Consider the following 45,109-nt stretch of genomic DNA (forward strand, 5'->3'; position numbering starts at 1 on the left):
GGCGCCGCTGATCGAGTCGGTGCTCAAGGACACGGCCGACGGTGGCGTGGACGAACTGCACATCGTCTTCACGGAGTTCGTGTCGATGATGACGCAGTCCCCGGTCGACGCCAGGCTGCTGCCGCTCTCGCTGGACGAGACGGCCGCCGCCGGTGCCGAGGAGCGGGCCGCCAAGGGCGAGATCCTGCCGCTCTACGAGTTCGAGCCTTCCGCCGAGGGTGTGCTGGACGCGCTGCTGCCTCGCTACGTCGAGAGCCGCATCTTCAACGCGCTGCTCCAGGCGGCGGCTTCGGAGCACGCGGCCCGCCGCCGTGCGATGAAGTCCGCGACCGACAACGCGGAAGACCTCATCAAGTCGCTCACGCGGCTTGCCAATGCGGCCCGACAGGCCGACATCACCCAGGAAATCAGCGAGATCGTCGGCGGCTCCAGTGCGCTGGCCGACGCGAACGCGGGGAGTGACTAACCACTATGACCACCACTGTTGAAACCGCTACGGCCACCGGCCGCGTCGCGCGGGTCATCGGCCCGGTCGTCGACGTGGAGTTCCCCGTCGACGCGATGCCGGAGATCTACAACGCGCTGCACGTCGACGTGGCCGACACGGGCGCCGAGTCCGGCACGAAGACGCTGACGCTGGAGGTGGCGCAGCACCTCGGCGACGGCCTGGTCCGCGCCATCTCGATGCAGCCCACCGACGGCCTGGTCCGCCAGGCCCCGGTGACCGACACCGGCGACGGCATCACGGTGCCCGTCGGCGACGTCACCAAGGGCCGGGTGTTCAACACCCTGGGCCAGATCCTGAACGAGCCGGAGGCCGAGTCCGAGGTCACCGACCGCTGGGCGATCCACCGCAAGGCGCCGAAGTTCGACGACCTCGAGTCGAAGACCGAGATGTTCGAGACCGGCCTGAAGGTCGTCGACCTGCTGACCCCGTACGTCAAGGGCGGCAAGATCGGTCTGTTCGGCGGCGCCGGTGTCGGCAAGACCGTGCTCATCCAGGAAATGATCATGCGTGTGGCCAAGCTGCACGAGGGCGTCTCGGTGTTCGCCGGTGTCGGCGAGCGCACCCGTGAGGGCAACGACCTCATCGCGGAAATGGCCGAGTCGGGCGTGCTGCCGCAGACCGCGCTGGTCTTCGGTCAGATGGACGAGCCCCCGGGCACCCGTCTGCGCGTGGCGCTGGCCGGTCTGACCATGGCGGAGTACTTCCGTGACGTGGCCAAGCAGGACGTGCTGTTCTTCATCGACAACATCTTCCGCTTCACGCAGGCCGGTTCCGAGGTCTCCACGCTGCTCGGCCGTATGCCGTCCGCGGTGGGTTACCAGCCGAACCTGGCCGACGAGATGGGTCAGCTCCAGGAGCGGATCACCTCGACGCGTGGTCACTCGATCACCTCGATGCAGGCGATCTACGTCCCCGCGGACGACCTGACCGACCCGGCCCCGGCGACCACCTTCGCCCACCTCGACGCGACGACCGTGCTTTCGCGGCCGATCTCGGAGAAGGGCATCTACCCCGCGGTGGACCCGCTGGACTCCACGTCCCGCATCCTGGACCCGCGCTACATCGCGCAGGACCACTACGACTGCGCCATGCGCGTCAAGGGAATCCTGCAGAAGTACAAGGACCTCCAGGACATCATCTCCATCCTCGGCATCGACGAGCTGGGCGAAGAGGACAAGCTCACCGTCTTCCGCGCCCGCCGGATCGAGCGCTTCCTGTCGCAGAACACCCACGCGGCGAAGCAGTTCACCGGTGTCGACGGCTCCGACGTGTCGCTGGACGAGTCGATCTCCGCGTTCAACGCCATCGCCGACGGTGAGTACGACCACTTCCCGGAGCAGGCGTTCTTCATGTGCGGTGGCCTGGACGACCTCAAGGCCAACGCGGCGAAGCTCGGCGTCAACTGACGCGGGAGCCTCGCGCAGGCCGCGCGTCCGCGTCGGTAGGAGCGCGCGCGACAGCGTAAAAGGGGGGCGGTGAGTCCCGTGGCGAAGCCCCGGGGCGCCCGCCCCCTCTCGCACCCCTTATTCTGTGTCTTACGCATCCACTGAGGACGGTGGGTGCCAACCCGAGGAGCCGTCTTGGCCGATCTTCACGTCGAGCTGGTCGCCGCGGACCGTAGTGTCTGGTCCGGCGAGGCCACCATGGTCATCGCCCGTACCACGTCGGGTGACATCGGCATCATGCCGGGACACGAGCCGCTCCTCGGGGTGCTCCAGTCCGGCCCGGTGACGGTGCGCACCTCTGACGGCGGCACTGTCGTGGCCGCCGTGCACGGTGGCTTCATCTCCTTCTCCGACGACAAGCTCTCGATTCTCGCGGAGATCGCGGAGCTGGCGGACGAGATCGATGTGGCGCGCGCCGAGCGTGCTCTTGAGCGGTCGAAGTCGGAGACCGACGCCGCGGCCGAGCGCCGCGCCGAGGTCCGGCTCGCCGCCGCCGCGGGAGCGCACTGACCGGTCCGCAGGACGGTCCGCGGGTCGGCGCGACCGGCTGACCGGGCAACCGCACCACCACAACCGCATCAGCAGACGTACCAGGCGTGACCGAACGACCACGGTGCCGCGGACTGCCCTCCTGGGGCGGTCCGCGGCTCCGGTACAGCAAGGGCAGTAACCCATTTCTAGGCGAGGAGGTCGGTGGACGTGATCCTCTCCTTTGAGGTGGGTGGCGCGGTGATCGCCGCCGCGCTGCTCGGACTCTTCGTCTTCGGACTGCGCCGCCGGCTGATCCAACGGCCAGGCGGCACTTTCGACTGCAGCCTGCGCCCCGCTCCCGAGCAGGACGCGGAGCCGGCCGGCGGTGGCGGCAAGGGCTGGGTGTACGGAGTCGCGCGCTACAGCGGTGACCGGGTGGAGTGGTTCCGGGTCTTCTCGTACGCGCCCCGCCCGCGGCGGGTGCTGCTGCGTCCGGCGATCGAGGTACTGGGGCGCCGGGACCCGCAGGGCTCGGAGGAGCTGGCGCTGCTGTCGGACGCGGTGGTGCTCTCCTGCGAGCATCAGGGCACCCGGCTGGAGCTGGCGATGAGCGACGACGCCCTGACGGGTTTCCTCGCCTGGCTCGAGGCGGCGCCGCCCGGCCAGCGGGTCAACGTGGCGTAGCACCTGTTCCTTGCCGTGCCTCTGGGAGGCGCGGCTTCGCGCGTTTCAGGGGCCGGTGCGCCGCTCGGCGCGGGTTTCGGCCGGGCGGATTCGCGGGCGGATTCCCGGGCGCGCCCGGTGAGGACCGGAGGCCGACGGGCGGCGGTGTCGACCCCCGGCCGTATGGGTCAGCCGGAGCCTAGAAAGGTCTGGACCACCGGTCAAGAGGTCTGGACCATATCGGGCCCCTGGTGTCAGCGGTTCTCGCCGGGGATCCACAGGACGTCCCCGCGGGACTTGTTGGCGGTGCGGGCGAGGATGAACAGCAGGTCGGAGAGCCGGTTCAGGTAGGTCGCGGTGAGCGGGTTCATCGTGTCCGCGTGGTCCTCCAGAGCGGCCCAGGTGGAGCGTTCGGCGCGGCGGACGATGGTGCACGCCTGGTGGAGCAGGGCGGCGCCGGGCGTGCCGCCGGGGAGGATGAAGCTGCGGAGCTTCTCCAGATCGGCGAGGAAGCGGTCGCACTCCTCCTCCAGCCGGTCGACATAGGTCTGCTCGACCCGCAGCGGCGGGTACTCCGGGTCGGGGACCACCGGAGTGGCGAGGTCGGCGCCGACGTCGAAGAGGTCGTTCTGCACGCGCACCAGGACGGTGGCGACCTCCTCGGGCAGCGCGCCGAGCGCGAGCGCCACACCGAGCGCGGCGTTGGCCTCGTTGGCGTCGGCGTAGGCGGCGATCCGGCTGTCGGTCTTCGCGGTCCGGCTCATGTCGCCGAGCGCCGTGGTGCCGTCGTCGCCGGTACGGGTGTAGATGCGGGTGAGGTTGACCATACGGTCGAGCGTAGAGCGTGCCCGCCCGACGGGCCGTCTCCCGCCCCCGTCCGACGGCCGGTTGACGCCCAGTGCGACGAAGGACACACGGTGACACCGCTTACTTCCTGCTGCGCGCGGAGGTGAACGGGCGTTAAGGTCCGGCGAGATCAGCGAATTCGGCCAGTCGGCCGCAAATGGCTCGGCCCCAATGGAGAGGTGTGTGCCGTGGCGAAGAAGCTCGCCGTCGTCGGAGCGGGACTGATGGGCTCCGGTATCGCGCAGGTGTCGGCCCAGGCGGGGTACGACGTGGTCCTGCGGGACGTCACCGACGCGGCGCTCAAGCGCGGCACCGACGGCATCCGCGCCTCGTACGAGAAGTTCGTCTCCAAGGGCAAGCTGGACGCGGCGGACGCCGAGGCGGCGCTGGCCAGGATCACCGCGACCACCGACCTCGACGCCGCCGCGGACGCGGACATCGTCGTGGAGGCCGTCTTCGAGCGGATCGAGGTCAAGCAGGAGATCTTCCGCGCCCTCGACACGATCGTGCGCGACGACGCGGTCCTCGCCTCCAACACCTCCGCGATCCCGATCACCAAGATCGCCGCCGTCACCCGCAACCCCGAACGCGTCGTCGGCACCCACTTCTTCTCGCCGGTCCCGCTGATGCGGCTCTGCGAGCTTGTCCGCGGCTACAAGACCAGCGACGCCACGCTGGAGCGCGCCCGCGCCTTCGCCGAGGAGATCGGCAAGACCTGCGTCGTCGTCAACCGCGACGTGGCGGGCTTCGTCACCACCCGGCTGATCTCGGCCCTGGTCGTCGAGGCCGTCAAGCTCTACGAGTCGGGCGTCGCCTCCGCCGAGGACATCGACATCGCCTGCAAACTCGGCTTCGGCCACGCGATGGGCCCGCTCGCCACCGCCGACCTCACCGGCGTGGACATCCTGCTGCACGCCGCGGGCAACATCTACACCGAGTCGCAGGACGAGAAGTTCGCGCCGCCGGAGATCATGCGCCGCATGGTCGACGCGGGCGACCTCGGCCGCAAGAGCGGCAAGGGCTTCTACTCGTACTGAGTTTCCACCCGCACCGGGGCACCGTACGGAACGCGCATCCTGGGCACGCGTACTAAACAACGTCACCCCCAGGAGTGAATTCGGTATCGGTTCGCTCACAGACGGCAACTTCTCCATACGACGGACCGTCAGTTGTGTGAAGACATACGGATGATCCGTGCCGTCGCCGTCCCGCGGCGGCCATGCCATGAGCCGGGCCCACGAGCCGGCACTCCTCGGGGAGCGACTATGCACATCAAGGGCGACCACGCCGAGCTGGTCGTCGGGGGCCGCCTCGACGTCCGGAGCGCGGCGGACGCCCGTTCGGCCCTGCACACCGCCGTCGACTCCGGCCGCGGGGACCTGGTGCTCGATCTCACGGAGCTGGACTCGTGGGACGCCACCGGTCTCGGCGTGATCATGGGCGCCCACCGCAGAGCGGGCCGCGCCAACCGGAGGCTCGTGCTGCGCGGGGTCCCGCCGCGAATGCAGCGCCTGCTGGTCGCCACCCGGCTGCACCGAATCCTCGCGATCGAGGCCGAAAGGTGACGTAAGGGCGGCACCGTGGCCCCGGCACTTCATGAATACTGTGGCAGCCTTTAGAGTTTGCCGCAGATTGCCAGCAGGCGTGCCACCCCGTACGCCAGAAAAGGGGAATCGGGCCGGGTCCGGCAGCGGACACAGGGCGGCCCGATCGGGCCCCCGCACGTCACGCACCTGGGGGGCGTACGAGATGGACCACCGCACCGGCGAGTCGGGCGAACGCCCGATACCGGACGTCGACGACCTGACGGTCGCCGACGCCGACGCGCGCCCCGCCACCGGCCCCGACTTCGGCCAGGGCGTCGAATTCGGGCACGGCGCGGACTTCGCCGCCGACTTCGGCCCGGCCCCCACGCCCGGCCCGGGAACCGGCTTCGGCTCCGACTTCGCCGCGGGCTCCGGCTCCGATTTCAGTGCCCCCGCCGACCACGGCCACGGCAATGGCCACGGCAATGGCCCCGCCACCGGGTCCCTGCCCGCCCTCACGGACAGCACCCTGGCGCTGCGCGGCCCCCGCGCCTCCCGCGACCCGCTCACCCCGGAACTGGGCGGCACCTCCAGCGGCGGCAACGCCCGCGTGCTGCGCGTCACCACCTCCGACTACCTGCTGACCGTCAACCCGATCGACGGCACCGAGGTCACCCTCTGCCCGCCCGCCGAGCGCCCGCTGCCGCTGCGCCGCACCCCCGAGGAGCGCGTCGCGCACCTGGCCGCGGGCCGCCCCTCGCCGCCGCCGGGACCGCCCGCCCCCGAACTGCCGCTGCTGGAGCGCGACGAGGAGCGCGAGCGGCTGATCCGGCTGCTGGCCAGAGGCCGTTCCGTACGGGTCACCGGACCGTCCGGCGCGGGCCGCACCGCGCTGCTGGAGTCCGTCGCCAACGCCTGCGCCGACCTCGCCCCCGACGGCGTGCTCTGGCTGTCCGGCTACCGCCGCACCCCCGCCGACGTGCTCCAGGAACTCTTCGCCACCGTCTACGCCACCGACGGCCACCGCCCCGACCGCGCGGACCTGCCGGGCCTGCTGCGCGACACCGGCGCCGTCGTCGTCATCGACGACCTGGAATTCGGCGGCGCGGGGCTGGAGGAACTGCTCTCCGCGGCCCCCGAGTGCGCCTTCCTGATGTCCGCGACGCCCGACGTCACCACGCCGTCCGCCGACTCGATGATCGAAGAGGTCTTCCTGTCGGGCCTGACCCGCGTCGCCTGCGTCGACCTGCTGCAATTCGTCACCGGGCGGCCCCTCGGCGAGGACGAGACCGCGTGGGCGGCCGACCTGTGGTTCGAGTCCGAGGGCCTGCCGCTGCGCTTCGTGCAGGCAGGCGCGCTGCTGCGGCAGCGGGACGCGCTGCGCCAGCCGCCCGAGCCCGACTGGGACGACTCGGTGTGGGAGAACGGCTCGCCGACCGGCCCGCAGGGCGCCGGAACGCCGCCCATACCCGACCTCACCGGCTTCGACATACTCCAGGGTCCCGACGCACCCACCGGGCACGGCGCCGAGGACCCCGCGAACGCGCTCACCGTCGGCCCGGACACCGCGGCGACCCCCGCGACACCGGAGATACCGGGGTCCGCCCCCAAGCTCGGCCCCGCCGGATACACCGGCCCGCCCGTCGACCTGCCGCTGCCGTCGCTCGCCGAGAGCGCGGCACCCGCGGAACTGCTCGCCAGCAGGCTGAGCGAATCGGCCCGCGAAGCCCTCGCCTTCGCCGTGGCACTCGACGGCGAGTGCCCGCACCCCTCGCACCTGCCCGCCCTCGTCGGTGACACCCACGGCGACGCGGCCCTCGGCGAACTCACCGCGGTCGGCCTGGCCGTACCGGTCTCCGCGCACTTCCGCCTCGCCGCCGGAGTCGTCCAGCAGCTCGCGCCGCGGCTCACCGCCGACGGCGAGCTGAGCGCGGTCCAGTCGCACACCGCGGCCCTGCACTACGCCTGGTGGACCGGGCACCCCTCGGTCGGCCCCGAGCGCGCCGCCGCCGAGTCCGAGGCGATCCTCGCCGCGATGTCCGCCTGCCGCGACGGCGGCAACCCCAGCGCGGCCGTCCTGCTCGCCCGCACCGTCGCGCCCGCCTTCGCCGCCGCGCTGCACTGGGGCGCCTGGGAGCGGGCACTGCGGATCGGCCAGGAGGCCGCACGGCTGTCGGGCGAGGTCGCCGAAGAGGCGTACTTCCACCACGAGCTGGGCGTCCTCGCGCTGTGCACCGGCAACACCGACCGCGCCCGCGCCGAGCTGGAGGCGTCCATCGCCCTGCGCGGGGCCCTCGCCGACCGGCAGGGCACCGTCGTCGGCCGCCGTACGCTCGCGCTGGTCAACGACCGTGACGGCGGCGGCCTCCCGAACCTGCCCGCGCTGCTCGAACTCCCGCCGGGCGGCTCCGGCGGTACGGCGCCGCTCGCGATCACGGCGGCCACGACGCCGCTGACGGTGATCAACAAGAGCGGCGCCCCGGCACCGCAGGGCGAGGCCGGGCGCCCCGCCACGCACCGCCGACGCCGCAATCTGGTAGTGGTCGGCACCGGCGTCGCGCTCGCGGCGGCCCTCGCCACGATCGTCACGATGGGCGCCACCTCGGGCGACGGCCCCAAGCCCAACCAGGTCCAGCCGGTCGAGTCCGCCCAGCAGGACGACCCCTCGACCGACGCCCCGACGGACGATCCCTCGACGGACGGCCCCACGGCCGCCTCGCCGTCCGCCTCCGCCACGTCCCCGACGCCGTCGACACCGGCCGGGACGACGGGCGGCCCGAAAACGGCCCCCGGAGCCCCGTTCACGCCCCCAGGCGGCGGCCTGACGTCGGCACCGGGTGATACGCCGACGCCGCCGCGCAACACGCAGACGTCGAGGCCGCCGACGCGTACGACAAAGCCGACGACACCCTCGACGCCGCCGACAACTCCGACGACGACGCCGCCTACGACGACTCCAGCGCCGACGGACACGACGACTCCGCCCATCGACCCCACCTCGGCCGACGTCTCCTCTCCGCCGAAGCTCACCCCCTCCGGCGCCGCCCCCACCAGGACCGGCACCTTCACCCCGCCGACGACGGAAGCCGGAGCCACCGGCCCCGGAGCCACCGGCCCCGCACCCACGGACACCGTCGCGCCGACCGGCTGAGGTCAGCCGCCCTCCGCCATGGCGGCGAGGCGGCGGGCCAGGCGGGCGGCGGCCTCGCGCAGCTCCGGCGGTTCGAGCACCTCGGCCTCGAAGCCCAGCGCGGCCACGCGGGCGGCGGTCACCTCCAGGGAATCCGCGCCGATGACGAGGACGCACCAGCCGTCGCGCTCGTCGTCCTCGACGCGTCCGACCTGCGGCGGCACCATGTCGCTCACGAGCTCCGTCCGGGCGCGCAGCCGGACGCGGGCCAGGTGCGCGTACGGGGACTCGGTCACGGAGCGCCGCACGTAGGCGACCGGGTCGGGGTGCTCGCGGGGCCGGAAGCGCCAGGTGGTCGTCTGCGCGTCGCGCATCCGGTCGAGCCGGAAGGTGCGCCAGTCGTCGCGGTCGACGTCCCAGGCCATCAGGTACCAGCGGCGTCCCGTGGTGACCATCCGCACCGGCTCGACCGTACGCTCGCGCGCCGTGCCGCCGTCCCGGCCGCTGTACGCGAACCGTACGCGTACGGTGTCCCGGCAGGCCCGCGCGAAGGTCATCAGCAGGTCCGGGTCGACTTCGTCCGTGGGGCCCACCAGGGTGTCGGTGGCGCCCTGGACGGCCCGCACCTCGGCGCGCAGCCGGGGCGGCATCACCTGGTCGAGCTTGGCGAGGGCCCGCAGCGCCGCCTCGCTCGCGCCCGCGACCGTGCCGCCCGACGCCAGCCGCAGCGAGACCGCCGTCGCGATGGCCTCGTCGTCGTCCAGCAGCAGCGGCGGCAGCCGGGTGCCCGCGCCGAGCCGGTAGCCGCCGCCGACGCCCGGGACCGCGTGCACGGGGTAGCCGACCGCGCGCAGCCGCTCCACGTCGCGGCGCACCGAGCGGTCGGTGACGCCCAGCTCGGCGGCGAGTTCACCGGCCGTCCAGGACGAGCGGTGCTGGAGGAGCGACAGCAGCCGCAGCACCCGTTCGGTCGTCGCTTCTACGGTCATCGGGTGATCGTTCCACACCGCCCGGCCATCACGGAACGTATCTGTCCGCTATATGCGCCACGCTGGGATCATGAACGAGCACCAGGAAGTCCGCGACATCCAGATCACCTTCGACTGCGCCGACCCGAACGCGCTGGCCGTCTTCTGGGCCGAGGCCCTCGGCTACCGGCTCCAAGACCCGCCCGAGGGCTTCTCGTCCTGGGACGAGGCCCTGGAGTCGATGGGTGTACCGCCCGAGCTGCGCAACGAACGCTCCGCCGCCGTCGACCCCTCAGGCGTCAGGCCCCGGCTCTTCTTCCAGCGCGTCCCCGAGGGGAAGCAGGCCAAGAACCGCGTCCACCTCGACGTCCGCGCCGCCCCCGGCCTGGAGGGCGACGAGCGGATGGCGGCCCACGAGAAGGAGGCCGACCGCCTCGTCGCCCTCGGCGCCACCCGCCTCGCCCGCCACGAGCCCGCCCTCCTCAGTCCGGGCCACATCGTGATGACCGACCCGGAGGGCAACGAATTCTGCCTCGACTGACCCCCGCCCGGGCCGGCGCCCGCCTCCCGCGCCGGCTCGACTCCCTCGAAGCCGCGGACCAGCGCCGCGGGTCAAAGCGGTGAGGCAAAGGGGTGAGTCAAAGGGGCGGGCCAGCGCGGCGAGGCTTAGGGGCGGGTCAGCGCGGCGGGCTAGAACAGCCGCAGCTTGTCGTCGGAGATGCCGCGCATGCCGTCGTAGTCCAGGACGACACAGCCGATGCCGCGGTCCGTGGCCAGCACGCGGGCCTGGGGCTTGATCTCCTGGGCGGCGAACACCCCCCGGACCGGGGCGAGATGGGGGTCGCGGTTGAGGAGTTCGAGGTAGCGGGTGAGCTGCTCGACACCGTCGATGTCGCCGCGCCGCTTCAGCTCGACGGCGACGGTGGCGCCCGAGGCGTCGCGGCACAGGATGTCCACCGGGCCGATGGCGGTGGGGTATTCGCGGCGGATCAGGGTCCAGCCCTCGCCGAGGACTTCCATCCGGTCGGCCAGCAGCTCCTGGAGGTGCGCCTCGACACCGTCCTTGATCAGGCCGGGGTCGACACCGAGTTCGTGCGAGGAGTCGTGCAGGACCTCCTCGATGGTGATGATGAGCTGCTCACCGGCCTTGTTGACGACCGTCCAGACGCCGTCGTCGCCCTCTTTGAGCGTGCAGGGCGGGGACATCCAGTTGAGCGGCTTGTAGGCCCGGTCGTCGGCGTGCACCGACAGACTGCCGTCCGCCTTGATGAGCAGCAGCCGGGTGGCGGAGGGCAGGTGGGCGGAGAGCCGGCCCGCGTAGTCGACGGAGCAGCGGGCGATGACGAGACGCATGGTGCGCAACGCTACTGGACGCGCCGCCCCGTACGCGATTCGGCCCCGTGTGATTCACCGCCGCACGTTTCGCCCCCGCACGTCCCGTCCGCCCCTGTGCGTACGACTCCGGACGACTGCGGAAACTTGGCCGGTTAAGTGTGCTACCTCCTGGTGCGGTCGGACCAACGACCCTACGGTTGAAGCGGAGGCCGGACGTGCGGGAACGCTGGTCCGGCCGCCGGCAACCCGTCCGTCTGGCTCCGTGTGATCACGGGGTCACGAGAGGAGTACCCATGTCGCTCGACGTCTCACCGGCCCTCCTCGAACAGGCCGAGCGAGGCGAGGTCGACGAACAGGAATTCGTCGACTGCGTCAGGACGTCCCTCCCTTACGCGTGGGAGATGATCAGCTCGTTGGTGGCACAGCTCAAGGTCGACGGCGGAGCCTTCGCCGACAACCAGGTGCCGCCGCCGAGCGAGAAGGAACGCGGCCAGTTGCTCCGTGCACTGGCCAGCGACGCGATACGAGGGGCCCTACAGCGGCACTTCGGGGTGCGGCTCGCCTTCCAGAACTGCCACCGCGTGGCGGTCTTCCCACTGGACACGGTGGACCCCGGGATCGCCGAGAGCTACGGCAAGTTCACTTCCGTCAGGTCCCAAGTGCTCAACCAGTCACCGGAGTTCAGGGACTGCTGACGTAACGCCCCGCCCGGCGAACACCGCCGGTCACGGCCCTAGCGCGCACTGGGCGTCGGCACAATGCGGCCCGCTCCCGCAACCGGACCCGCCCGCGTAATCAGGCCAGTTCCGGGAGCACGTCGGCGCCCAGCCTGGCCACATTGTCCAAGGTGGCGGTGAGGTCCCCCGAGCCCTCCACCAGGAGGGCGAACCGGGTGATACCGGTCCGTTCCGCGGTCGCCGCGAGGCGGTCGGCACACAGCCGCGGCGGACCCACCGGGTGCAGATCACAGAGCAGTTCGGTGTAGGCGTGCGGGTCGCGCATGGCCCGCGCGCTGCCGTCCACCGTGCGGTGGGCGCCGAGCCCGCGCTGGAGCCAGCCGGGCATCGACTTGAGCAGCGTCTCCACCGCGTCCGACCTGGTGTCCCCGACCTGGGCCACGCCCGCCGAGACATGACCGGCGGCCGACACGGCGTCGGGGCAGTGCCCGGCGGCCAGCGCCGTCTCCCGCCAGACCGCCACCATCGCGGCCTTCTCCTCGTCCCCGCAGTGCATCCCCAGCAGCATCGGCAGCCCGCGCTCCGCGGCCAGCCGCACGGTGGCGGGGGAGGTGCAGGCGACCACGACGGGCGGCCCCGAGCCCGCCACCGGCTCCGCCGCCGGGTCGTACAGCTCGTCGGGGCGCGGTACGACGGACACCTCGCGGAAGGCGTAGCGCGGACCGTCCGCGCCGACCGCGGGCTCGCGCAGCCAGCGCAGCAGCAGGTCGAGCGATTCGGGGAAACCGGCCTCGAAGGCGGCCAGTCCGGTGCCGAAGACCTCCAGGTCCACCCACGGGCCGCCGCGGCCGACCCCGAGGGTGAAGCGTCCGCCGGACGCCAGGTGCAGCAGCGCGGCCTGTTCGCCCAGCGCCACCGGATGCGCGGTCGGCAGCACGCTCACCGCGGTGCCCACGCCGATCCGCCGCGTACGCCCGAGCAGCAGCCCGGCGAGGGTGACGGCCGACGGGCACACGCCGTACGGGACGAAGTGGTGCTCTGCCAGCCATACCGTGTCAAGTCCCGCGGCGTCAGCGGCCTCGGCCGAGGATATCGCCCGGTGCAGCGCCTCTCCCTGGCCCTGACCGGGGAACTGGGCCGCTATGACGAAAGTCCCAACTCGCATTGCTCATCCCTCCTCCCTTGGTAACGCTTGGCACGTGCCAAAGGCACGGCTTTCTGGGACGTTTTCATGATTTTCGGCAGTCATATCGGAGATGAGCCGTTCTGGTGTGCGCGAGGCGGGTGTTCCGGTATGGACCGACCGGCCGCGTACCCTTGACGGAGAGTCCGCGAAGCCCAGCAGAGCGCGAGGTGTCCCGTGTCGCCGCGTCGAAACCGCCCGCCCGGCGGAGGCCGCCCCGCCGACCGTACGGAGCAGCAGGAGTCGGGGTTCGGCGCCGGCAGCACCGTGGAGTGGCAGGGCGAGGAGTGGGTGGTGCGCCCGGTGGCGGGCAGCGCCTCCGGCAAGCACTACCGCTGCCCCGGCTGCGACCAGGAGATCCCGCCCGGCGTCGGGCACGTGGTGGCCTGGCGGGAGTACGGGGGAGTGGACGACCGGCGGCACTGGCACCGGGCGTGCTGGAACGCGAGGGACCGCCGCACCAGCAAGGTGCAGCGGTCCCGTAACGCCCCCCGGCACTGAACCGGGGCCATGTCCGGCGGCGGCTGAAGCGGCTGAGCCGTCCGGTACGCCTCGGGCGGCACCGGTGTTCAGACGCCCCTGACGCTCAGACGTTCCTGGTGCTCAGACGTCCCTGCTGTTGAGGGTCGCGTACGCCGCTCCCAGCAGCACCGCCGTGACGCAGGCCAGCGTGATGAGCTGGGGCAGGCCGTTCTGGTCGCCCTCGCCGATCATCGGGAAGTGGTAGAGCGAGGCCAGCGAGTTGGGCGCGGAGAACCGCACCAGCTTGTCGCGGGCCCCGTCCAGGCTGGACGGCAGGAAGATCGCGATCAGCAGCGGCAGCAGGACGACGCCCAGCATGGTGGTGATCGCCCCGGCCGAGTGCCGCAGCAGCGTGCCGACGGCGAGCGCCAGCAGGCCGAGCAGCGCCACGTAGAGGCCGACGCCGACGGTCGCGCCCAGCCATTCGGTGCCGCTCGCGGCGGTCACGCCGTCCTTGATGACGACGCCCGGGTGCGGGTCCTCCAGGTCGTATCCGGAGACCCGCTTGCCGGACATCACGCTCCAACTGATGAGCGCGGTCATCGTGCAGGCGACCGTGGTGGTCACGAAGGACAGCAGGAAGAAGACGATCGCCTTCGCCGTCAGGACCCGCGAGCGCCGCGGGCACGCGGTCAGGGTGGTACGGATCATGCCGGTGCCGTACTCGGAGGTGATCACCAGCACGCCCAGCGTGATGATCGCCAACTGGCCCAGGATCAGGCCGAACAGGCCGGGCGCGAGCACCGGCACACTGGTGTCGTTGCTGTGGTCGATCGGCACGACCACCAGCAGATTGATGCCGATGACCAGGACGAGCATCACGCCGAGCGTCCACACCGTGGAGCGCACCGTGCGGATCTTCGTCCACTCCGAGCGCACCGCCTGCCCGAGGGTGGTCTGCGCGACCGGCAACTGCGAGGCGAACTGCGGCTGCGGCGGCTGCTGTTGCTGGTAGCCGCCGTGGGGGGCGGAGGCCGGGAACTGGGCCGGGGCGGTCATCGGGCGTCCTCGCTGTCGGACTTGTCCATGTTCAGGGCGGCGGGTGCGGGCGGTGCGGCGGGTGCGGCGGGCTGAGGCGCGGGTGCGGCGGGTGCGGCGGGCTGAGGCGCGGGAGCGGCGGGAGCGGCCGGCGGCGGCTGGGGAGCGTACGACTGCTGCGGTACGGGCGCGGCCATCGGCTGCTGCTGGTACCCCCAGCCGGGCTGCTGCTGCCCGTAACCCGGCTGCCCGTAAGGCTGTTGCTGCCCGTACGGCTGCTGCCAGCCCTGCGCTCCCGGCGGCGGCGCGTAGCCGCCGGGGCCCTGGACGGCGTACGGCGCCGCGTGCTGGAGGCCCTGGCGCGGGTCCTGCGTCGAGCGGTAGTCGACCGCGCCGCTGGTCAGGCGCATGTACGCCTCCTCCAACGACGCCTGGTGCGGCGACAGTTCCCAGATCCGGACCTCGGCGTCGTACGCGATGTCGCTGATCCTGGGCAGTTCGAGGCCGGTGACGCGCAGCGCGCCGTCCTGCTCCGGCTGTACGGCGGCGCCCGCGTCGGTGAGCGCCTTGCTGAACTTCTCCCGCTCACCGCCCTCGGCGGGCGTGCGGACCAGCGCGTAGCCGGTCGAGTGGTGCGCGATGAAGTCCTTGACGCTCATGTCGGCGAGCAGTTGGCCGCGGCCGATGACGATGAGGTGGTCGGCGGTCAGCGCCATCTCGCTCATCAGGTGGCTGGAGACGAAGACCGTACGGCCCTCGCTCGCCAGCTTGCGCATCAGATTGCGCACCCAGTGGATGCCCTCGGGGTCGAGGCCGTTGACCGGCTCGTCGAAGAGCAGCACCTCCGGGTCGCCGAGCAGCGCGCCCGCGATGCCGAGCCGCTGGCCCATGCCCAGCGAGAAGCCCTTCGAGCGGCGGGAGGCCACGTCCTGGAGGCCGACGACGCCCAGCACCTCGTCGACCCTGCGGGCCGGGATGCCGGAGAGCTGCGCCACGCAGAGCAGGTGCTGGCGGGCGCTGCGGCCCCCGTGCACCGCCTTGGCGTCCAGCAGCGCGCCCACCTTGCGCGGCGCGTTCGGCAGCCGCCGGTACGGCACTCCGCCGATGGTCACCTGGCCGGAGGTCGGCTCGTCCAGGCCCAGGATCATCCGCATCGTCGTGGACTTGCCCGAGCCGTTCGGGCCGAGGAATCCGGTGACGGTGCCAGGCCGTACCTGGAACGACAGGTTGTACACGGCTGTTTTCGCGCCGTACTGCTTGGTCAGGCCGACTGCCTGGATCATGCTCCGCCCCTCGCTGCAACGGAGGCGACTCGCCCCCGTGAGGGAGGAAGCGTAGCCGGTGGGGGTTGGTTCCCCCCACCGTCCCCCGGAGTTGCACCCGGGAGGTGCCCCCATTGCGACTATCGGGACTCGGCCGACGTGCGGGGCCGCCCGGAAGACGGCCCCTTACCGCGTCAGGCGTCGCGCTTGGCCAGCACCACGTAACCGCCGACCAGCGCCACGATCACCCAGATCGCCATGATGCCGATACCGCCCCAGGGGCCGTACGCGGTGTGGTCGCCCGAATCCGGCACCACCTGCATGATCTTCTGGCCCGCCTGGTCGGGGAGGTACCTGGCGAACGTCTTCACCTTCGGCACCGCCGACAGGATCGGCGAGACCAGGAAGAAGAACGGCATCAGGATGCCCAGACCCAGCATCGGGCTGCGCATCATCGCGGCGGCGCCGACGCACAGCAGCACCATCAGCGTCATGTAGAGCCCCGCGCCGAAGACGGCCCGCAGCACCCCCGAGTCGCTGATCGACGTCTTGTGCGAGCCGAGCAGCGCCTGGCCGAGGAAGAACGCGACGAAGCTGGTGGCCATGCCGACCACCAGGCCCAGCAGGCCCGCGATGGCGACCTTGCAGAAGTAGAACATCCCGCGCTGCGGGACGGCCGCAAGCGAGGTGCGGATCATGCCGGTGCTGTACTCGCTGGAGATCACCAGCACACCGAAGACGATCAGTGCCAACTGGCCGAGCGACATGCCGAAGAAGCTGGTGTTCGTGGCGTCGAAGGTCGCCCTGTCCGTGGCGGACCTGTCGTGGAAGGTGTTGTTGACCACCAGACAGATCAGCGCGCCCAGACCCACGGTGACGATGAAGGCGAGCGCCAGCGTCCAGACCGTGGAACGTACCGACTTGATCTTCGTCCACTCGGACTGGAGGACGGCGGTAGGAGACGCCATGTCAGTTCCCCTTCCCGGAGCCGGAGTTGCGCCAGTCCGCACCCCACTGCGGAGCGGGGGCGCCGGGTTGCGGCGCGGCACCGCCCGGACCGGGCGGCGGCGCGAGCACACCGCCCGCGTGGTACTCCACCGAGTCCGCGGTGAGCTGCATGAACGCTTCCTCCAACGATGCCCGCTGCGGGCTGAGTTCGTGCAGCACCACCTGATGCTGCGCGGCCAGCTCGCCGAGCTGCGCCGTGTCGCCGTCCTGGATCTCGAACGTGCCGTCGCTCGTGGTCACCGGGGTGAACCCCGCCGTGGCCAGCACGTCCTTCAGCCGCTCCGGCTGGGGGGTGCGAATCCGCACGTAGGAGCGGGAGTTCTTCTCGATGAAGTCGGCCATCGAGGTGTCGGCCATCAGCCGGCCGCGGCCGATCACGATCAGATGCTCGGCGGTCAGCGCCATCTCGCTCATCAGGTGGCTGGAGACGAAGACCGTACGGCCCTGCGCGGCCAGCCCCTTCATGAGGTTGCGGATCCAGTGGATGCCCTCGGGGTCGAGACCGTTGACCGGCTCGTCGAACATCAGGATCTCGGGGTCGCCGAGCAGCGCCCCCGCGATGCCGAGCCGCTGGCCCATGCCCAGCGAGAAGCCCTTGGAACGTTTCTTCGCCACGGCCGTCAGACCGACCGTCTCCAGCACCTCGTCCACCCGGTGCCGCGGAATGCGGTTGGACTGCGCCAGGCACAGCAGATGGTTGTACGCCGTCCGCCCGCCGTGGATGGCCTTGGCGTCCAGCAGTGCGCCGATGTACTTCAGCGGCTCGCTGAGCTGCGCGTAGTGCTGACCGTCGATGCGTACGTTGCCCGAGGTCGGGTTGTCCAGCCCGAGCATCATGCGCATCGTCGTGGACTTGCCCGCGCCGTTGGGCCCGAGGAAGCCGGTCACCACGCCGGGGCGCACGGTGAAGGTCAGATTGTCGACGGCGGTCTTGTCCCCGTACCGCTTGGTGAGCCCCTGCAACTCAATCATGGTGGCGAGGCTAGCAACCGCCCCGGAGTAAACCGAAACCCCCGCCCGGGATGGGCGGGGGTGTCGGGCGACCCGTCGGCGAACGTTCAGCCCGTGTTCAGAGGCTTCAGCCCGTGTTCAGACGCTTTGGCCCTTCCCGCGGCCGTGGCTCCTGACCGGGCCCGAGCTTCCGATCGGGAGATCAGCGGGACTGCTGCGCCGGGACGCCACGCGAGATCGGCTCGTCGTCGGCCGGAGCACCGGCCGCGGCGACCGCGGCACCGGTCAGCGTCGCCAGCATCTCGCGGACGTTGGTGAGCTGAGCGTTGATGCTGTCGCGGCGGTTGGTGAGCGCCGCCAGCTCGCGCTCGGACTCGCTGCGGATCCGGTCGGCCTTCGCGTTCGCGTCCGCGACGATGTCCTCGGACTGACGCTGAGCGGTCTCCACCGTCTGACGCGCGCGACGCTCGGCGTCGGTGCGCAGCTTCTCCGCCTCCAGGCGGAGCTGCTCGGCGCGGTGCTCGATCTCCGCCAGGCGCTTCTCGGCCTTGGCCTGACGGCCCGCCAGGTCACGCTCGGACTGCTCGCGGCGCTTGGCCAGGTTCGTCTCGAAGTCCGCGGCGGCCTGGGCGGCCTTGGCGCGGGTCTCCTCGAAGAGGGCGTCCGCCTCCTCGCGCTTGTTCTGCGCGTCCTTCGTGGCGTCGGCGCGGAGCTGCGAAGCGTCGCCCTTCGCCTTGTCGACGATACGGACGCCCTCGTCCTCGGCCTTCGACTTGCGGTCGGCGGCGAACGCCTCCGCGTCGTTGCGCACCTGGTTGGCGGCCGACTCGGCCAGCTCGCGGTGCTGCTCGGCAGCGCGGCGGGCCTCCTCGCGCAGGTCCTTCGCCTCCTCCTCGGCGAGGCGCAGGATCTTCTCGACACGGGCACCGAGACCCGCGTACGACGGCTCCGAGTCATTGACCTGGGCCTGGGCGTTCTGGGTTTCGAGGTGCAACTCCTCGATGCGCTTCTCCAGCGCGGTGATCCTCGTCAGTGCGCTGTCACGGTCGGCGACGAGCTTCGTGATGCGGTCGTCCACCTGTCCGCGGTCGTATCCGCGCCGAACGAGCTCGAAGCCGAAGGGGGAGGAAGTGTCGCTCATGGGGATCCTGTCGATTCAGACCGGTTGAGGTGATAGGGGGAATCCTAGGGGCCCAGGCGGCGTGTCACCGAGCCATTGCCTATTAGGTATGGAGAATGTCCGCTCAATCGAGTGGAGCATCATCGATGCGCTTGCCACTCGAACGAGTGGTTCCCGCGCCCGCACCAGCGGTGACACCGCCACCGGGTGCCTCGAACGACTCCAGCGCCTCCAGCACGTCCTGGACGCGAGAGATCTCCGCGTTGATGTCTTCTCTGCGGCGCACGAGGATCTCCAGCTCTCGTCTGCCCTCGGTCACGATGCGATCGGCTTCGCTGCGGGCCTCCCCCTTGACCCGCTCGGCCTCGCGCTCGGCCTCGGCCTTCTTCTGCTCGGCCTCCTTCAGGAGGCCCTCGACCTTCTTCACCGCTGCGATACGGACCTTGCTCGCCTCGGAGGTGGCCGTGGACTTGATCTCGGCGGCCTTCTGCTCCGCCTCGGCGAGCTGCTCGGTGGCGGCGGTGACCAGCTTGTCGACCCGCTCGCCGACGGTCTTCATCGCCTCCGCGGCCTCCTTGCGGGCCCGGTCGTGCAGCTCCTCGACCTCGGACTCCACGCGCTGACGCAGCTCCTCGGTACGTTCCCTTATGGCCGTCGCGTCGTGCCTGGCCTCGCCGAGCATGGTGTCCGCGTCGGTCCGCGCCCGCTCGACCAGGCCGTTGCCCTCCGCCGTCGCCTCGTTGACCAGCCGCTCGGCCTCGCCGCGGGCCGCGCCGACCATCGCGTCGGCCTGCTCCTCGGCCGTCGCCGCGGTCCTGCGGGCCTCCGCCTGCGCCTTGCCGATCAGCTCGTCCGCCTGCTCCGCGGCCTCGCTGCGGCGCTTGTTGGCCGCCTCGCGCGCCTCGTCGAGGACGCGCTGCGAATGCGTCCGCGCCTCCTCGGCCTCGCGCTCCGCGGTGTCCAGCGCGTCCTTGGCGAGGATACCGAGCCGTTCGGCCTCCTCGCGGGCCTTGGTGACCAACTGGTCGGCCTGGCCCGCCGCGTCGGTACGCATCCGGTTGGCGTCGTCGCGGGCCTCGGCGCGCAGCCGGTCGGACTCCTCGATCGCCTCGGTGACCGTACGGTCGGCCAACTGCCGTGCCGCGTCGGCCTCTTCCTGGCTCTCCCGGCGGATCCGCGCCGAGTCCTCCGACGCCCGCTCCCGCTCGGAGTTGGCGTCCGCGCGCAGCCGGTCCGCCTCGCCCTGGGCCTCGCCGCGCACCCGCTGGGCCGCGTGCTCGGCCGCCGAGCGGAGCCCGGCGATCTCCTCCTCGGCCTCCTGGTGCAGATGCGCGACCGAGTCGCGGACCTGCTGCGCGGTGGCCTCGGCCGCCGCGACCGCCTCCGCGGCCCGCTGGTCGGCCTCCGCGCCCAGCCGGTCGGCCTCCGCCGCCGCGTCCTCGACGCGCTTGCGGGCGGCGGCCAGCAACTCCTCGCTCTCGCGGCGGGCCTGCGCGCGCTCCTGCTCGGCCTCGCCGCGGGCGGCGCCCAGCAGCTCCTCGGCCTCGCGGCGGCGCCTGGCCGCCTCCTCCTGCGCGGCGGCCAGCGCCTCCGCGGCCTCCGTACCGAGGCGCTCGGCCGCCGCGGCGGCCTCCGCGCGGACCCGGTCCGCGTGCTCCTTGGCCTCCGCGCGCCGCTGCTCGGCCTCCGCCGCCGCCTCCGCCTGGAGCCGTACGGCGACGCTCTCACCCTCCGCGCGGGTCTGCGCCGCGTCCGCCGCGGCCTCGTCCCGCAGCCGTACCGCCTCGGCCTCGGCCTGCTCCTGGAGGGTGCGGACCCGCTCGGCGGTCTCCTGGCGCAGCCGCTCGGCCTCCTCGGCGGCCTCCCGGCGCAGCCGCTCCGCCTCGGTGTCCGCGTCGCGCAGCGACTGCTCGGCGGCGGCGAGCCGGGCCTCGGCCTCCTCGCGGAGCCGTACCAGGTCGGTCTCGGCCTCCTCGCGCATCCGGGCGACGAGCGTCTCGCCCTCCGTGCGCTGCCGCTCGGCGGCCTGCTCGGCCTCCTCCTTGACCGTCGCGGCCTGCCGCTCCGCCTCCTGGCGCAGCTCCTCGGCCTCGGCGCGGGCGTGCTGGAGGGCCTCCTCGGCCTTGGTGTTCAGCGCGGAGGCCCGCTCGACGGACTCGGTCCGCATCCGGTCGGCCTCGGCGGCCGCGCCCTGCCGCAGCTCGTCGCCGTCGGCCTTCGCCTTGGCCAGCAGCTCCTCGGCGCGGCTCGCGGCCTCCTCGATCTGCTGGACGGCCTCCCTGCGGGCCTCACCGCGGATCCGCTCGCCCTCGGCGACCGCGTCGGCCCGCAGCTGCTCGGCCTCGCCGCGCAGCCGCCTGGCCTCCTCCTGGAGCTCGACGGTCCTGGCCCGGTACTCCTCGGTGTCGTCCTGGGCGGCGCCGCGCAGCTCCTGCGCGGACGCCTCGGCCTCGCTGCGCAGCCGCTCGGCCTCCGCCTCGGCCTCGCGCCGGATCCGCTCGGCCTCCTCGCCCGCCGACTTCGTGGTGGAGCGGGCGTCCTCCGACGCCTTGGTCAGGATCTCCTCGGCCGACCTGGCGGCCTGCGCCAGCTGGGCGGCGGCGTCCTCGGACGCGGCGGCGCGGGCGGTCTCCTGCGCCTCGGTACGGATGCGCTCGGCCTCGGCGCGGGCGTCGGCGACGGTCTGCTCGGCCTCGGCCTTGGCGCTGTCCACCTGCTTGGTGGCCTCGCCGACCATGCGGGCGATCTCGGCCCTGGCCGTACGGGTGCGCTGCTCGTTCTCCGTCTCGGTGGCCGCCAGGCGCTTGGCGGCGCCGGCCGTGGCCTCCTCGCGCAGCCGCTCGGCCTCCGCGCGGGCGGTGCGCAGCGCCTCGTCGGCCTCCCGCAGCCGCTCCTCGGCCAGCCGGGACAGCTCGATCGCCCGGCTTCTGGCCTCGTCGGACTCGCTGCGGGTGGAGGTGCGCAGCTGCTCGGCCTCGCTGGTGGCCTCCTGCGCCTGCGTCGAGGCGGCGGTCAGCAGCCGCTCGGCGTCGGTGCGGGCCCGGCGCAGCAGCTGCTCCGCCTCGTTGCGCGCGGCCTGCGCCTCCGAGGTCAGCCGCTCGCGGGTCTGCTCGGCGACCCGGGTGGCCTCGGCGCGGGCGGCGGCCAGCGCGGCCTCGGACTCGGCGCGGGTCTCGTCCAGCAGGCGGCGGGCCTGCGACTCGCTGCGGGCCCGCAGCTGCTCGGCCCACGCCACGTTCTCGTTGACGTGCGTCTCTACGGTCGCGCGGCGCTCGCCCAGCTCCTCGTCGAGCTGCCGCCGCCGGGCGATGGCCTCGGCGTGCCACTCCGCCTCGAAGCGGGCCTGGTGCTCGGCCTGCTCCTGGAGCAGCCGCTGGGTCTGGGCGCGGGCGTCGCGCAGCTCGCGCTCGGCGTCGGCGCGGAGTTGGTCGGCCTGGATCTGGGCGTTGCGCAGGAGCTGGTCGGCCTGGTGGCCGATGTTGTCGTAGGCAGGGCGGGACGCCAGATTGCGGCGCGCCTCGTGCAGCTTGGCGCGCAGCACCTCGACCTGGTATCCGAGGTCGTCGGCGTGGTCGACGGCCTTGCCCCGCTCGGTACGAAGCCGCTCCATCTCGGCTTCGAGCTGAGAGAGGTGGTCGTCAGCCTGGTAGCTGTCGTTGCCCCGCACTCCGCGGTCCCATCGGTCTCCTGGCGTACTCACCCGCCAACCGGGTGAGATTCCTCGTCACTCCGTTTGAAGACAGAGCTCTACGAAGAATGGTGTCAGATCAACGTCGCGGAGCGCGAGCGTACCCGCGTGCCCACCCCGGTCGGCCCGGTCACTCTACCGGGCAGGACGGGGGTTGGGTCAGTGGTCCCGGGAGCCCTTCGCTGTCTCTGCCGTGGTCTTTTCCGCCGAGGTGACCAGCTCGGTCAGTACGCCGTGGCAGTCCTTGGGGTGCAGGAACGTGATCCGGGAGTCCATCGAGCCCCTGCGCGGCTCGTCGTAGAGCACCCGTACGCCCTTGTCGCGGATCGCGGCGGAGTCGGCGTCCACGTCCGCGGTGCCGAAGGCGATGTGGTGCACGCCCTCGCCGTTCTTGGCCAGCCACTTGCCGACCGCGGAGTCCTCCCGGGTGGGCTCCAGGAGCTGGAGGTAGCTGGCGCCCCCGTCGGAGGTGCCGTTGATCCTGAGCATGGCCTCGCGTACGCCCTGCTCCTCGTTCACCTCGCTGTGCGCCACTTCGAAGCCGTAGGTGGCACGGTAGAACTCGACGGTCGCGTCCAGGTCGAAGCAGGCGATGCCGATGTGGTCGATGCGGGTCAGCCCAGTAGCCATGGACACAGTGCACCGCACCGGTATGTGGTCACGCAACGTGCGCGCCGTCACACGTTCCGACGGGTGACCGAGCGGCCTACCCCTCAGTACATTGACGATAACCCTCGTTAACTTCTCTCTTCAGCCGAAGGGGCCGCACCATGACCAGCCAGGCACGTACATCCGTGATCGTCGCAGGTGCCCGAACCCCGATGGGCAGGCTCCTGGGCAGCCTGCGCACCTTCTCCGGGTCGGACCTCGGCGGTGTCGCGATCAAGGCCGCGCTCGACCGCGCCGGAATCGGCGGCGACCAGGTGCAGTACGTGATCATGGGCCAGGTGCTCCAGGCGGGCGCGGGCCAGATCCCGGCCCGGCAGGCGGCGGTCAAGGCCGGCATCCCGATGAGCGTGCCCGCGCTCACCGTCAACAAGGTGTGCCTGTCCGGCCTCGACGCCATCGCGCTGGCCGACCAGCTCATCCGGGCCGGCGAGTTCGACATCGTGGTCGCGGGCGGCCAGGAGTCCATGACCAACGCCCCGCACCTGCTGCCCAAGTCCCGCGAGGGACACAAGTACGGCGCGATCGAGATGCTGGACGCGATGGCGTACGACGGGCTGACCGACGCCTTCGAGAACATCGCGATGGGCGAGTCGACCGAGACGCACAACGGGCGGCTCGGCATCGAGCGCGCCCCGCAGGACGAGTTCGGCGCGCTGTCCCACCAGCGGGCCGCCGCCGCGCAGAAGAACGGCGTCTTCGACGCCGAGATCACCCCGGTGGAGATCCCGCAGCGCAAGGGCGACCCGGTGGTCTTCAGCCAGGACGAGGGCATCCGCCCCGAGACCACCGCCGAGTCGCTGGGCAAGCTCCGGCCCGCCTTCAAGAAGGACGGCACGATCACCGCCGGTACGGCCTCGCAGATCTCCGACGGCGCCGCCGCCGTGGTCGTCATGAGCCGCGCCAAGGCGGAGGAGCTGGGGCTGGAATGGCTCGCCGAGATCGGCGCCCACGGCAATGTCGCCGGCCCGGACAACTCGCTCCAGTCCCAGCCGTCCAACGCCATCAGGCACGCGCTCGGCAAGCAGGGCCTGACCGTGGACGACCTCGACCTCATCGAGATCAACGAGGCGTTCGCGGCCGTCGCCGTCCAGTCGATGAAGGACCTGGGCGTCACCCCTGAAAAGGTGAACGTGAACGGCGGCGCCATCGCCCTGGGCCACCCGATCGGCATGTCGGGAGCACGTATCGTGCTGCACCTGGCCCTCGAACTGAAGCGGCGCGGCGGCGGTACGGGAGCGGCGGCGCTGTGCGGCGGCGGCGGACAGGGCGACGCGCTGATCATCACGGTCGCGGGGAACTGACGGGCCCGGCCCTTCGGTTCCACGGCTTTTCCGGGTTCTTCCCGGGTCTTTTCGGGCTTTTTCGGTAGTGAGCGGGAAGAGGGAGCGAACAGACGTGGTGGACGTCCTCACCTTGGTCGAGCAGGCGCGGCAGGGGCGGCCGAGGGCCGTGGCCCGGCTGATCTCGCTCGTGGAGGGGGCGTCCCCGCAACTCCGCGAGGTGATGGCCGCACTCGCGCCGCTGACCGGCGGCGCGTACGTGGTCGGCCTCACCGGGTCGCCCGGCGTCGGCAAGTCCACGTCGACCTCGGCGCTGGTCACCGCGTACCGCAAGGCGGGCAAGCGGGTCGGCGTCCTGGCCGTCGACCCGTCGTCGCCGTTCTCCGGCGGCGCCCTGCTCGGCGACCGCGTCCGTATGTCGGAGCACGCCTCCGACCCCGGCGTCTACATCCGCTCCATGGCCACCCGCGGCCACCTCGGCGGCCTCGCCTGGGCCGCCCCCCAGGCCATCCGGGTGCTGGACGCGGCGGGCTGCGACATCGTCCTCGTCGAGACCGTCGGCGTCGGCCAGTCCGAGGTCGAGATCGCCGCGCAGGCCGACACCTCCGTCGTGCTGCTCGCCCCCGGCATGGGCGACGGCATCCAGGCAGCCAAGGCCGGAATCCTGGAGATCGGCGACGTCTACGTGGTCAACAAGGCCGACCGCGACGGCGCCGACGCCACCGCCCGCGAGCTGAACCACATGCTCGGCCTCGGCGAAGCCCGCGAGGCGGGGGACTGGCGGCCCCCCATCGTCAAGACCGTCGCCGCGCGCGGCGAGGGCATCGACGAAGTCGTCGAAGCCCTGGAGAAGCACCGCGCCTGGATGGAGGAGCGCGGCGTCCTGGCCACCCGCCGCCGGGCCCGCGCCGCCACCGAGGTCGAGCACATCGCCGTCACCGCCCTGCGCTCCCGCATCGGCGACCTCCGCGGCGACCAGCGCCTGGACTCCCTCGCCGAGCGCGTCACCGACGGCACCCTCGACCCCTACGCGGCGGCCGACGAACTGATCGCCGGCCTCACCTCGAACGAGCCCCGGGACCTCTCCTGAGGACTGAGGCGCTGAGCCCCTGAGACCCGCGGGGCTACTTCTCGCGGACCGTGCGGAGGTGGTCGGCCACCGGGGCCATGGCGCGGCGGTAGGTCGCGAGGTCCTCCGGGGCGATGAGGTCGATGAAGTGCGCGCGGACCGCGGCGACATGACGGGGGGCGACCTGGCGCATGGTGGCCCAGCCCTGGTCGGTGAGGACCGCGTAGAGACCGCGGCGGTCGGACTCGCAGTTCTCGCGGCGGACGAGACCGGCCGCCTCCATGCGGGTGATCTGGTGCGAGAGGCGGCTCTTGGACTGGAGCGTGGAGCGCGCCAGATCGCTCATGCGCAGCCGCCGCTCCTCGGCCTCGGAGAGGTTGACCAGGATCTCGTAGTCGTTGTTGGTCAGGCCGAAGGACTGGAGGTCCCGCTCGAGTTGGTACATGAGCAGCCGGCTGACGTCCAGATGGATGCGCCAGGCGCGCTGCTCGTCCTCGGTGAGCCAAGCCGTAGCGCTTTCAGCTTCTGCTGTCACGGTCTCCATAGAGTGAATTCTACCGGCGGTCACACCGCGGATGATCGTCAGGGTAGCGGGACGGTCACCGTCCGAAACGGCCCTGCCCGGGTGCGCCCGCGCCGGGGACGCCGGGTCCGGCCTGTCCCGGCACTCCGCCGGTGTCGACCTCGGCCATCAGCGTCTCGGTGGACTGGAGCAGCACCTGCCCCGCGCCGACGAACTCGAACTGGTGCTCCTCGCCCGACGCCCCGCCGAGCCCGGTCATCGCGCGGATACCGCCGAGGACACCGCGCAGATACGCGTGGTCGTAGTGGTGGCAGGGGGACGGGCAGTCCGCCCAGCCGACCAGCGCCTGCGGGTCGACCCGGATCGGCGGCTCCACGAAGTGCACCGCGCCGTTCGACGCGGCCACGAACTTCCCCGTGCCGATCAGCGTCAGAAAGCCGGGAATGATCGACTGCTTGAGTGCCAGCGTGGGCTCGAAGGCCAGCAGATTCCCCGACCTGATGGTCAGATTGCCGTCCTCCAGATCGTACGAATTGATGTCGTACGACCGGTCGGCGAGCAGCATCTTGCCGCGCCCCTGCGCCACCACCCAGTCCGCGGCGTGCAGCGGCGAGTGGAAACTGGTGGCGACCAGCCGGTCCAGCGGGCCGTGCCCGATCGCGTGGAAGTCGACCTGCCCGTAATAGGCGATCATCTTCCCCTTCTGGAGGAACCACTGCCCGTCCAACTCCACGCAGAAGGCGTACGGGTTGACGTTGTCGTTCACCGGCAGCGTGTAAGGGTCGTACACCACGGGCCCGCCGCTGTCGCCCGGCGCGCCGCCCGGTACGCCGCCCCCCGGAGGGCCCCAGCCCATCGGACCGCCGCTCACAGCTTCTCCTCCGACGCCTGTACGTAGACCATTCCCTGCCCGGACAGCTCCAGTTGGAACGCCTCGCCCGAACCGCGCCCGACCATCTCGCGCCAGCCGAGCGCCGCGGACAGCTTGTTGCGTACGTCGCCGCGGTGGGCGACATACGCCTGCGGGTCGACATGCACCGGGCGCTGCGGGGCGATGGGCAGTTCGATGACACCGCCGTGCGCCATGACGGCGACCGACCCCTTGCCCTGGAGCGTGGTGGTGAACAGGCCCTGCCCGGTGACCTGACCGCGTATGACGCCCATGACACCGCCCTGCGAACCCATGAACATGGTGCCCTGCCGGAGCGAGCCGTCGAAGGCGAGCAGCCGGTCGGCCTCGACGTACAGCGTCTCGCCCGCGAGGTCGATGGAGTGGATGTGGTGCCCGCCGTGCCCGAACATCACCGAGCCGTCGCCCTCGATGGTCATCAGCGGCGTCGCCTCGTTGGCGACCCGGCGGCCGATCATCGACATCACACCGCCCTGCCCGCCGGTGATGCTCGGCGTGAAGGAGACCTCACCGCGGTACGCCAGCATCGCCCCGCGCTGGCTGAACATCCGCTGGCCCGGGGCGATCGCGGCCTCCACCATCTTGGAGTTGATCCTGGTGAACGGCATCAGAGCTGACCCCCGATCGTGGTGCGCTCGCTGGGCTGCACGTACACCAGCCCCTCGCCCTCGAAGCGGATCTGGAAGCTCTCGCCCGACCCCTCGCCGATCACCGTGCGCCAGCCCACCGACTGCTGGAGCTGCTGCCGCAGATTCCCGGTGTGCGCGATGTACGCGCCCGGGTCCACGATCAGCGGCGTCGCGGCCGACACCCGCAGCACGATCGCGGGCCCGTCGGACATCACGGCCGCCTGCCCGGTGCCCTCGACGGTCGTGGTGAACAGGCCGTTGCCCTGCGAGGCGCCGCGCAGCCCGGTGAAGGTGGTGCCGGTGCGCAGCGCGGAGTCGGTGGCCAGCAGATTGCTCGCCTCGACGTAGAGCTTCTCGCCGTTCAGCCGGACCAGATTGATCTCGGTGGCCCGGTCGGCGAAGTAGCACGTGCCGTGCCCCTTCACCTCCATGACGGCCATCGACTCACCGGTGATCCGGCGGGTGACCAGGCCGCGCAGGCCCTCGCCGCCGCCGGTCATCTTCTTGAACGTCATCTCGCCCTCATAGGCGACCATCGCGCCGTTCTTCGCCTTGACGGTGTCGCCGGTGAGGTCCACGGCGAGCACCCGGGTGCCCTGGAGCCGGAAGCGTGGCATCGCGGATCAGACGCCGTCCGCCGTGGACCGCTGCCGCACCGGCAGCGGCGGCTTGGGCGCGTGGTCGCCCGGCACCTCGCCCGCGGCCTCCTCGACCTCCAGCAGCGACGCGCTCCGGCGCTCGGCCTCGAACGCCTTGTGGCCGCCGCGCAGCCCGAACAGCCGCTTGCCGAGCAGGATGTAGAGGACGGCCAGCACATTGAGCGTGATCGTGGCGACCTTGAACCAACTGACCCGCTCGGTCAGCTCGTAGCCCTCGATCGGCAGGAACGCGGCGGTCGCCACCACCGCCAGATACTCCGCCCAGCGCTTGCCCCACCACAGGCCGAAGCCCTCGATGATCTCGATCAGCGCGTACGCCAGCAGCAGGGCGGCGACGAGCTGGAGGGTGGAGTGCTTGTAGTCGAACGTCTTGCGGATGGTGTCGACGACCGGCGAGTGGTCCAGGTCGTAGTGGAAGTGCTCGGCGACCGGCTTGAAGACGGTGAGGTCCTTCTCGAACAGGTCGCGCACCGCGTTCTGCGAGTTGCTGAACCGCCAGACCGCCCAGGCGGCGATCAGGACCAGCAGGCCGCGCAGGATCCGCTCGACGGCCAGGAAGCGCAGGATGAACAGGTCGCGCAGCGCCCGGCCGCGCGGCACCTCGGGGGCGCGGTCGGCGGGGCCGGCGCCGTGCGGGTCGCCGAGGACGAAGTCGCCGCAGCGCAGACAGCGCCACACCGTGCCGACGGCGGTGCTCGCGTGCAGCTTCTGCCGCAGGTGGTTCTCGTCGGGCGCGTAGGTGATGTGCCCCTTGCGGGCGCAGTGCCGCCGGTCCCAGTCCATCGTCATCGTGTCTCGGTCCCCGTTGGGTGGTCGGTCAGGTCGTGCGGATCACGTCGTGCGGGTGGTGCGTACGGGTCGTGTCGTGGACAGGGACGCTATCGCCCGTCCCGCGGTTTCCTACCCCCGGGGCGGACCATCGATACGGGCCGGTGATAATGGGGTGGTCTTGTGATCACGTTCACAAGCCTGTTTCCCGTCACCGACAGTGAGGTTCTCGTGGACCTGAAGACCGCCACCGCCCTGCGCAGACTCCGTCTGATCTCCGCCCCGGAAGCGGTGTCGTTCCTGCTGCTGATGGTCTGCTCGGTGCTCAAGCGGACCACCGACTTCAACGCGGTGCCCGTCATGGGCATGGTGCACGGAGTCCTGTTCGTCCTCTACGTCGTCTTCTGGGCGGACGCCTGGCGCCGCGCCAAGTGGTCGCCGGCCCGCGGCGCCCTCTTCTTCGTGCTGTCCGTCCTGCCCACCGGCGGCTTCTTCGCCGAGCGGATGCTGCGCCGCGAGTCCGAGGAGTCGGTCGTGGCCGCGCGCGGCGCTCAGGGCGAGGCGGTCGGCGCATGATCGTCGCCTTCTCCGTCACCCCGCTGGGCGTCGGCGAGGACGTCGGCGAGTACGTGGCCGACGCCGTCCGCGTGGTCCGCGAGTCCGGGCTGCCGAACCGTACGGACGCGATGTTCACCTCCGTCGAGGGGGAGTGGGACGAGGTGATGGACGTCGTACGGCGGGCCGTGGCCGCGGTCGAGGCGCGTGCGCCCCGGGTGTCGCTGGTCCTCAAGGCCGACATCAGGCCGGGCGTGACGGACGGACTGACCTCGAAGGTCGAGACGGTGGAGCGCCACCTCGCCGAGTAGCGGAGCGGCGGGGCGGCGGAGTGCCGCGATGGCGGACGCCCGGATGGCGGCGGGCGCCGTCAGCGGCCCGTTGTCCCGCGTGCTCAGAACAGCCCGCCGGTCGTGAGCGCGATCCCCAGCGGCGTCCGTTCGTACAGCACCTGGTGCCCGTAGCGCCGGGACGCCAGCAGACCCGCGTCGCGCAGCACCGCCAGATGCGCGGAGACCGACGACAGCGCGAGGGCGTGCCGGTGGGCCAGCGCCGTCGTGGTGCTGGGCGCGTCGAGGTCGCTGAGGATCGCGGCCCGGTTGGCGCCGAGCAGCGCGATCATCGCGGCGGACGCGGTCGGCCCGGTCTCGACCCACAGCCCGCCGATGCCGCGTGCCGGATAGACGACGGTGGGCTGCCAGGGCGGGTCGAAGGCGTTGCCCGCCTCGGGCCAGAAGAAGACGCTGGGCACCAGCACCAGCCCCTGGCCGCTGAGATCCGGCAGGTGCGAGGTGTGCCCCGCCGCCGTCAGCGCGCCCTCCGACCAGCTCAGCTTCGGGTGCAGCGCGGTGAACAGCCGCTGCATGCCGCCGTCCGCCAGCCGCCGCGCGTGATACGCGATGTCCGCCTCGAGCACCGCCCGCAGCCGGGGCCAGTGCGGGGCGAGCAGGGCAGCCCACACATGCTCGTACAAACCGGCCAACTGCCGTACGGTTCCGGCCGGATCGGCGAGCATCGCGCGGCCCCGCTTGCCGTGCTCCGCGCCCGGGGTCTGGGCCAGCGCGGCCTGGATCTGGCGGTGCGCCTCGTCCGGGTCCGTGGCCCGTACGACGTCGAGTTCGTCGTCCAGGGTGCCCAGGGGCGCCTGGGGCGGGGGGTGCAGAAAGTCCGGGGGGTGCCCGTGATCCGGTGCCAGCAGCCACAGCGGAGCCAGGTCGAGACCGGCCGCGGCGGCCCTGACCTGCCGCAACCAGGGCAGGTGGTAGCCGTGTCGGTCCGGCCGGGACAGGGTACGTATCGCCCCCTGGGTCTCCCGCAGCGGTGAGATGGCGAAGCGGCACCGCAGAAGGTCCTCAGCCGCAAATCGCATACGAAACGACATCACGACCCCCAAGATTCGGCTCAGTCCGAAACACTACGATATGCAGTGCTCATGCCACCAGGGTGATGTCATGACAACGGACAGCGAGCACCCCCCACCAGGTGGACGCACCCCATCGCCGACCGGTTCGCAGCCCGCTCCCACCACCCACGGGAAGGGCGACGGCACGCCTCCTACCAGCGGCGCGACCGCCACCGGCGACAGCACCCCCACCGGCTACGGTGCCGTTTTCGCGGTCAGGGAATTCCGCCCGATCTTCGCCGCGCATGTCCTGTCCGTCCTCGGCAGCGTCTTCGCCGAGGTCTCGCTGGCCGTCCTCGTCTTCCGGCAGACCGGCTCCGCCGTCCTCACCGCGCTGATCTTCGCGCTCGGTTTCCTGCCCTACGCGCTCAGCGGCATCCTGCTGTCCGGAATCTCCGACCGGTACCCCACCCGCCGCGTCCTGGTGGCCTGCGATCTGCTCTGCGCGGCCTTCGTCGCGGTGATGGCCGTGCCGGCCACGCCGCTCGCCCTTCTCTTCGTGCTACGCGTGTCCGTCTCGATGATCACGCCGCTGTTCACCGGCACGAGGGCCGCCAGCCTGGCCGACATCCTCCACGGCGACGTCTTCGTGCTCGGCCGCTCCCTGGTGCGGATCGTCGGCCAGAGCTCGCAGATCATCGGCTACGGAATCGGCGGCCTCGTCCTGGTGTGGCTGTCGCCGCGCGCCGCGCTGCTGGTGACGATCGGCACCTTCCTCAGCTCCGCGCTGCTGCTGCGCTTCGGCACCCGCGACCGGCCCGCCCGGGTCACCGGGACCGGCGCCATGATGCGCGACTCGATCGGCTCCGCGGGGCGGCTGTTCCGCAACGCGCGAATCCGCTCGCTGATGCTCATGTGGTGGGTGCCGCCGATGTTCTGCGTCGTCGCCGAGGGCGTCGCCGCGCCCTACGCGGACGCGGCCGGCGCGGGCTCCGCGGGCTTCGGCATCCTGCTCGCCGCGATGCCCGCGGGCACCGTCGTCGGCGAGGTGCTGGCGGGCACGCTGCTCACCCCGTCCGCCCGCGAACGGATCGCCATCCCGCTGGCCGCCGTCTCGATGCTGCCCTTCGTCTGCTTCCTCGTGCACCCCTCGCTGCCGCTGGCGATCGTGCTGCTGCTGATCACCGGGGTCACCACCGCGTACGCGCTCGGCATCGACAAGTGGTTCGTGCACGACGTGCCCGAGGACATGCGCGGCCGGGCCATGTCGCTGCTCGGCGCCGGGATCATGACGCTCCAGGGCGTCGGCATGACGGTCGGCGGCGCCGTCGCGGAGTGGGTGCCGCCCTACGCGGTGATCGCGGGCGCGGGGATACTCGGCACGCTCAGCGTCGTGCCCGTGCTGCGGTCGGTACGCCGTACGCAGCCGATGGGCGCCGCGGCCAGCCCCGCCTGAGCGGCAACGGCCCTTTCGGGGCTACGCGTTGAGCCCGTGGGCCCGTGAGCCCGTGAGCCGGTGAGCCGGTGAGCCCGTGAATTTGTCAGCCCGTGGCCCCCGAGCGTTCAGCGCCGGGTCAGGTACGCGTGCATCGCCCGGTGCAGCGTCTTGTTGACCGCGCCCTGGAGCGGCAGCTCCCACTCGCCCACCGTCTCCACCGCCTCCCCGCCGGTGCCCAACTTCCAGCGCAGCAGCCCGTAGGCGCGCGCCGCAGGGTCGAGGCCGTCGGGCACCCCGCGCATGTCGTAGACCGCCGCGCCCATCGCCTGCGCGTCGCACAGCATCCGCCACTGGAGCGCGTTGCTCGGCCGCACCTCGCGGCGGTGGTCGGCCGAGGCACCCGTCTGGTACCAGACCCGGCCGCCGTCCGGCGCGGTCAACAGCGTGTGCGCGGCGAGGAGTTCGCCCTCGTGCCGCGCGGTGTACAGCCGCATGCGGCCCGGCTCCTCGGCGTTGAGCGCCTCGTACTGCCGCCGGTAGTAGTCCAGCGACCGGCCGAGGTCGAAGCCGTCGCGGGCCTCGGTGACCCGCAGCAGCTCGTGGAAGGCCGGCAGCGCCTCCGGGCCCTCGACACCCGTGCGCACACCGCACTTGGCGGCCTTCTTCACGTTGCGCCGCCACTCCTGGTTGAGGCCGGTCCACAGGTCGTCCAGACCGCGCCCGGCCAGCGGTATCTCGAACACCAGCCGCGGCTGCGCGTCCCCACCCTGCCCGTCCTCGCCGCAGCGCCGCCAACCGCCCTCGCGCAGCCGGTCGGAGACCGCCGCGCCCAACGGCTCGACCAGGTCGGGCAGCACGTCGCCGACCCGGCGCCCGGGGCCCGACGCGTCCTTCAACGTCCGCGCCGTCCACCGCCGGTACGCCAGCGGCGGCCCCATCCGTACCGCGAACGCCCCCGTACCGCGCAGGTGTTCCAGCAGCGGGTCGAGCCAGCGGTCCAGGCGCGGATCGGCCCAGTCCACCGCGGGGCCCTCCGGGAGGTACGCGAACGACCGCCGTACGCCCGGCAGTTGGCGGTACAGGACCAGCGCGGAGCCGACCGGCCGGTCGTGCTCGTCCAGCCAGGCCAGGCTCTCCGCCTGCCAGCCGGACTTCACCCGCGCCCAGGCGGGCGTCTGGAGGAAGCTCGCGGTGTACGGGCCGGGGCGGCGGACGAAGTCGGCGTGCGCGGAGGCGGGCATCGGCAGCAGCCGCAGAGCACCGGTGCCGGTGCCGGTGCCTTTGTCGCCCGCGGCGCGGTCGGAGCCGGAGCCGGAACGCTGGTGAGTGGTCATCGTCAAGGCGTCGTCCTCCGCGCTGCGGGGCGGGCCGGGGCGGCCCGCTCACGAAGGACACGCCCGGCGCGGCCGTCAGGTGACAGAGACTTTTCCGACACCCGCCGTACCGCCCCGCGACTTCCGTCAGCCGTGACCGCCGGGGCAGACTGCGCGTCTGCCCAGGGGACGGGGACCCGCGCGACCAGCCGGTACCGGGCACAGGACGATCAGCGTGAACAGGGGACCGACGGGTGACTTCAGCAGTGGACGGCTCCACGCACCGCAAGGGGCGGCGGGCGCACGCCCGCGACACCAACTCCCTGCGGCGCAGCGGCGGTCTGATGATGGCCGGGTCACTGGTGTCCCGCGCCACCGGCTTCCTGCGGCTGGCGACGATCACCGCCGCGCTCGGCACGGCGGCGGCCGGAGACGCCTTCGGGGTCGCCAACACCGTGCCCAACATCATCTACGCGCTGATGATCGGCGGCGCCCTCCAGTCCGTCTTCGTCCCCGAACTCGTCCGCGCCGCCCGCGAGCACGCCGACGGCGGCCAGGCGTACACCGACCGGCTGCTCACCCTGTGCGCGGTCGCGCTGCTCGCCGTCACCGCCCTCGCTGTGCTCGCCGCGCCCTGGCTGGTCAGCGCGTACGCGCCCGGCTTCAGCGGCGGCCAGCGCGACCTGACCGTGTCGCTGGCCCGCTACTGCCTGCCGCAGATCCTCTTCTACGGCCTGTTCACGCTCCTCGGCCAGGTCCTCGGCGCCCGCGACCGGTTCGGCGCCATGATGTGGACCCCGGTGCTCAACAACCTCGTCGTGATCGCCGTCTTCGGCCTGTACCTCGCGGTCGCGAGCGGGGGCATCGGACACCGGGACGCGCTGCTGCTCGGCCTCGGCAGCACCGCGGGCATCGCGGTGCAGGCCCTCGCGCTGCTGCCGTCGCTGCGCGCCACCGGCTTCCGCTGGCACCCGCGGTTCGACTGGCGCGGCGCCGGACTGACCCAGCCGATGCGGGCCGCCGTGTGGACGCTGCTGCTGGTCCTGGTCAACCAGGGCGCGTACTGGGTGGTGACCCGGCTGTCCACCTCCGCCGGACTGCGCGCGCTGGCCTCGGGCCACTCCACCGGCGTCGGCTACGCCGCCTACAGCAACGCGTACAGCCTGTGGGTCGTCCCGCAGGGCATCGTCACCGTGTCGCTGGCCACCGCGCTGCTGCCGCGCATGAGCCGGGCCGCGGCCGACGGCGACCACGCGGCGATCGGCGCCGACCTCACGCGCGGCCTCACCGTCTCCGGCACCGCCGTCGTCCCCGCCGTCTTCGCCTTCCTCACGCTCGCCCCGCAGATCACCGGCGTCGTCTTCCAGCACGGCGCCACCAGCGAGGCGGACGCCCGCGCCATCGCCTGGATGCTGGTCGCCTTCGCCGTCGGCCTGCCCGCCTTCGCGGGCCAGTACCTGCTCGCGCGCGGCTACTACGCGCTCGGCGACACCCGTACGCCCTTCTTCCTCAACGTCCTCATCGCCGCCGTCAACGCCGCGAGCGCCGCCGCCTGTTACGCGCTGCTCCCGGCCCGCTGGGCGGTCACCGGCATGGCCGCCGGATACGCGCTCGCCTGTACGGTCGGCCTGCTGGCCACCGCCGCGCTGCTGCGCCGCCGCCTGGGCTGGCGGCCCCGCGTCCTGGGCCACCACGTACGGCTCACCGCGGCCTTCCTGCCGGGCGCGGCCCTGGCGCTGCTCACCGCCCACGCCGTCACCGCCCGGCTCGGCGGCGGCCCGGCCGGCGACCTCACGGGCCTGCTGCTGGGCGCCGCCGCCCTGTGCCTGCCCGCGCTGGTGCTGGCCCGGCCGCTCGGGCTCGACCTCGGACCGGTGTCGCGGCTCACGGGAGGGCCTGCCAAGAGGCGCGGCGCGGGGCCCACGGAAAAAAACTCCCGTCCGCCTGTCACATAAGGCCGCCGCCGCGCGTGTAGTTCTGAGGGAGGGAAGAACCACATGACCGCACAGCCAGAACCGGCGGCGGACTTCGACCAGTTCTACGCCGCCACGGCGAAGCGCATGGTGGCCGTCGTCTACACGATCACCGGGGACCTGGGTGAGGCGGAGGACGCCGTGCAGGAGGCGTACGCCAGGGCATGGCAGCGCTGGCCGAAGCTCACCGCGGAGGGCGACCCCGCGCCCTGGGTGCGTACCGTCGCCGTACGTCTGGCGGTGAGCACCTGGCGCAAGGCCCGCAACCGGGTGCGCGCGCACTTCCGGCACGGGCCGCCGCCCGACGCCCCGGCGCTCGCACCCGACCGGGTCGCGCTGATCGACGCCCTGCGCGCGCTCGGCGACGACCAGCGCACCGCCGTGGTCATGCACCACCTCCTCGACCTGCCGGTGGAGGAGATCGCCCGGCAGACCGGCGTGTCCAGCGCCGCCGTACGGACCCGGCTGAGCCGGGGGAGGAGAGCACTGGGGGCCCTGCTCAAGGACGACCCGGCGGACGACGCGGAGCCCGAACCTGCCGCGTACGCGTCCGCCGCCCACGACACCGCCGGTCGCGGCGCTCACGACCCCGCCGGTCGGGACGCCGCCACCGCTACCGCTACCGCCACCGCTACCGCCACTGCCACCGCCGACGACGCACGCCACGCACGTGCGGCGCGCCACCGCACCGAGGAGGTGCCCCTCCATGGCTGACCCGTTCGGCCGCCCGGCCGGTCCCGACCCCCTCGGCACCGCCGCCGACACCCCCGCCGCCGACATGGACACCGACATCGGCTCGGACTCCGACATCGGCTCGGGCTCCGCCGATCCGCTGGACGAGCGGCTGCGCGGACTCGCCCGCGACACCGAGCCGTTGGTCGTACTCGCCGGGGCCCCGGCCGCCCGCAGGCTCGGCGAACGGCGGCGCGCCCGCCGCAGGACCGGGGCCGTGTCGCTGGTCGCGGCCCTCGCGGTCGCCGTCGGCACCTGGCAGTTGCTGCCCGGCTCCGACGGCCCGCGCGGCACCGGCGCGCTGCCGGGCACCGTCGCGTCCACCACGCCCCCGCCGGAGCCGCCCGACCCGGCCGCCCTGGCCCACCGCCTCACCGACGAGCTGCTGCCGCCCGGCGCCCTGCCGTTCTTCCCGGTGGCCCCCTGGAAGACCCTCGCCCCGGGTACCGCGCTCAAGCTCATGGGGGCCTGCCCGGTACCGTCTCCCGCCGGAGACGTACGGGCCGGCGCGGTGCGGCTGTACGGCGCGTCGGCGGGGGAGGAGGCGGAGTACCTGCTCTACGCGTTCACCGACGCCGAGGCCGCCCGCTACCGGACGGAACGGTTCGGCGAGGCGGTGAAGGACACGTGCGGTGTCGAGCTGACCACCGACCTCGGCACGACCGGTGAGGCCGCCGACAGTCCGGTCACCTACCAGGGCAGCAGCAGAACGGGCACCGGGGTGCAGATCCTGATGAACCGGCAGGGTGCCTACCTCGCCGTGCTGCTGATCCGCGGGCTGGGGAACCCGCTGGGCTCCGGGAGCGACTATGCCAACAAGCACCCGCAGCCGATCGCCTGCATCGCGGCGTCGCTGAACCGGCTGACGGAGGCCGGCGCGCGACCGAGCGCTTCCATGTCGCCGCCGGACGTCTCCATCGACGGCACCAGCGGCGGGGTCGGCAGCGGGGTCGGCGGCGGGTCCACGATGTCGCGCGGCTTCGTCGGCGACGGGAAGTCGTGCTGAGCCGCCGCGTTCTGTCCTGACCTCATCCGCCGCCGACCTGCCCGCCGCCGAGCCGAACACCGCCGCCCCGATCACCGCCGATCCGAACACTCTTCGCCCCGACCACCGTTCGCCCCGATCACCTCTGACAAGGAACCGACTGCCGTGTACCGCACTCGCATACGCAACCCCCGACCGCGGGCGCTCGCCGTGCCCGCCCTCCTGCTGGCCGTGGCGATGGGCGTCACCGCGTGCGGCGGCCACGACGGCGACAAGGCGGGCGGCTCGTCCGACGGCAAGGGCGCGGGCCGGTCCGCGTCCGCCGACTCCGGCGCGCGGATCACCGTCACACCGGCCAGGGACGCCGCGGACGTCGACCCGGCCGCGCCGGTCAAGGTCACCGTCGACGGCGGCACACTCGGCACGGTCACCGTGACCCCCGAGGGCACGTCCAAGGACGGCGTGACGCCGATCGAGGTGACCGGCGCCCTGGACGCCGCCAAGCACACCTGGACCTCCGACCGCACGATGACCCCCGGCACCGCCTACACCGTCCAGGTCACCGCGGCCGACAGCGCGGGCAAGCAGACCCGTACCACCAGCGCCTTCCGCACCCTCACGGCGGCCAAGGTCAACGGCGTCACCCCGACCCCGCTGAACAACGCGGTCGTCGGCGTCGGCCTGCCCGTCTCCCTCGCCTTCGACAAGCCGGTCACCGACAAGGCGGCCAGGGCGGCGGTCGAGAAGGCGCTCACCGTCACCACCAGCCCGGCCGTCCAGGGCAGTTGGGGCTGGATCACCGACCCGCTGACCGGCATTCAGCGGGTGGACTGGCGGCCGGACGCGTACTGGACGCCGAACACCAAGGTCACGCTGACCGCCAAGCTCAGCGGCATCGACACCGGGGGCGGGCGCTATCTGCGCCGCGACATCCACGACACGTTCACCATCGGCACCGCCCGGATCTCGTACGTCGACCTCAAGGCGCACACCATGCGGGTCACCGAGAACGGCAAGACCGTCAAGAACTTCAAGATCTCCGGCGGCAAGCCCGCCTTCCCCACCTGGAACGGGCAGATGGTGGTGATCAGCAAGCAGTCCACCGTGCGGATGACGTCCTCGTCGGTCGGCATCGCCACCTCCGAGGACTCGGCGGACTTCTACGACAAGGACGTGAAGTACGCGGTCCACATCACCACCTCCGGCACGTACACCCACGCGGCGCCCTGGAACGACGCGATGATGGGCGTGCAGAACGGCAGCCACGGGTGCATCGGCATGCACACCGCGGACGCCAAGTGGTTCTTCGACCGGGCGGTCCGCGGCGACCTGGTGATCACCTCGGGCTCCACGCGCGCCACCGTCGACAAGGGCAACGGCTTCGGTGAGTGGAACCTCGGCAAGGACGCGTGGCGCCGGCTCAGCGCGCTCGCCTGACGAGACACTTGTGCCCACTATGTGACCGACGGGTAGGCTCTTCGCCGTGTCAAAGCCGCTGAGCCTGCCCTTCGATCCGATCGCCCGCGCCGACGAGCTGTGGACCCGGCACTGGGGCGGGGTCCCCTCGATGGGTGCCATCACCTCGATCATGCGCGCCCAGCAGATCCTGCTCGGCCAGGTCGACGCGGTGGTCAGGCCGTACGGGCTGACCTTCGCGCGGTACGAGGCGCTGGTGCTGCTCACCTTCTCCAAGGCGGGCGAGCTGCCGATGTCCAAGATCGGCGAGCGGCTGATGGTGCACCCGACGTCCGTCACCAACACCGTGGACCGGCTGGTCTCCGCCGGTCTCGTCGCCAAGCGCCCCAACCCCAACGACGGCCGCGGCACCCTCGCCTCGATCACCGACAAGGGCCGCGAGATCGTCGAGTCCGCCACCCGCGACCTGGTCGCCATGGACTTCGGCCTCAGCGCCTACGACGCGGAGGAGTGCGGCGAGATCTTCGCGCTGCTGCGCCCCCTGCGGATAGCGGCGGGCGACTTCGAGGAGTCCTGACCTGCGGTCGGCTCCGCGCGTCCCGTCGTCCCCCGACCCGGATGAGCCCGGCATTTCGGGGCGGCTAGGCTCGATGCCATGAAATCCAGCGTGCTGACCCGCTACCGCGTGATGGCCTACGTGACAGGCGTGCTGCTGATCGCGCTCACCCTGGGCGTGATCGCCAAGTACGTGTTCGACATCAATGGCGCGGGCACCTTCACCAGCGCGGTGGGCTTCGCCCACGGCTGGCTCTACGTTGTTTACCTCGTTATGGCCTTCGACCTGTGCAACAAGGCGAAGTGGCCGATCGGCCGGATGGCCTGGGTGCTGCTGGCGGGCACCGTCCCGACCGCCGCGTTCTTCGTGGAGCGCCGCGTGACGCGTGAGCTGGCGCCGAAGGTGATCCAGCCGGAGAAGCCCGAGCCCGTCAACGCCTGAGCCTGTCGACGCCTGAGCCCGTCGACCGCCTGGGCGCGTCAAGCCCGCGCCCGTCAAGCCTGGGCCCGTCAAGGCCGTCACGTCTGGGCCGTCATGCCCGGGCCCCGGCCCTCTGAGACCCGGCTCACCCCAAGGGTGAGCCGTGTTCCCATCGACATTTACTAGGACGTCCTAGTAAATTCAAGGGTATGGACTCCCAAGGCATCGAGACAGGCCGCCAGCGCTGGCAGGCACGGTACGACTCAGCCCGTAAGCGGGAGGCCGACTTCAGCACGCTCTCGGGCGACCCCGTGGAGCCGGTGTACGGCCCGCCGGCGGGTGCGGACGTCCCCGGGTTCGAGCGGATCGGCTGGCCGGGCGAGTACCCGTTCACACGCGGACTGCACCCGACCGGCTACCGGGGGCGTACGTGGACGATCCGGCAGTTCGCCGGATTCGGCAACGCGCGGCAGACCAACGAGCGCTACAAGATGATCCTGGCCGCGGGCGGCGGCGGCCTCTCCGTCGCCTTCGACATGCCGACCCTGATGGGCCGCGACTCCGACGACCCCCGCTCGCTCGGCGAGGTCGGCCACTGCGGTGTCGCCATCGACACGGCCGCCGACATGGAGGTCCTGTTCGACGACATCCCGCTCGGCGACGTCACCACCTCGATGACCATCTCCGGACCCGCCGTCCCGGTCTTCTGCATGTACCTGGTCGCCGCCGAGCGGCAGGGCATCGACCCGGCCGTGCTCAACGGCACGCTCCAGACGGACATCTTCAAGGAGTACATCGCCCAGAAGGAGTGGCTCTTCGAGCCCGCCCCGCACCTGCGGCTGATCGGCGACCTGATGGAGCACTGCGCCGCCTCCATCCCCGCGTACAAGCCGCTGTCCGTCTCCGGATACCACATCCGCGAGGCCGGGGCGACGGCCGCGCAGGAGCTGGCGTACACCCTGGCCGACGGCTTCGGCTACGTGGAACTCGGCCTGTCGCGCGGCCTGGACGTCAACACCTTCGCGCCCGGCCTGTCCTTCTTCTTCGACGCGCACCTCGACTTCTTCGAGGAGATCGCCAAATTCCGCGCCGCGCGCCGCATCTGGGCCCGCTGGATGCGCGACGAGTACGGCGCCACCAGCGACAAGGCGCAGTGGCTGCGCTTCCACACCCAGACCGCCGGGGTGTCGCTGACCGCGCAGCAGCCGTACAACAACGTCGTACGTACCGCCGTCGAGGCGCTGTCCGCCGTGCTCGGCGGCACCAACTCGCTGCACACCAACGCCCTCGACGAGACGCTGGCGCTGCCCAGCGAGCAGGCCGCCGAGATCGCGCTGCGCACGCAGCAGGTGCTGATGGAGGAGACCGGCGTCGCCAACGTCGCGGACCCGCTGGGCGGTTCCTGGTACGTCGAGGCGCTGACCGACCGCATCGAGGCCGACGCGGAGAAGATCTTCGACCGGATCAGGGCGCTGGGCGCCAAGGCCGTGCCGAGCGGCGAGCACCCGATCGGGCCGATGACCTCCGGCATCCTGCGCGGCATCGAGGACGGCTACTTCACCGGCGAGATCGCCGAGTCCGCCTTCCAGTACCAGCGCTCCCTCGAAAAGGGCGACAAGCGCGTCGTCGGCGTCAACGTGCACCACGGCTCCGTCACCGGCGACCTGGAGATCCTGCGGGTCAGCCACGAGGTGGAGCGCGACCAGGTCCGCGACCTCGCCTCCCGCCGTACCGCCCGCGACGACGCCGCCGTCCGCACCGCCCTGGACGCCATGCTCACCGCCGCCCGCGACGGCTCCAACATGATCCCGCCCATGCTCGACGCCGTCCGCGCCGAGGCCACCCTCGGCGAGATCTGCGACGCCCTGCGCGCCGAATGGGGCACCTACACCGAGCCCGCCCGCTTCTGACCCGCGGTGGTACGCCGCCGGTCGGGCCGTGGCCTGTCGTCCGTCCGGCGCGCCGTGTAGTCCGTCGTCGTCACGGCCCGTTCCGTTCGCTGTTCGCTGGGTAGCCTCGACATCTCGTGCGCAATCCACCGGCCCTCCAGCGAAAGGACGTTCGTGGCCCTTGAAGCGACCGTCGGCGACGACGGGATGATTCACATCCGCGAAACCGAGCAGCCGGAGATCGTGGCCGTCACCACCCCCGCCAAATGGGAGGCCTTCGTCAAGGGCGTCCGCGCCGGGGAGTTCGACCACTTCGTGGCAGGCGTGGAGACCCCGGAGTGCGGCGCTGTGAACGCGACCCCCTGACGCCGGGGCCGGCCGCCTCCGGCCCCCTGGCTCCGGCCCCCTAGCTCCTGACGCCGGTGAGGCCGGTGGTCAGGAGGAGGGCGAGGCGGTCGGCCCAGTCGGGGTCGACCGGGCCGGCGCTGACCATCACGCGGTGGACGACGGTGCCGGCGATGACGTCGAAGATGAGGTCGGCGTCGCGGCCGGCGAGGGCGGGGTCGCACGGAGCGGGCGGGTCCGGGGGGAGTTCGCCGCGCTGCTGGGCGCGGTGGCGGCCGAGGAGGACGAGGTGCTTCTGGCGGTCGACGATCGCCTCGCGGATGCGCAGCCGCAGGGCGTCGTCGTGGGTGGCCTCGGCGACGACGGCCATCAGGCCCGTTCTGATGGCGGGCCGGTTGAGGAGTTCGGCGAAGCGCAGGACCACGCCGCGGATGTCGGCGTGCAGGCTGCCGAGGTCCGGGAGGTCGAGCTGCTCCTCGAACAGGGCGGCGATGGCGTCGACGACCAGCTCGTTCTTGCCGTTCCAGCGCCGGTAGAGGGTGGTCTTGGCGACGCCCGCGCGGGCCGCCACGTCGCTCAGCGTCAGCTTTCCCCAGCCCAGTTCGACCAGCGCCTCGCGGGTGGCGCCGAGGATCGCGCGGTCCGCCTCGGCACTTCGCGGGCGGCCGGTGCGTCTGTGAGGGGCGGGGGGCTCCACGAGCGGCTCCATAAGGCGGACCATACCGGCCGGTAGGTTACGTGACGAGTGACCGGTATCACATCGGGCGGCTTCCGCCGGGCAGCTCAGGGCAGTTACGCTACGACCCGTAGCGAAACGTGCGACAACCACGGGTGCGGATGGGGATCCGCACCGACAGCACCGCTCAGCACCACCAGATCCGGGGTCTATCCGGGGTCTGTGCACGATCGGCTCCGGTAGGGGGGAGGATTGACCTCATGCAGCCACGGAACATGTCCATGAGCGGCGTGGTCGACCTCGCCGCGGTGAAGGCGGCCGGTGAGGCCAAGGTGAAGGCCGAGCAGGCCAGGGCGCAGCGGCAGGACCCCGCGAACGCCGACGCCCACACCGCTTCGCCGCTCGTCATCGAGGTGACCGAGGAGACCTTCGAGAGCGACGTCCTCCAGCGCTCCGCCGAAGTCCCGGTCGTCATCAGCTTCTGGGCCGACCAGGCCGACGCGAGCAAGCAGCTCAACGCGGTACTGGAACGGCTCACCGCCGAGTACCGCGGGCGCTTCGTCCTCGCCACCGCCGAGGTCTACGCCAACCAGATGCTCTTCCAGCAGTTCGGTGTCCAGGGAGTGCCCGCGGTCTTCGCGGTGCTGGCCGGGCAGGCCATGCCGCTCTTCCAGGGCAGCGCGCCCGAGGACCAGATCACCGAAGTGCTCGACCAGTTGATCGCCGTCGCCGAGCAGCGCTTCGGCATCGTCGGCCCCGAGGTCGACACGGACGCCGCCGCCCAGGGCGCGGCCCCGGCCGCCGAGGCGCCCCCGCGCCCGGCCACCCCGCAGGAGCTGGCGCTGTCCGCCGCGCACGACGCGCTGGACGCCGGTGACCTGGGCGGCGCCATCCAGGCGTACCGCAATGTGCTCTCCGACGAGCCGGGCAACGCCGAGGCCAAGCTGGGCCTGGCCCAGGCCGAGCTGCTCGACCGCGTACAGGGCGCCGACCAGCAGGCGGTCCGCGAGGCCGCCGCCGCGTCACCCTCCGACGTCACCGCGCAGCTCGCCGCCGCCGACCTCGATCTGGTGGGCGGTCATGTGGAGGACGCCTTCTCGCGGCTGGTGGACACCGTGCGCCGCACCGCGGGCGACGACCGCGACGCGGTCCGCGTACGGCTGCTGGAGCTGTTCGAGGTCATCGGCCCCGACGACCCCCGGGTGGTCGCCGCGCGTACGGCGCTGATCAGAGTCCTCTTCTGAGGCGGCCGGGCGGCTGAACGGGACGCTCCGCCGAGCTGACCCTGCGGTCAGTTACCGCCGGTTCCCCGAGTGCCCGCCCCGGTTTTACTCAGAGATTTAGCGATACGGCGACCGCACTTTATCAAACCGTGACAATGGGCGGTCGCCGTTACCTCCGGTAAGAAATCAGCTCCGTTTCGACCGCTGATGTTCTTTATGTCGGATTTACATGCCCCGGCCTTCCTCACTCTGCGTGAAATCGCCCCGTCCGGGGCGCACGGCCGCGACACCCATCCGTTACTCGCTAGTAATGAGCCCCTTGTGCGGCGCGCCCGAATGGACCACGATCGGCCAAGCTCGGTCCGTTGCCACAGCCCGGCCGCCAGTCGGCGCCACGGTCCGCGGGTCCCCGCCGAGTGGGTGCGTACGGCTCATGCCGCCGCTCCGGGACAGGGGGGTCTTCGCCTACCGGCGGAGCCTGTCCAGCAGGTTGCGCGAGAGCGTGGCCAGTGGTTGTCGCTCGGGGGTGATCGCCGAAGATTCGGACACCGCCGTCCGTACTCCTTGCTTCTTCGTGGGGAGGGACGGTCCGCCGATCACCGGCGCTCTCCTTCCCGAGGACGTAGCACTTCTCCCATCCCAGGCCAGGACCCGAACATCCCGGCCGGAGATGTACGTCCGAGAAGGAGGAAAAATGGAGTCGCTCGTTCGTGGCGGTACCAGATGGCGGCGGTTCGCCGTCGTCATGGTGCCGAGTGTCGCGGCTACGGCCGCGGTGGGTATAGCCATCGCTCAGGGCGCGCTCGCCGCGTCGTTCAGCGTGTCAGGTCAGCAGTTCAAGGTAACGGCGGATCACCTGGACGGCACCGGCTTCGAGCAGTACGGCGCGCTCGACGTTCAGCACGGTGGCAAGTACATTCCGGTCGCGGTCTCGGCGTTCACCGACGCCACCATCAACGGCCTGTGCCAGTCCGTGGTCGTCCCGACGCCGATCGGTGACGTGACCCTGAAGTTGACCGCCGGCAAGGACCCGAAGAAGCCGGTTGTGGCACACAACCTCTACATCGACCTCGACCAGCTCGACGCCGATGCGGAGTTCCGGAACATCAACATCGGTGTCGCGGCCGGTGACAGTCACAAGGGTCCTGGCATCAAGGACAAGGACGCGACGGACCCAGGGTCGTTCGCCCAGGAGGCCGACCGGGCCATCCTCGACGGCGTGCACCAGACCGCCTGGGCCACCAGCGCGGGCACCTTCAAGCTCGCGGGCCTCAGCCTCGGCGTCAAGAAGGGCTCCGGCGCCGGGGTGGAGTGCTACTAAGCACCGCCTGAGTGGTCCGGGGGGGGGGGGGGGGGGGGGGGGCCCCCCCCCCCCCCCCCCCCTCTTTCCCCCAAAACCCTCCCCCGGAGACTTTTTTTCTTCGTGTCCCGTTTCCAGGAATGAGAGAGCCGAAAAGA

Annotated in this window: 44 protein-coding genes (1 of these 44 cut by a window edge); 25 read left to right on the plus strand and 19 right to left on the minus strand. The window is 71.9% G+C overall.

All coding sequences use genetic code 11. The features are described 5' to 3' along the window. The 4 genes from ACZ37P_RS27285 to ACZ37P_RS27300 form a co-directional block, all read left to right on the plus strand. Positions 1-466: the 3' portion of a F0F1 ATP synthase subunit gamma gene (locus ACZ37P_RS27285; RefSeq protein WP_355344182.1), read on the plus strand. Its footprint begins 461 nt before the window's first position; 466 of the gene's 927 nt are visible here — the last part of the coding sequence; its start codon lies beyond the left edge, outside the window; its stop codon occupies positions 464-466. Between the two features lie 5 nt (positions 467-471). Continuing rightward, the gene (gene atpD, locus ACZ37P_RS27290) at positions 472-1,914 is read left to right on the plus strand and encodes a F0F1 ATP synthase subunit beta (RefSeq protein WP_355344179.1); all 1,443 of its coding nucleotides are present in this window, start codon (positions 472-474) and stop codon (positions 1,912-1,914) included. Positions 1,915-2,088: 174 nt separating this feature from the next. Then, complete coding sequence (locus ACZ37P_RS27295; protein WP_355344176.1) at positions 2,089-2,463, plus strand: F0F1 ATP synthase subunit epsilon; 375 nt, start codon at positions 2,089-2,091, stop codon at positions 2,461-2,463. A 189-nt stretch (positions 2,464-2,652) separates the two neighbouring features. Beyond that, complete coding sequence (locus ACZ37P_RS27300) at positions 2,653-3,108, plus strand: DUF2550 domain-containing protein (RefSeq protein WP_391044592.1); 456 nt, start codon at positions 2,653-2,655, stop codon at positions 3,106-3,108. A gap of 233 nt (positions 3,109-3,341) precedes the next feature. Here ACZ37P_RS27300 and ACZ37P_RS27305 read toward each other — a convergent pair whose 3' ends face one another. Next, positions 3,342-3,914, minus strand: coding sequence for a cob(I)yrinic acid a,c-diamide adenosyltransferase (locus ACZ37P_RS27305; protein ID WP_355344170.1), 573 nt, complete (start codon positions 3,912-3,914; stop codon positions 3,342-3,344). Positions 3,915-4,121: 207 nt separating this feature from the next. Between ACZ37P_RS27305 and ACZ37P_RS27310 the strand changes: the two genes are divergently transcribed. The 3 genes from ACZ37P_RS27310 (at position 4,122) to ACZ37P_RS27320 (ending at position 8,610) form a co-directional block, all read left to right on the plus strand. Further along, complete coding sequence (locus ACZ37P_RS27310; RefSeq protein ID WP_401306290.1) at positions 4,122-4,970, plus strand: 3-hydroxyacyl-CoA dehydrogenase family protein; 849 nt, start codon at positions 4,122-4,124, stop codon at positions 4,968-4,970. 228 nt (positions 4,971-5,198) lie between these two features. After that, the gene (locus tag ACZ37P_RS27315) at positions 5,199-5,498 is read left to right on the plus strand and encodes an STAS domain-containing protein (protein WP_188281939.1); all 300 of its coding nucleotides are present in this window, start codon (positions 5,199-5,201) and stop codon (positions 5,496-5,498) included. Positions 5,499-5,682: 184 nt separating this feature from the next. Beyond that, positions 5,683-8,610 (plus strand): ATP-binding protein, encoded by a 2,928-nt coding sequence (locus tag ACZ37P_RS27320; protein ID WP_467349071.1) that lies wholly within the window; start codon positions 5,683-5,685, stop codon positions 8,608-8,610. Positions 8,611-8,612: 2 nt separating this feature from the next. On the opposite strand, the gene ACZ37P_RS27325 is transcribed toward ACZ37P_RS27320, so the two are convergent. Further along, positions 8,613-9,578, minus strand: a complete 966-nt coding sequence (locus ACZ37P_RS27325; RefSeq protein ID WP_355344160.1) for a helix-turn-helix transcriptional regulator — start codon at positions 9,576-9,578, stop codon at positions 8,613-8,615. Positions 9,579-9,648: 70 nt separating this feature from the next. Here ACZ37P_RS27325 and ACZ37P_RS27330 point away from each other — a divergent pair, with 70 nt between their 5' ends. After that, a complete protein-coding gene (locus tag ACZ37P_RS27330) occupies positions 9,649-10,098 on the plus strand; it encodes a VOC family protein (protein WP_355344157.1) in 450 nt (149 codons plus the stop codon). Between the two features lie 149 nt (positions 10,099-10,247). Here ACZ37P_RS27330 and nucS read toward each other — a convergent pair whose 3' ends face one another. Continuing rightward, the gene (nucS, locus tag ACZ37P_RS27335; RefSeq protein WP_355344154.1) at positions 10,248-10,910 is read right to left on the minus strand and encodes an endonuclease NucS; all 663 of its coding nucleotides are present in this window, start codon (positions 10,908-10,910) and stop codon (positions 10,248-10,250) included. A gap of 275 nt (positions 10,911-11,185) precedes the next feature. On the opposite strand from nucS, the gene ACZ37P_RS27340 reads away from it, so the two are divergent. Continuing rightward, positions 11,186-11,587, plus strand: a complete 402-nt coding sequence (locus ACZ37P_RS27340; RefSeq protein WP_188281928.1) for an SCO5389 family protein — start codon at positions 11,186-11,188, stop codon at positions 11,585-11,587. Between the two features lie 100 nt (positions 11,588-11,687). Here ACZ37P_RS27340 and ACZ37P_RS27345 read toward each other — a convergent pair whose 3' ends face one another. Beyond that, positions 11,688-12,734 carry an LLM class flavin-dependent oxidoreductase gene (locus tag ACZ37P_RS27345; RefSeq protein ID WP_355344150.1) on the minus strand — a complete coding sequence of 349 codons (1,047 nt, stop codon included), beginning with the start codon at positions 12,732-12,734 and terminating at the stop codon, positions 11,688-11,690. 195 nt (positions 12,735-12,929) lie between these two features. Here ACZ37P_RS27345 and ACZ37P_RS27350 point away from each other — a divergent pair, with 195 nt between their 5' ends. Beyond that, positions 12,930-13,253 carry an ATP/GTP-binding protein gene (locus ACZ37P_RS27350; protein WP_355344147.1) on the plus strand — a complete coding sequence of 108 codons (324 nt, stop codon included), beginning with the start codon at positions 12,930-12,932 and terminating at the stop codon, positions 13,251-13,253. A gap of 102 nt (positions 13,254-13,355) precedes the next feature. Here the strand turns inward: ACZ37P_RS27350 and ACZ37P_RS27355 are convergent, their stop codons facing one another. The 7 genes from ACZ37P_RS27355 to mce form a co-directional block, all read right to left on the minus strand. Beyond that, a complete protein-coding gene (locus ACZ37P_RS27355) occupies positions 13,356-14,273 on the minus strand; it encodes an ABC transporter permease (RefSeq protein ID WP_391044602.1) in 918 nt (305 codons plus the stop codon). Then, entirely contained in the window at positions 14,270-15,535 is a 1,266-nt protein-coding gene (locus tag ACZ37P_RS27360) for an ABC transporter ATP-binding protein (protein WP_355344141.1), read from the minus strand. Before ACZ37P_RS27360 ends, ACZ37P_RS27355 begins: the two co-directional genes overlap by 4 nt. Positions 15,536-15,708: 173 nt before the next feature. Beyond that, positions 15,709-16,482, minus strand: coding sequence for an ABC transporter permease (locus ACZ37P_RS27365; protein ID WP_355344138.1), 774 nt, complete (start codon positions 16,480-16,482; stop codon positions 15,709-15,711). A 1-nt stretch (position 16,483) separates the two neighbouring features. Further along, positions 16,484-17,494 (minus strand): ABC transporter ATP-binding protein, encoded by a 1,011-nt coding sequence (locus ACZ37P_RS27370; RefSeq protein ID WP_355344135.1) that lies wholly within the window; start codon positions 17,492-17,494, stop codon positions 16,484-16,486. A 181-nt stretch (positions 17,495-17,675) separates the two neighbouring features. Then, entirely contained in the window at positions 17,676-18,614 is a 939-nt protein-coding gene (locus tag ACZ37P_RS27375) for a coiled-coil domain-containing protein (RefSeq protein ID WP_188281921.1), read from the minus strand. Positions 18,615-18,717: 103 nt separating this feature from the next. Further along, positions 18,718-22,260 (minus strand): polarized growth protein Scy, encoded by a 3,543-nt coding sequence (scy, locus tag ACZ37P_RS27380; protein WP_467349075.1) that lies wholly within the window; start codon positions 22,258-22,260, stop codon positions 18,718-18,720. A 180-nt stretch (positions 22,261-22,440) separates the two neighbouring features. Beyond that, positions 22,441-22,911, minus strand: a complete 471-nt coding sequence (mce, locus tag ACZ37P_RS27385; protein ID WP_355349668.1) for a methylmalonyl-CoA epimerase — start codon at positions 22,909-22,911, stop codon at positions 22,441-22,443. A 140-nt stretch (positions 22,912-23,051) separates the two neighbouring features. On the opposite strand from mce, the gene ACZ37P_RS27390 reads away from it, so the two are divergent. Both ACZ37P_RS27390 and meaB read left to right on the plus strand, forming a co-directional pair. After that, on the plus strand, positions 23,052-24,251 hold the full coding sequence (locus ACZ37P_RS27390; RefSeq protein WP_401306279.1) for an acetyl-CoA C-acetyltransferase: 1,200 nt from the start codon (positions 23,052-23,054) through the stop codon (positions 24,249-24,251). A 94-nt stretch (positions 24,252-24,345) separates the two neighbouring features. Then, positions 24,346-25,320, plus strand: coding sequence for a methylmalonyl Co-A mutase-associated GTPase MeaB (gene meaB, locus ACZ37P_RS27395; protein WP_355349662.1), 975 nt, complete (start codon positions 24,346-24,348; stop codon positions 25,318-25,320). A gap of 34 nt (positions 25,321-25,354) precedes the next feature. On the opposite strand, the gene ACZ37P_RS27400 is transcribed toward meaB, so the two are convergent. Genes ACZ37P_RS27400 through ACZ37P_RS27420 form a run of 5 tightly spaced genes read right to left on the minus strand, consistent with a single transcriptional unit; the run spans position 25,355 to position 28,809 of the window. Then, on the minus strand, positions 25,355-25,843 hold the full coding sequence (locus tag ACZ37P_RS27400) for a MarR family winged helix-turn-helix transcriptional regulator (protein ID WP_355349659.1): 489 nt from the start codon (positions 25,841-25,843) through the stop codon (positions 25,355-25,357). A 55-nt stretch (positions 25,844-25,898) separates the two neighbouring features. Then, complete coding sequence (locus tag ACZ37P_RS27405) at positions 25,899-26,678, minus strand: AIM24 family protein (protein WP_391044824.1); 780 nt, start codon at positions 26,676-26,678, stop codon at positions 25,899-25,901. 11 nt (positions 26,679-26,689) lie between these two features. Then, positions 26,690-27,340, minus strand: coding sequence for an AIM24 family protein (locus ACZ37P_RS27410; RefSeq protein ID WP_355349656.1), 651 nt, complete (start codon positions 27,338-27,340; stop codon positions 26,690-26,692). After that, positions 27,340-27,978, minus strand: coding sequence for an AIM24 family protein (locus tag ACZ37P_RS27415; RefSeq protein WP_355349653.1), 639 nt, complete (start codon positions 27,976-27,978; stop codon positions 27,340-27,342). The genes ACZ37P_RS27410 and ACZ37P_RS27415 overlap by 1 nt, the downstream gene beginning before the upstream one ends. Before the next feature lie 6 nt (positions 27,979-27,984). Beyond that, complete coding sequence (locus tag ACZ37P_RS27420; protein WP_355349651.1) at positions 27,985-28,809, minus strand: DUF2127 domain-containing protein; 825 nt, start codon at positions 28,807-28,809, stop codon at positions 27,985-27,987. A 210-nt stretch (positions 28,810-29,019) separates the two neighbouring features. On the opposite strand from ACZ37P_RS27420, the gene ACZ37P_RS27425 reads away from it, so the two are divergent. Both ACZ37P_RS27425 and ACZ37P_RS27430 read left to right on the plus strand, forming a co-directional pair. Further along, a complete protein-coding gene (locus tag ACZ37P_RS27425; RefSeq protein WP_188281912.1) occupies positions 29,020-29,364 on the plus strand; it encodes a DUF3817 domain-containing protein in 345 nt (114 codons plus the stop codon). Further along, positions 29,361-29,654 (plus strand): MTH1187 family thiamine-binding protein, encoded by a 294-nt coding sequence (locus tag ACZ37P_RS27430; RefSeq protein ID WP_043383196.1) that lies wholly within the window; start codon positions 29,361-29,363, stop codon positions 29,652-29,654. Before ACZ37P_RS27425 ends, ACZ37P_RS27430 begins: the two co-directional genes overlap by 4 nt. An 83-nt stretch (positions 29,655-29,737) precedes the next feature. Here the strand turns inward: ACZ37P_RS27430 and ACZ37P_RS27435 are convergent, their stop codons facing one another. After that, a complete protein-coding gene (locus ACZ37P_RS27435; RefSeq protein ID WP_467349078.1) occupies positions 29,738-30,724 on the minus strand; it encodes an ArsR/SmtB family transcription factor in 987 nt (328 codons plus the stop codon). A gap of 70 nt (positions 30,725-30,794) precedes the next feature. On the opposite strand from ACZ37P_RS27435, the gene ACZ37P_RS27440 reads away from it, so the two are divergent. Continuing rightward, on the plus strand, positions 30,795-32,141 hold the full coding sequence (locus tag ACZ37P_RS27440; RefSeq protein ID WP_391044621.1) for an MFS transporter: 1,347 nt from the start codon (positions 30,795-30,797) through the stop codon (positions 32,139-32,141). A gap of 107 nt (positions 32,142-32,248) precedes the next feature. Here ACZ37P_RS27440 and ACZ37P_RS27445 read toward each other — a convergent pair whose 3' ends face one another. After that, entirely contained in the window at positions 32,249-33,364 is a 1,116-nt protein-coding gene (locus tag ACZ37P_RS27445; protein ID WP_355349677.1) for a lipid II:glycine glycyltransferase FemX, read from the minus strand. Positions 33,365-33,690: 326 nt separating this feature from the next. Here ACZ37P_RS27445 and murJ point away from each other — a divergent pair, with 326 nt between their 5' ends. The 8 genes from murJ (at position 33,691) to ACZ37P_RS27485 (ending at position 41,773) form a co-directional block, all read left to right on the plus strand. Then, on the plus strand, positions 33,691-35,391 hold the full coding sequence (gene murJ, locus ACZ37P_RS27450) for a murein biosynthesis integral membrane protein MurJ (protein WP_391044624.1): 1,701 nt from the start codon (positions 33,691-33,693) through the stop codon (positions 35,389-35,391). Between the two features lie 42 nt (positions 35,392-35,433). Further along, the gene (locus ACZ37P_RS27455; RefSeq protein ID WP_467349080.1) at positions 35,434-36,123 is read left to right on the plus strand and encodes a SigE family RNA polymerase sigma factor; all 690 of its coding nucleotides are present in this window, start codon (positions 35,434-35,436) and stop codon (positions 36,121-36,123) included. After that, complete coding sequence (locus ACZ37P_RS27460) at positions 36,116-37,147, plus strand: hypothetical protein (RefSeq protein WP_467349082.1); 1,032 nt, start codon at positions 36,116-36,118, stop codon at positions 37,145-37,147. The genes ACZ37P_RS27455 and ACZ37P_RS27460 overlap by 8 nt, the downstream gene beginning before the upstream one ends. A 144-nt stretch (positions 37,148-37,291) precedes the next feature. After that, on the plus strand, positions 37,292-38,563 hold the full coding sequence (locus ACZ37P_RS27465; RefSeq protein WP_467349083.1) for a L,D-transpeptidase: 1,272 nt from the start codon (positions 37,292-37,294) through the stop codon (positions 38,561-38,563). 46 nt (positions 38,564-38,609) lie between these two features. Beyond that, positions 38,610-39,119 carry a MarR family winged helix-turn-helix transcriptional regulator gene (locus ACZ37P_RS27470; protein ID WP_188282203.1) on the plus strand — a complete coding sequence of 170 codons (510 nt, stop codon included), beginning with the start codon at positions 38,610-38,612 and terminating at the stop codon, positions 39,117-39,119. Between the two features lie 78 nt (positions 39,120-39,197). Next, entirely contained in the window at positions 39,198-39,539 is a 342-nt protein-coding gene (locus ACZ37P_RS27475; protein ID WP_355349631.1) for a DUF3817 domain-containing protein, read from the plus strand. A 188-nt stretch (positions 39,540-39,727) separates the two neighbouring features. Continuing rightward, positions 39,728-41,428, plus strand: a complete 1,701-nt coding sequence (locus ACZ37P_RS27480; protein ID WP_391044635.1) for an acyl-CoA mutase large subunit family protein — start codon at positions 39,728-39,730, stop codon at positions 41,426-41,428. Positions 41,429-41,581: 153 nt separating this feature from the next. Then, positions 41,582-41,773, plus strand: a complete 192-nt coding sequence (locus ACZ37P_RS27485; RefSeq protein WP_355349625.1) for a DUF397 domain-containing protein — start codon at positions 41,582-41,584, stop codon at positions 41,771-41,773. Positions 41,774-41,813: 40 nt separating this feature from the next. Here the strand turns inward: ACZ37P_RS27485 and ACZ37P_RS27490 are convergent, their stop codons facing one another. Further along, positions 41,814-42,461 (minus strand): TetR/AcrR family transcriptional regulator, encoded by a 648-nt coding sequence (locus ACZ37P_RS27490; RefSeq protein WP_355349622.1) that lies wholly within the window; start codon positions 42,459-42,461, stop codon positions 41,814-41,816. Between the two features lie 227 nt (positions 42,462-42,688). Here ACZ37P_RS27490 and ACZ37P_RS27495 point away from each other — a divergent pair, with 227 nt between their 5' ends. After that, positions 42,689-43,672 carry a tetratricopeptide repeat protein gene (locus ACZ37P_RS27495; protein WP_355349619.1) on the plus strand — a complete coding sequence of 328 codons (984 nt, stop codon included), beginning with the start codon at positions 42,689-42,691 and terminating at the stop codon, positions 43,670-43,672. 673 nt (positions 43,673-44,345) lie between these two features. After that, complete coding sequence (locus tag ACZ37P_RS27500) at positions 44,346-44,972, plus strand: DUF6230 family protein (protein ID WP_355349616.1); 627 nt, start codon at positions 44,346-44,348, stop codon at positions 44,970-44,972. Positions 44,973-45,109 lie beyond the last annotated feature (137 nt).

The organism is Streptomyces sp. NPDC024632 (assembly GCF_055559175.1).

Excerpts from the sequence above, each read along its gene's own strand:
- ACZ37P_RS27365 (WP_355344138.1), bottom strand. The coding sequence starts at position 16,482 with ATGGCGTCTCCTACCGCCGTCCTCCAGTCCGAGTGGACGAAGATCAAG.
- ACZ37P_RS27495 (WP_355349619.1), top strand. The coding sequence starts at position 42,689 with ATGCAGCCACGGAACATGTCCATGAGCGGCGTGGTCGACCTCGCCGCG.
- ACZ37P_RS27480 (WP_391044635.1), top strand. The coding sequence starts at position 39,728 with ATGGACTCCCAAGGCATCGAGACAGGCCGCCAGCGCTGGCAGGCACGG.
- ACZ37P_RS27305 (WP_355344170.1), bottom strand. The coding sequence starts at position 3,914 with ATGGTCAACCTCACCCGCATCTACACCCGTACCGGCGACGACGGCACC.
- ACZ37P_RS27405 (WP_391044824.1), bottom strand. The coding sequence starts at position 26,678 with ATGGGCTGGGGCCCTCCGGGGGGCGGCGTACCGGGCGGCGCGCCGGGC.
- atpD (WP_355344179.1), top strand. The coding sequence starts at position 472 with ATGACCACCACTGTTGAAACCGCTACGGCCACCGGCCGCGTCGCGCGG.
- ACZ37P_RS27445 (WP_355349677.1), bottom strand. The coding sequence starts at position 33,364 with ATGCCCGCCTCCGCGCACGCCGACTTCGTCCGCCGCCCCGGCCCGTAC.
- ACZ37P_RS27340 (WP_188281928.1), top strand. The coding sequence starts at position 11,186 with ATGTCGCTCGACGTCTCACCGGCCCTCCTCGAACAGGCCGAGCGAGGC.
- ACZ37P_RS27490 (WP_355349622.1), bottom strand. The coding sequence starts at position 42,461 with ATGGAGCCGCTCGTGGAGCCCCCCGCCCCTCACAGACGCACCGGCCGC.
- ACZ37P_RS27420 (WP_355349651.1), bottom strand. The coding sequence starts at position 28,809 with ATGACGATGGACTGGGACCGGCGGCACTGCGCCCGCAAGGGGCACATC.
- ACZ37P_RS27500 (WP_355349616.1), top strand. The coding sequence starts at position 44,346 with ATGGAGTCGCTCGTTCGTGGCGGTACCAGATGGCGGCGGTTCGCCGTC.
- ACZ37P_RS27400 (WP_355349659.1), bottom strand. The coding sequence starts at position 25,843 with ATGGAGACCGTGACAGCAGAAGCTGAAAGCGCTACGGCTTGGCTCACC.
- ACZ37P_RS27430 (WP_043383196.1), top strand. The coding sequence starts at position 29,361 with ATGATCGTCGCCTTCTCCGTCACCCCGCTGGGCGTCGGCGAGGACGTC.
- ACZ37P_RS27345 (WP_355344150.1), bottom strand. The coding sequence starts at position 12,734 with ATGCGAGTTGGGACTTTCGTCATAGCGGCCCAGTTCCCCGGTCAGGGC.
- nucS (WP_355344154.1), bottom strand. The coding sequence starts at position 10,910 with ATGCGTCTCGTCATCGCCCGCTGCTCCGTCGACTACGCGGGCCGGCTC.
- ACZ37P_RS27435 (WP_467349078.1), bottom strand. The coding sequence starts at position 30,724 with ATGTCGTTTCGTATGCGATTTGCGGCTGAGGACCTTCTGCGGTGCCGC.
- ACZ37P_RS27475 (WP_355349631.1), top strand. The coding sequence starts at position 39,198 with ATGAAATCCAGCGTGCTGACCCGCTACCGCGTGATGGCCTACGTGACA.
- ACZ37P_RS27455 (WP_467349080.1), top strand. The coding sequence starts at position 35,434 with ATGACCGCACAGCCAGAACCGGCGGCGGACTTCGACCAGTTCTACGCC.
- ACZ37P_RS27315 (WP_188281939.1), top strand. The coding sequence starts at position 5,199 with ATGCACATCAAGGGCGACCACGCCGAGCTGGTCGTCGGGGGCCGCCTC.
- ACZ37P_RS27355 (WP_391044602.1), bottom strand. The coding sequence starts at position 14,273 with ATGACCGCCCCGGCCCAGTTCCCGGCCTCCGCCCCCCACGGCGGCTAC.
- ACZ37P_RS27390 (WP_401306279.1), top strand. The coding sequence starts at position 23,052 with ATGACCAGCCAGGCACGTACATCCGTGATCGTCGCAGGTGCCCGAACC.
- ACZ37P_RS27330 (WP_355344157.1), top strand. The coding sequence starts at position 9,649 with ATGAACGAGCACCAGGAAGTCCGCGACATCCAGATCACCTTCGACTGC.
- ACZ37P_RS27440 (WP_391044621.1), top strand. The coding sequence starts at position 30,795 with ATGACAACGGACAGCGAGCACCCCCCACCAGGTGGACGCACCCCATCG.
- mce (WP_355349668.1), bottom strand. The coding sequence starts at position 22,911 with ATGGCTACTGGGCTGACCCGCATCGACCACATCGGCATCGCCTGCTTC.
- ACZ37P_RS27320 (WP_467349071.1), top strand. The coding sequence starts at position 5,683 with ATGGACCACCGCACCGGCGAGTCGGGCGAACGCCCGATACCGGACGTC.
- ACZ37P_RS27325 (WP_355344160.1), bottom strand. The coding sequence starts at position 9,578 with ATGACCGTAGAAGCGACGACCGAACGGGTGCTGCGGCTGCTGTCGCTC.
- ACZ37P_RS27375 (WP_188281921.1), bottom strand. The coding sequence starts at position 18,614 with ATGAGCGACACTTCCTCCCCCTTCGGCTTCGAGCTCGTTCGGCGCGGA.
- ACZ37P_RS27460 (WP_467349082.1), top strand. The coding sequence starts at position 36,116 with ATGGCTGACCCGTTCGGCCGCCCGGCCGGTCCCGACCCCCTCGGCACC.
- ACZ37P_RS27370 (WP_355344135.1), bottom strand. The coding sequence starts at position 17,494 with ATGATTGAGTTGCAGGGGCTCACCAAGCGGTACGGGGACAAGACCGCC.
- ACZ37P_RS27415 (WP_355349653.1), bottom strand. The coding sequence starts at position 27,978 with ATGCCACGCTTCCGGCTCCAGGGCACCCGGGTGCTCGCCGTGGACCTC.
- ACZ37P_RS27360 (WP_355344141.1), bottom strand. The coding sequence starts at position 15,535 with ATGATCCAGGCAGTCGGCCTGACCAAGCAGTACGGCGCGAAAACAGCC.
- ACZ37P_RS27410 (WP_355349656.1), bottom strand. The coding sequence starts at position 27,340 with ATGCCGTTCACCAGGATCAACTCCAAGATGGTGGAGGCCGCGATCGCC.